Genomic DNA, 56,503 nt, shown 5'->3' with positions numbered 1-56,503 from the left:
ACCCACAGGCCAACAGATGGGAATCGCCCACCTCGAACGCAGAGACGACCTCCACCGCAGGTAGAGTCGAGTGTTTGTGAGTGACCCATTGGCCGTCCTCGGGCAACTTCCCGGCGTCCCCGAGGCGGTGGAGGAGGCGCGGCAGGCTGTCGACAGGCTGTACCGCCACCGCGTCCTGCGTCGCGCCAGCCCTGCGGTTTCCACCGAGTCGTCGCTGCGCGGCGCGCGCGCCTCGGCGTCCCTTGAGGGAGTGGACGTCTCCCTCGACGCCCTACGCCGGGACGAAGTCCACGATCCCCTCGTTCAAGGAGCTCTGCGGGCATCTGCCGAGATGGGACGCCTGGGCGCAACCTGGCGCAAGGCCCCTCGCCAGGTGCTCGCCCGGCTGCACACCGTCGCCGCCGCCGGACTGGCTGATCAGGCGGACGTCGGACGTCCCCGTTCCGGCGATGCGACTGCCGACCCGCTCGACCTGGGGCCCGCTCCCGGCGCCGCCGAGGCCGCCGCCCGGATGGAGAACCTGCTCGACCTGATGGGCAGCCCGACGAAGGCCCCGGCGATCGTGCTGGCCGCCGTCGTCCATGCCGAGCTCGCCGTGCTCCGCCCGTTCGGGACGGCCGACGGGATCGTCGCCCGCTCTGCGGAGCGGCTCACCCTGGTCGAGTACGGGCTGGACCCCAAGTCGCTGGCTGTCGTCGAGGTAGGACATCTGGAACTTCCGTATGCCGACGCACTCCGCGCCTACCTGACTGGAACGCCCGAAGGGGTCGCGGAGTGGATACGACACTGCGCTGCGGCGGTAAGCCTCGGCGTCCGCGAGACCACCGCGATCTGCGAAGCCCTCCAACGCGGCTGACAGAAAGCCAGCGGCCGACAGCCTGCCCACACGACTCAACGCCGCACAACCAACCCCCAGGACGCGCGCCGGACAGTGCTTTCCAGCGCACGTACGCCGGGTCGCCCCCAGTGCGACTAACGCAGCTCAAGAAGAGCTGCAGCACTCAAGGCGACCCGGACGGCAATCGACGACCCGGGCGGCTACGGGGACCCGCTCCGGGGACGCCCTTCACCCAAACCCGCCAAACCGCTGTTCCGAGACGTCGAAACACCGCTCGGCATGCAGCGCCTCCGCCAAGCCGACACACTTCAACACCGCCCCAACGACCTGCGCTCCTGGCTCACCCCTACCAACCACCAACCACCAACCACCAACCACCAACCACCAACCACCAACGGGGCTTCACCCCGAAGAAGACACTCCACCCTGGACTACCTCAGCCCCATCGACTACGAGCAGCGTTCCCTCGGTAAGGTCCTGCTCGCTGCATGACTACCGGTGTCCACACTTCGGGGTGAAGCCCCAACCACCGGCCATACCACCCCGGCTCATCCGCCCTCGGCCATCCCGGGCTCATCTGCCACGGCTGATCCGCCACGGGCTCATCCGCCCCCGGCGCATCTGCCACGACGACATCCGCCGCGGCCATCGGCGCTCATCCGTCACCAGCCGTCCTGGCTCATCCGCCCCTGGCTCATCCGCCCCTGGCTCGTCCGTCACAGGTTGGGCCTTGCCGTCGCGGGCTCATTGCCACACGCTCACACGCTCACCTGCCACCTGGCTCGCCGGGCCACCTGCCACCGGCCACCTGGCTCGCCGGGCCACCTGCCACCGGCCACCTGGCTCGCCGGGCCACCTGCCTGGCTCACCGGCCACCGGCCGTCAACGACCGGCCGTCAACGACCGGCCGTCCACAACCGGCCGTCCACAATGCGGGCCGTCCAGGACCGGACCATCCACCACCAACGTCACTCCGCCGATCCACGTCCAGCCTCCGGATGGGCGCAGTCACCCCTGCGCAACACACGAAGGCATCCTGGGAAGCGGCGATCTATGCAGCTCAAGGCCGCGTGCGCCACTGATGGCAACCCGGACGACCCCAGGGACCTGTACAGCTCAAAGGGGACCTGCGCCTGTGATGGCGATCTGGGCGGTGGCAAAGGAGACCTGCGCTGGTCAAGGCCGGTCGGACAGCTGTGGCGACCTACGCACACAAGATCACTTGGGAGCCTGAGATGCCCCGAGTTGACCCCGCGGTGAGTTTAGGTGCCTTCGCGAGCCCTGCCGGGCCTGAGCGGCCCATGCGACTCGGAGTGCTTCTACGGCCTGGCCTGGAGGTTTCGGCTCACATAGCTGACGGCGTCTCGTGTGAGACGCCGTCTGCCGGTGCGTCACACCGGGTTACCAAGCGTGCACCTCTATTCGTCGGACCGGGTCAAGCCCGTCTCGACGCGCCTCCCGCGGCTGGTCGCGCGTGGGTGCCCGGCTGACGCACCCGGACAAGTCGTCCGTAACCCCTTTGTACGTCGGATCCACCCTGATGGGAACCCCTGATAGCAAGACCTTTACCCGGGTCCCGCGATCGGGCCGGGGCATATCGTCACGTCTCGCCCTTCGGCTCGGTTATCAATCTGTGACGATCACGCAGAGTGATCGGCTTTATGTGATCGTTATCGGTGCAGCGAAAAAACTTGGCGAAAATGCGAGATTGCTCCTCGACGAAACTCGAGTTGATCGGGCAGCATACGGGGGTATCACCAGAAACTGGAGTGACTGTGCATGGGATCGCTTTGCAACTCTCTTGCCAGGCCCTGGTGAAGTGATGAAAGCTTTCTTCTGAAACGGGACCGGCTCTACCCCCCCGGAGCCGGACCGATCAGGCGACCCCCGCTCTCCCCCCCGGCGGGGGTCGCCCCTTTTCCTGTCTCTCGCCCACCACCCGCCAGGCGGACCCGCCGTCGAGGTCTCGGCCGGAAAGCTGGGCCCGCACGTTGTCTCGCCCGAAAGCGGGCCCCGCTCGTTGCACCACCACCAGCCGAGCCGCCGACCGTCAGCCGAGCCGCCCGCAGAGCCGCCGACCGTCAGCCGAGCCGCAGGCCCGGTACGGGATGCCCACTTCGGCGATCTTCCGCTTGGCGCGGGTCAGCCGCTGCGCCACGGTCGGTTCAGGCGCCACGAACGCCGCGGCGATCTGCCCGCTGCTCAACCCGCACACCACCCGCAACGTCAGCGCGATCTGCGCGGCGCGCGACACTGTCGGATGACAGCATGAAGATCAGCCGCAGCCGGTCATCCGGCGCCGACGGGGCCGGCCAGGTCAACTGGGCCAGCTTGGTCCGGTAGTTCGACTCCCGCCGCAGCACGTCCAGCCCCCGCCGCCGGGCCGCAGCGAACAGCCAGGCATCCGGCCGGTCCGAGACGCCCTCGACGGGCCAGCGCAGCAGCGCCGTCTCGACCGAGTCCTGCGGCAGGTCCTCGGCAGCCGAGAAGTCTCCCAACAGCGACACCAGGGACGCGGCCAGCTGGCCCGCGTGCTGGCACACCACGTCTGTCAGTGTCTCGCGGCTCACGTGTTCGCCCTTGGGGTCGGTGGTGAGATGGGGCGGGATTTCGCGGTCGGGTGGCCGGCCCGGGTGTGCGCGCACCACGGGCGCTTTGGGCAGGCCACCATGGCGTTCGCTGAACCTAGGTCACAGTGGGTGTCTGGCGTGTGTCGGAAAGGGTTGAATGCTGGGCCTTTGCGGCCTGTAGGTCGTCGACGGCTGGTTGCTTTGCAGCTGTTGGGAGGGTTGGCTTCCCTGTTGGTGTTGATATTGATGGACTTGGGCGATCTACACTCCGAGGGCGTGACTGAATCCCAGCGCGGTGGCCGCTTCTACGACGTGCCCGAGGTTCGGCAGCAGTATCTCTGTCGCCGGCACGGTGGGGTGACGAGCCCGAATCACGTGATGGAGGAGCCGGCGCTGCTGGAGGAGCTGGGTCCTTGTGTCGGTCTGAGAGTTCTTGATCTTGGTTGTGGTGATGCCGCCATCGGCAGGATCCTGCTGGACGCCGGCTGTCGGGGCTATCTGGGGCTGGACGGATCGGTTGCCATGGTCGAGGAGGCCAGGGCGATGCTGCGTGCGACCTCTGGTCGGGTCGAACGCATGGACATGGAGGAGTTCGCCGTCGCGCGGAACTCGGTCGATCGGGAGGCATTGCCCGCTGCGCCTGGCCCGTTGGACACAGAGATGATCTTCAGTGCTTCGGGTTCGTTCGATCCAAAGATGATCTTTGCTGCGTCGGGCGCGTTCGACCTGGTTGTTTCTCGTCTGGCTCTGCACTATGTGGATGACGTCGAGGCGGTGCTCGCGGCCTGCCATGCCTGTCTCGCGCCGGGTGGGCGAGTGGTGTTCACGGTCGTTCACCCCGTCCTGACCTCGCACGACGCCGGGACGCAGGCCGCACGTACCGACTGGGTTGTCGATGACTACTTCGTCCAGGGGCCGCGACAGCGGAACTGGCTCGGCGGGACTGTCACCTGGTTCCACCGGACGATCGAGGACTACGTGCGTGTGCTGCGGAACACTGGTTTCAGCCTCACTTCCCTTCGTGAGTGTGCTCCCCGAGAAGACCGGTTCAAGGGGGACCTGACCGAACTGGAGCGCCGTCGTCGGGTGCCGCTCTTCCTGCTGGTGGCCGGAACGCGCACCTGACGGACCTGGTGTCACCGGATCCAGCTACTCGCCGATCTCGGATGGGCTTGACTGCGACGGGCCTGCGCGCGATCTTCCCGTGAGGGTTCGGGTGCCCACCGCCGGCAGCGTGATCGGTAGCGAGGTCTGCACGTCGGCGATTTCGTCAGTGATCGTGCACCGTTCGAGATTGACGCCGTTCCTTGCGGCAAGGTCTGCTGCTCTGAGACAGGCGCTGTCCGGGGCGGTGACAGCGAGCCTGGCTGCCGCCAAGGCGCTCAGATCGGCGGCGTCGTTCACCCGATGGCGGGCGACACGAACTGATCCGACCGTGGTGAAGGCCATGGCGACTGCCGTCAAGAGCCCCATGAGCGCCACGCCCCAGAGCGTCGCGGAACCGCGATCTCCGCGCTGAGCAGGCATGTTCCTCCGATCCGTGGGATGAGTAGCTGAGTTCGGGTCTCGTTGTGTGAGCCGGGACTTGTCTCACTTGATGGCTGAGACCGAGCTTTGCGAGCTGGGCTGAGGCAGATTTCGCGAGTCTGGGCGAGCTTCACGATCCGTTCGAGGGGCCCGCGCCGAGCCAAGCCGAGGAGCCGATTCGAGAGGTCCACGAGCTGAGCCGGGGAGTCGATTCGAGAGGCCCACGAGCTGAGCCGAGGCAACCGAGTTGATGAGCTGAGCCGAGCCGAGGAGTCGAGCCGAGGGTCCACGAGGCGAGCTGGTCAGAGTGGGAGTGGTGCGTTGAAGGGAACTAAACCATGTTGTCTCCGGACTGGTGTGGGTTGAGGTCGCTGTTGTGCTGCATCCGGTCGCACGGTCTGCCGTGCTGCGTCCTGTCAGGGCTGACGCTCGGTCACCATCGGGGTGTTGTTGAGGAGGTTGGGCCCGGTCTGATCGCAGTCTGTGGATCCAGGCTGCGATCAGACTGGACTGGAGTTGATCTGATTGGCCCTTGAAGCATCACTTTGGTGAGGTCTCATCACTGCGGTGCTGAGGTGTCATGCTCCGTGTCGGCGGTGGCGGAGGCTGTTACCCGTACGGCAGGGAGAGAGGCTCCCCACGCTGGGCGGACATCCAGAGAGATTTCGACTGTGGTGGTGTCTGGGTTTCGGCTCACGTCTACATGCGCTTCTGGGCGGGTGGCGGAGCGGACCAGGGCGCGTACCTGGTCTAGTGGCTCTCCTCTGGCTGCGGCCCGTGCCGCTGTGCGGGCTGCGTCGACGCATTCGAGTTGCGCCCCGACGGCCTGGATCGCCCACAGCGCTGCGGCTAGGACGACCATGAGCGCGGGCAGCATCGCGGCGGTTTCCGCTGTTATCGAACCTCGTGATGGCGACTGCTTCGTGGTTCTGGCGGGTGTTGTCGGGCTTGGGTTCATCGGAGGGCGTCGTTGGGTGGTGACTCGGCTGGGTCGGGTTCGGCAGGCGGAGGTCCGGCTCGAGGTTCGGCTGGTTCAGGTTCAGCGGGTCGAGGCTTGGCTGGTTCAGGTTTAGCGGGTGGACGTTTGGCTGGCCTAGGTTCGGCAGATTGACGTTCAGGGGGTGGACGTCCCGTGGTCGGTGGCATGGGGTGTCGGCTCATCCAGTGGTTTTGAGGGCTTGGTCGATGAGCTTTGTGAGCATCTCCGATACTTCTGGGCTGCTGACGACCTTGAAGAGCAGCGCTGCGAACGCGCAGGCGGCGATCGTGCCGACTGCGTACTCGGCTGTGGACATGCCGCGGTCACGAAGTGGCCCTGTGGTGAGAGCTCGTCTCGTCGACCACCAGTGGCGGGTCTGTGGAGCTGCCGCTTTGGCGGTTGGCGTGGTTTCCGTAGGGGTGTCTTCGGTTACGGGATCGTGCATCGTTCCTCCAGAGGGTGTGGCCGGCATTGCCCCGGCGTTGGGTCCAAGGGTTGCTCAGGTGGCCATATGAGCATCGAGCCGAACGGGGTTCTGTGGAGAACGTAGGCCTGTCCACAGTCAGGGGGTTGACCTGAGGCTTTACGGCTACGCCGCGCCGCCTTGCGACAGTTGGCCCGCGGCTGGCCCATGGCTTCCGTTTTCGCAGGTCAGAGCGCTATCTGTGATCGTTTGTGCGGATAGGGCGGCTTCGGTCTTCGCGTTCGCCGCGTCCTCCCCGCCGTCGATCCAGTGTGCGTAGGTGCTCAGCAGGGTTCGGATGGAGTGTCCGAGCCGCCGCGCGACCTCTGCCACGTCTACGCCCGCCTGAATGAGCGTGGAGGCGTTTGCGTGCCGCAGGTCATAGGGACGCCCGGCGACCTCAGAGGCGCACTCAGAGGCGTTCAGGACGGCCTTACGAGCCCGCCTCCAGATCGAGCGGTACACATCGCCCCGCACGATTGCCTTGTCGGTCCGTCGTAGGAATTACGACAGAGGGTGTCGTGATTTGTTGGGAGCATGGCTTAGCGATCATCGGGCACGCCGATCGGTCGCACTCTATGGATGGAGCGTTCAAGTGGGGTCTCAGGTCAACCCTTGCATCACGTTCAACGGCAACGCGCGGCAGGCGCTGGAGTTCTACCAGGAGGTCTTCGGTGGCGAGTTGGAGGTGGGAACGGTCGCGGACTTCGGCTCACCAGACTCAGCCAGCGCTGACAAGGTCATGCACGCCCGGTTGGAGACCCCCGCTGGCTACACGCTGATGGCATGGGACTTTCCGGATGACAGGCCCGGCCACCCGCCCTACCAGCCAGGGAACAATGTTGCGGTATTCATCGGTGGCGACGATGACGACCTCCGCGACTACTTCGAGAAGCTGTCCGTCGGCGGCACCGTAACGTTGCCTCTGGAAGCACAGGTGTGGGGCGACGTGGCGGGCTCGCTCGTAGACCAATTCGGGATCAGCTGGATGTTCAACATCACAGCCCGACGGCGCTGATCAACCACCGAGTTGGCGCGTTGAACGATGACGCGCTGAGCACCAGGCTGCACCGAAATGGGCGGCACCCCGTGCGATGTTCCAGGACACCAGAAGTCGCCCTTGAAACCAAGCTGCAGTATTCCATGATCAAACGCCAAGTCTCCTGAGACATTCCGCCTTCACTCGCCAACTGAGTGAGACACCTTTCGTATCTCTTCGTCTCACCTAGTTGGCGAGTCCCAGGTCAGCAGCACGCTCACACGCCAACTTGTTTGAGATCGGACAACAGACGGGACGAGCGCGACCCACCCGCCCACCCAAGGTCAAGACGCCTCTGCCGCGCCCCCGCGCGGACGCTTCACGTCAGCGGACCCGGCACGCGTGATCACCTCTGCGGTCTTCCCCTGACCCGCAGGAAGGCCGACCGGGGACGGCACTATCGGGGGACGCCGTCCCCGCATGGCTGGATTCCCCGCACGCCGCCGCGCGCAGACCCCGCGCCAGCCTGTGTGATGAGTTTCCCTACCAGATCAAGCCGTCCGGCCCCGGCCGGACGGACACCCCTTCCCGCGGAAATGATCATGAGCGCGGGATCGACGGCCCAGCCGCAAGCGGCCACCCGCCGCAGCCCGGCATCACGCGCCACCCGGGGGCGAAAGACGGGGGACTGCGCGCGGCGCTCCGCGCCGTGCTCGCCCCGCCCCGCCCCCGGATGGCAGCGATCGCCGCACCACCGCACGCCCCACCCGGCACGTCCACCATCCCGCCGCCACGACACCCCCGCGTCGAGACGTACCCACCCCCCCGGGTGCTAGCCAGCCGCACCGGGGGGTTCTCCTACGGGTCGCGCCTACCCAGACGTGCGATCGGCCCTGCCGCTACGCCACCGGCCTCCACCGCTACACGGCCCCTACGGGGTGCTTCGCATGGACGCCGGCCCGCTCCACTCACGACACATACGCCAGCTGCGCCCACGTACAGAACCCGAGCTTGCCGAGGTCATGGTTCGTGCCCCCGACCCTCACGACAGGGCCGCCGCATGCAGGGGCGGCGAAGCTGGTCTCACCGCTACACCAAGAGCACGCTGAACTCGGTGGGCGGGCACGGACCCCTATGTATTGCGGAGGAAGAAGCTGAAATTTACCTGGTCCCAGATTATGCGATCGTACACCCGGGCATCACTATCCCGCAGCCGGAATGGCTCGAATCCATCAGAGGCGCCATCCTTCTTTCCCGGCATGCCCTGGGTCCCAAATTCTTACTCATGATCAACGCATTCGGAAGGATCAGTCATGAAAGAACTGATGCAGCGTCGCAATGAAGTACTAGCACGAGTGAATGAAATCCGGGAATCGAAAGTCAAGCCAGAGAGGAACACGGAAAGCCTTGATCGAGAACTGGCCGGTCTCTACCCGACGCTTCCGCTCAAATGGCTAACCTCATCCCTCTTCGCTACCGGCGCGGCCTTTGTCGGCTTCCTGTACAACACCGGTTTCAGCTGCTACGTAAACTCGGACGGCGACGACAAGTGGCTCTTCGCGGCGAAGAGCACCATCGATGGGGCCGTACGCTGGACGCTGTACAAAGACTCCGTCGGGAACCTCGTGATCAATGCAACGATCGGAGGAGCTACCTTCTATTTCAACTGGCGAAACACAACGGGCGCCTGCAAACTATACGACAGCTACGATAAGATGACCGCACAAACATGGGTAAAGAGCGGGGTCTTCGACGGCGACACGTTCCAGGTGCAGAATTCCTCCAACAGGCAGCTCATTGGGACCTGGTCCAATTCCGACAACGAGCTGTACAACAGAACAAACATCGTTCGCCGCGAGTTCGGATTTCAATTCATTGACGAATCGGCATTTTCCGAGGACGACAAGCTGATCTATAGCGCATACCTGAAGGAATCCGGCAGAATTCACTGACGTAATCTTTTAGAGGCCGACGTTGCGCATGGCGGTTTCGCGCCAGCGGTCCGCAGCCCGGATGCACCTGAGTATGACCAGCGACCGCCAGGATGTCCTCAGGAGACGATCGGGCTGCGGCGTTCGATGGCGGTGACATCGCGCCAAACGCCGTGATGGCGGCCTATACGTTCGCGAGTACCGATCACCCGGAATCCGGCGCGGGCGTGCAGGCCGAGACTTGTGGTGTTCTCGGGGAAGATCCCTGACTGGATCGTCCAGATCCCGGCCTGCTCGGTCGAGGCGATCAGAGCTTGCAGCAGGGCGAGGCCGACGCCCAGCTTTCGAGCATTGGGGTGGACGTAGACGGAGTGCTCCACCACGCCTGCGTAGACGCAGCGGTCGGAGACGGCGCCCCGTGGGGGTGCCTGGGAGTTGAGGATGCCGAGGGCGGGGCCGGTGGTCGCCTGGGGATGGGCGATTACGGCAGGGTGATGGTCGAGGCTAGGCCTGCGACTACGGGGACGATGCCGAGCAGGACGAATGCCGGAAGGAAGCACAGGCCCAGTGGTGCCACCGCTTTGACGCCGACGCTTCTGGCTGAGGCGATCGAGGCCGCTCTGGCGGACTCACGGGCGTCGTCGGCCAGGCGGGACAGTATGTCCGCGACGGGAGCGCCTGTTTGGGCTGCTCTACTCATCGCTCGCGACAGTTGACCCGTCGCCGGATTCCTCGCGAGGAAGGCCCACGTGGGTTCCGGGTCGGCGCCGAGGCGTAGTTGGGCGCTCACCCACGACAGGCGTTCGCCGAGTGGTCCTCCGATCGCTGTTGCGGCGATGTCGGTGGCCGAGCTGACGGGCCTTCCGGCGATCAGGCAGGCGGCCATGAGGTCGGCTGCGAACGGCAGGTCGGCGGCGATCTGTTCGCGGTCTCGGGAGAGGGCAGGGTCCTCCCGTCTGTGCAGGACCACGCCGACGAGGGTGGCGACGATGACGCCGACCACGAGTCCGGTGCCATCGCCGACCAGGAGACCGATGACGAGCCCGGTGCAGGCGGAGGTGGCGATTGTGCGGCGGTCGAGTCGTCGCCGTGGCGCGCCGGGCGTGGTGAGCCAGCTTGGCGTTGTGGGGTGGTCGGGCGAGCTGGAATTGCCCGTGTGGACCAGGGGCGCAGTTCCGGGGCGCGTTGGCGGGTACGGCGATCTGGGATGAACGGGTGGAGCCCCAGGGGGACTTGGCGAGCCGGAGGGCGGTTGCGGGCCGGTCCAGCTTCGGATGGATGGCTCTTGGGTGTCGGAAGGAGGGGTGGCACCGGTGGTCCTGAGACGTGTCAGGCGTTCCGCGGGGGTGGCCGGAGATATCCACAGCCAGGTGGCTAGGGCGGTGGCGAAGGCGCACAGAAATCCGAACATGGTGGAGATCTCCTTGGCTCTGTGAGCGGGGCGGGCGGGTTGTGAGAGCGGCCGGCTCCGGAGAGATTCGCGTGCGGGTGTGGGCTTGGGGCTGGTCTGTGGCGGTTGGGGTGTGGCGGGAGTGAAGGGGGTGGCCTGATGGTCAGGGGCCCTCGGCGCGTTGGGCCATCTTGTGTGTCCACCAGAGGCCGCAGGCGTCCAGGGTGATGCCGGCGATGAGGCAGCCGAGGCCCGGGAGGGTGCCGAGCAGGAAGCCCACGGGGTGCATGCCCAGGGCTCCGGCCATGAGGAGGCCGAGGGCCGGGAGGGCGGCCAGCATTCTGGCTGTGGTGCGGGGGCCCGCGAGTTGAGCTGCTACGTCCTGGCGGTGGGTCTGGGTGGTGCGGAGCGTGCCGGCCACCCGTTCCACCAGCGCGGACAGGCCGGCGCCTACCGTCACGCTGACTTCCCAGCAGGCAGCCAGGCGGCGCAGGCCTTCGCCGCCTTGCGCGGGTGCCAGGGCGAGCAGAGCCGCTGACACGTCGCCGCCGTCTCGTGCCGCCGCGATGAGCGGACGGAGTGCTTCGGAGGTGGGGAAGTCCACGGCTGCCACTGCCCTGGCCATGGCCTCTCCAGGGGTGCGCCCAGCGGTCAGCTCTGCCGACAGTGCTTGGCAGAGCTCTATCGACGCCCGGCGCCATGCGTCGGCGAGGCGGGTGCGGCTCGGACGGATCAGCAGCCGTCGCATCGACTGCCAGTCGAAGGTCTTCTCGGGGGAGAGGAGCCTCATCAGGCGCGTGGTCGCGGGGTCGGGCCCTGTCCACAGCCAAACGGCCAGGGCTGTGGAAAACGTGGCCAGCAGTGCTGCCGTCATGATGATGTCCGCTTCGCCAGGAGCTCGTAGCCGGGGCCGATAGCCGAGCGGCCTGCCTGGTCGAAGGTGAGAGCGGGGACGGTTTGGACGTACCCTTGCGCGGTTCTGGAGAACAGGGAGACCTCCGAGATGCGCCGACGGCCGTCGGCGCGGTCGCGTGTGAGGTGGATGACCACGTCCAGGGCGGCGGCGAGCTGGCTGTGGACGGCGTCCCTGCTCAGCCCCGCCGCGCAGCCCAGCGCCTCGAGCCTGGGCGGTACATCGGCCGCCGTGTTCGCGTGCAAGGTGCCGCAGCCGCCCTCGTGGCCGGTGTTGAGGGCGGCCAGCAGGTCCACCACCTCGGCTCCTCGGACCTCGCCGACCACCACGCGATCGGGACGCATCCGCAGCGCCTGCCGGACCAGGTCGCGCAGCCCCACGCCGCCCGCGCCCTCCAGGTTGGCCGGTCTCGACTCGAGGCGGACCACGTGCGGGTGGAGCGGGCGAAGCTCGGCTGAGTCCTCCACCAGGAGGAGGCGCTCGCCGGGGTCGGCGAGTGACAGCAACGCGGCGAGGACGGTCGTCTTGCCGGTGCCTGTGCCGCCGGTCACCAGGAACGCCAGCCTGGCCGTCACCATCGCCGTCAACAGCGGAACCGCTGGAGGCAGGATCGTGCCCGCCGCCACCAGATCCGTCAGGGTGAAGGTGCGGCGTGGCGGGAGCCGGAGCGACACGCAGGTGCCGCCCGAGGCGATCGGCGGCAGGACGGCGTGCAGGCGGACGCCTCCCGCGAGCCGGGCGTCCACGTACGGTGAGGCGTCGTCGAGACGTCTTCCGGCGCTGGCCGCCAGGCGTTGGGCCAGTTTGCGTACCGCCGTTTCGTCGGGGAAGGTCACCGGCGCGCGTCGCAGCCCGCGGCCGTCGTCGATCCAGACCTCGCGGGGGCCGTTGACGAGGACGTCCGTTACGTCGGGCCGCGCCAGCAGCGGCTCCAGCGGGCCCGCTCCGATCAGGTCCGCGCAGAGCGCCCGGGCGACCGCGAGGATCTCGGCGTCGCCGTACACCGATCGTTCGGCGCGTAGCGCGACGGCCACCTGCGCGGCGCTGGGCTCCACGCCGGCCCGCGCCAGGCGCACCCGTACCGCCTCCACCAGCTCGGGGGAGACTGTCGCGTTCATGGGGCCGCTCGGATCAGCCGGATACGTGTCGCGTCGGGGAGCTGAGGTGATGTACCTGCGGGCGTGGGCCATGACAGGGCGTTCGCTGCCGTGGGCCCTCGCGGATGCAGGCGCGGGTGCGGAGCTGGTGGTGTGTGCGGTTGGTAGCAGGCGCTGGTGTGGGGTTGGTGGTGTTCATCGAGGCTCCTCGAGCGTGGAAACCCCGTTTTCAGGCGGGGGAGGCAACGCTGCGCAGTGCCGCAGCATTCGGTACTGCGTGCGACGGTGGCGATAGCCAAGCTGCCGAAGGAATGGTCTTCGGTGTCCTCGCCGCCGTGCCGGCGGAGAGCTGAAACGCCTGTGGAGCCGGTGTGAGACCTCAAGGTGGCGAGTTCCTCTCTGGCGGGCGGTCGGCGGTGAGGCAGGAAGGCTCACGGGTGGCTGTGGGAACCCCCTCGTTCAGGAGGGGAGTAGGTCGCGGAGCAGGGATGTGCAGAGGGCGCCGAGGGCGGTGCGGGGGCCGAGTTTGGGGAGTTCGCCGCGGTTGAGCGTGGCTGTGAGGCGTGATTGGTCGGGGAGGTGGCCTGCTGGGGGAATGCCGAGCGCGGAGGCGGCCACATCCTCCTGGAGGACGCCGGGGCGTAGGACGGCGCGGACGTCGGACGTGTGGTGGTTCAGCTCCGTCAGGACCTGGGAGGCGGCCAGCACGCCGCGGACGTCTGCCGTCGCCACCAGGAGCGTTGTGGTCGACCTGCTCAAGGCCTCTGCCGCGGCGGCGTCGAGGTGCCGTGGCAGGTCGACCACCACCAGGTCGAAGCCGCGGTGGCCTGCCTCCAGGACCGAGCGCATCGCCTGGGCGGGTATGGGACGCACCTCGCCGCGATGGAACGAGAGCACCGACAGTTCGCCGAAGGACGGTAGGGCGCGGTGGAGGGCCGTGGAACTGACCCGGCCTTCGCGGGCCACGAGGTCTCGCCAGCGCGCTCCCGCGGCCTCCTCGTGGCCGAGTAGCGCGTCGATGCCGCCACCCAGCGGATCGGCGTCGATCAGCAGCGTGCGGAGGCCGTCGCCGGACGCGCGTAGGGCCAGGCACGCCGACAGGACGCTCGCGCCTGCCCCGCCTCGTCCGCCGACGACGCAGATGATCGCGCCGGAGCGCGGCTCTGGCTCCATCGCGTCGGCGAACTCCTCCACCAGGCGGCGCTCGCCGCCCGGCAGGTCGACCACGGCCTGCGCGCCCACGGCGACGCAGCGCCGCCAGGTGTCGGGCTCCGGGGTGCGGGTCACCAGCAGGACCCGGTCTCGCGCGGGCGGCGAGAAGGTGGCCACCTCGTCGGCCAGGTCGCCGCCGACCACCACCATGGGGGCGAGGTTCCAGAACGGGCGGGCGTGGGCGGGGGTGTGGGCCACGTCGAGGTGGGCCCCGGCCGCTGCGGCGATGCGGACGAGGTCGTCGAGCAGTTCGTGGTCGTCGGTGATGACCAGCGGCCGGTTCATCAGGGTGCCTCCCTTGGTTTCGGGAGGTCAGCCTGATCCGCGTGGGCGTGGTCGCGACGTGCCGAATCAGATTCTGTGGATGGAGCTCCGCCTCGACTCTCAGCCTGTGGACGGAGCACATTCGCCCACGGGCTGTCGATGGACGGTCGAGTCGCACGCGGGCAGGCTGGGGGGTGGCGGTCGCGCGGTACGCGGGCAGGCTGGGGGACGGCGGTCGCGCGGTACGCGGGGAGGCTGGGGGGTGGCGGTCGCGCGGTACGCGGGGAGGCAGGGGGACGGCGGTCGCGCGGTACGCGAGACGGCTCGCAGGGTGGGATGGCGGATGAGCTCTACGCCCCGGGAAGTTGACAGGGAAGGAGGGGCTTAGCTCTCAAAATGGGTCAAAATGCAAATCTCGCCAATAAGTGAACCCTGTGACCTATGAGGCAATGTCGCAATCGAATCACGACTTCTTAGACGGAGTGTCCAAGAGTTAGTTATCTCACATAAGGTCGCGCTTACCCTCGCTCCATGCCGTCCGCGACAGAGTTCTTGGGCCGCCGAGAAGGAGTCGCCAAGGCCCGGGGCGTAACGCACTTCCGGTTATCACCGCGATGGAGGGAAGCGTCGTGACGGTGGTTGGCAGAGTGGTGGCCGCGACGGCGATCGTGGCGACGTCCGTGGCGCTCGCCGGGCCCGCGTGGGCGGCGGACACCTCCGGACAGATCACCTCCCCCTCCGACGGCGAGGTCGTGTCCACCGGGTCCGTGCAGATCTCCGCGCGTACCGGGATCATGCAGCTCACCATGGGCCTGTACGTGGAAGGCCCCTCGACCGCGAAGCAGAAGATCGCCGGAGGCGGCGCCAACCAGACGCTGTCGGGCACGTTCGACGCGGGCGACGCCCCCAACGGGACCTTCACCGTCACCCTCAAAGGCGAGCTCACCAGCTCCACCTACGACACCAGGTCGTTCAAGCTCAGACGTCCCGCCTCGCCGCCGAGCGGCGTGTCGGCGACGCTGCGGGGCGCGGAGAAGGTCGAGGTGACCTGGAGCAAGGGCGCCGAGCCCGACCTCCAGTCGTACGAGGTGTCCACCAGCCAGTCGGGGATCGTGGGCAGGATGCCTGTCGACAGCGCCTGCTCGGGTTCGTCCTGCAAGGCGGTGCTCGCCGTGCCCGCCAGGGCGGCCGGCCAGCGGGTGGGGTTCACGGTCAAGGCGTTCAGGGGCGACGGCGACGGCGGTTCGATCGAGTCGGGCAGCTCCGGCGCCGCGTACGTGACGGTCCCCGCCCCGCCGACGGCCACGCCGAAGAAGACCGCCGCCGACACCCGGCGGACGCCGAAGAAGGGCGTCGAGACCCTGCCGACGCTGAAGAGGCGGACCCAGCCGACGGTCACGCCCACCCACAAGCGGGCGACAACTACCAAACTGCCCGCGATGCCCGATACCGATCCGAAGGGCAACCTGCCGATCCCGACCGCAGGCCCCACGACCGACGGCGTAACGCCCGAAGGGGCGAAGGAGCAGGTGACGTCGCAGGCGCAGGCGTCGGCGTCGCCGCTGGGCAACGTGGGACAGTACGGCGTCTACATCGCGGGCGGGCTCCTGTTGCTGCTCCTGGCCGCGCACGCCGGCGCGTGGGCCCGCAGGCGGTCGCTGGCGGCCGCCTCGGGAGGCCCGGCGCCAGCCCCCGCGCCCGCGGCGGCGCAGCAGCAGGGCGGCGACAGCGTCCCGCCGACCGCGACGGCGCCGCGCCGTCCCGCGGTGGTCCTGGCGGTCGCCAGGACCCGGCCGAAGGCCGAGCAACCGGAGGCGGGTCCCGAGCGTCCGCGCCACCTCGGCCAGGACGCCGGACACGCCCCCAAGGAGCCTGTCCGGATCGCGCTGCCGAGTTCTTCGGTGACCGTGCTGGCCGAGCCGTCCGTCACCCCGCCGGCCGTGCGCATCGAGGACCGCTGGGACGACTATCTCCCGCCCTCGCCCAGGGCGATGGAGGACAGCGGCTTCTGGGAGCGTCCGCTGCCGGGCGAGGCGGAGTTCTGGGCCGCGGACGACGAGGAGAACGCCGTCGCGGGCCGCCTTCATCGCGGCGGTGACAGCTAGACCTGTCCGAATCGCTGGGTCAGGCGTCGAGAAGGATGTCAAGAAGGCGGATGGCGCCGCGCTTGTCCAGGGGCTCGTTGCCGTTGCCGCACTTCGGTGACTGGATGCACGACGGGCAGCCGCGCTCGCACTCGCACGACGCGATGGCCTCCCGGGTGGCCGTCAGCCAGTCGGACGCCCTGGCGTAGCCGCGTTCCGCGAAGCCCGCGCCGCCCTCGTGGCCGTCGTACACGAACACGGTGAGCAGGCCCGTGTCGGCGTGCAGCTCGGTGGAGACGCCGCCGATGTCCCATCTGTCGCAGGTGGCGAAGAGCGGGAGCAGGCCGATCGAGGCGTGCTCGGCGGCGTGCGCGGCCCCGCCGAGGTCGAAGCCCTCCTCGGCCAGGGCGGCCACCTGGGAGGCCGGCAGGGTCCACCAGACGGCTCGGGTGCGCAGGGTGCGCGGGGGCAGGTCCAGCGGCTCGTCGCCGAGCATCTCGCCCGACTGGACGCGCCGCTTGAGGTACGAGACCACCTGCCGGGTGACCTCGACCTCGCCGAAGTGCAGCCTGCCGGGGCCCAGGTCGTGCGACCTCGACGAGGCGAGGACCGAGATGTCCGTCACGTCCCTGGCGAAGGTCGTGTAGTCGGGATCGGCGTTCGACACCAGGGCGACCCCGGCGTCCAGGTCGAGCGTTTCGACCAGGAACGTCTCGCCCTGGTGCAGGTAGACCGCGCCGGTGTGGACGGTGGTGTGCGCGGACGGCTCGTCGACGCTGCCCAGGAGGCGGCCGGTGCCGGACTCGACCACCTGGATCGGCGCTCCGCCGCCGCCCCTGATGTCGGCGAGGTCGGTCGCGCGTTCGCGCCTCGTCCAGAACCAGCCCGCGGGACGTCTGCGCAGCAGCCCGTCGGACACGAGGGCGTCGAGGACGGTCGCGGCGGTGTCGCCGAACACCGGCAGGTCGGCCTCCGTCAGGGGGATCTCGGCGGCGGCCGCGCACAGGTGGGGGCCGAGGACGTACGGGTTGTCGGGGTCCAGCACGATCGCCTCGACCGGTCGGCCGAACAGGGCCTGGGGGTGGTGGACGAGGTACGTGTCGAGGGGGTCGTCCCTCGCGATGAGGACGGCGAGCGCGTCCTGGCCCGCACGTCCCGCGCGGCCCGCCTGCTGCCAGAGGGAGGCGCGGGTGCCCGGCCAGCCGGCGATGAGGACGGCGTCGAGGCCGGAGACGTCCACGCCGAGCTCGAGGGCGTTCGTGGTGGCCAGGCCCATCAGGGCGCCCGACCGCAGGGCCTTCTCCAGGAGGCGCCGGTCTTCCGCCAGGTATCCGGCCCGGTAGGCGGCGATCTTCCCGGGGAGGTCGGCGAGCGCGTCGGGCTGCTCCGCGACGGGTTCGGGCGGGGTGGGCGCGGGGACGGCGTGGCGGAGGGAGTGGGCGACGTCGGCGAGCTTGGCGCGGGCGGTGAGCGCCACCGTCTCCGCGCCGCGCCTGCTGCGGACGAACGCGAGGGTGCGGACGTCCGCCAGGACGAGGTCCGCCAGCAGGTCGGCCGTCTCGGCCGTGGCCGTGCGGCGGACCGGAGCCCCTCCCTCGCCCCGGAGTTCCGTCAGGGGCGGCTCCCAGAGCGCGATGGTGGTAGCACCCTTGGGGGACGCGTCGGAGGTCACCTCGTCCATCTCAAGGCCCGTCAGGCGCATCGCGAAGGCGCCGGGCTCGCTGGCCGTGGCGGAAGCCAGGAGGAACGCCGGCTGCGAGCCGTACTTGGCGCAGACCCGGCGCAGGCGGCGCAGGATCTGGGCGACGTGCGAGCCGAACACGCCCCGGTAGCCGTGGCACTCGTCGACCACCACGAGCCGGAGGCGGCGGAAGAAGGACGACCACTGGGAGTGCCGGGGCAGGACACTCCGATGCAGCATGTCGGGATTTGTCAGTACGTAGTTGGCGTGCTGGCGGACCCAGGTGCGCTCCTCGAACGGCGTGTCACCGTCGAAGGAGGCCGCCCGGACCTGCGTGATGCGCAGCTCGCGCAGCCCCCGGAGCTGGTCGGCTGCCAGGGCCTTGGTCGGCGTGAGGTAGAGGACCGTGCCTCCGTCGAGGCAGGACGCGACGGCGGGGGTCAGGTACGCGAGCGACTTGCCCGACGCCGTTCCCGTGGAGATGATCACGTTTCGGCCACGATGCGCCAGGTCGGCGGCTTCGTACTGGTGTGGCCACAATCCCGTGACGCCCCGGTTCGCCAAGCGCGTAACGAGCACTTCCGGCGCCCATTTCGGCCATCGCACTTGACCTGCCTGACGTGCTGGAACATGCTCCACATGAGTGACACGCTCATGACGTGCCGGAACGCCGAGCAGACGGTCGAGGAGTGGACCTGCTCGGTGTGGGGAGGTAGCGGAAGAAGTCACTGTTTCCAGTCTGGCATCCGTGGGCAAAGTCGCCGGGAATCGTGATTTCGTATAGACACAAGCCAGACGCGTGGTTGAATGCCGCGCGTCAGGGTCGGACGGTCTGGAGCCAGGCTCCAGACTGCCAGGCCCGCAAGGGTACTTTCGCAGGCGAGGCGCTGGAGGATCTGTGGATCTGAAGTTGGATCACCACAACGAGGACCGACTCACCATCGTCGAGGTCGAGGGTGAGATCGATGTCTACACGGCGCCGAGATTGCGTGAGCTCCTCATCGACCTGGTGAACAAGGGCAACTTCCACCTTCTCGTGAACATGGAGAAGGTCGACTTCCTCGACTCGACGGGTCTTGGCGTCCTGGTCGGGGGGCTCAAGCGAGTTCGGGCGCACGACGGCTCCCTGGAGCTCGTCTGCACGCAGGAGCGCATCCTGAAGATCTTCCGGATCACCGGCCTGACCAAGGTCTTCGGGATCTACGCTTCGGTCGACGAGGCCAAGGAAGCTCACGGCAAAGACAAGTAGTCATGGCTACCGTCGAGCTGACGTTCAGCGCACTCCCCGCGCACGTGCGGACCGCACGGCTGGTCGCCACGGCGATCGCCAGGCGCACCGGCGTGGAGGAGTCGCTCCTGGACGAAGTCCGGCTCGCCGTGGGTGAGGCGTGTTCCCGGGCGGTCGAGGCGCACCGCGCCCACTGCCCGGGCGAGCCCATCCGCATCGAGCTTCGCGACGACTCGGGGCGGTTCGAGGTCACGGTCACCGACCAGGCCCCCAGTGATGAGATCAAACAGGAACAACCGCTCGACCTTGGCATGCTCTCCGACTCGTTCATGTCGGGCTTCGGCATCGCGGTCATCGCGGGCCTGGCGGACGACGTCGAAGTCTTCCCCAGCCCCAAGGGCATGCGTATCCGGATGAGCTGGCCCGCCGCGCCCAACGGGCACGCGTAGCACCTCCCCCCTTCCGGCCCGCGGTGGTCGGCCGTGGCCTCCCTGCCACATCCACGCCCGAAACTCCCCGAGTTTCGGGCGTGTCCTTTCCTGGGGTTGTCAGGGCCGTATACCGATGGATATTTGCCATCTCACTTCCCAAATCGCCTTCCTGACAGGGGATTACTGGACGGGCGCATAATTAGCCGCCCTTATAGCCTTCATATCCGCTCAGGTGCTGCGTAGACTCCCGGCACCGGCCAAGGTGATCCGGCGCGACTGCGGACTCAACCGGAAGCGGCACCCACAACCCGGATGGTGCCGCACCCGCCCAGCCGTAGATCGCAGCACCACCCGGGCAGGACGACCGGTCTTGCCGAGGAGAACGATGATCAGGCACGTGCTGGCCGCCGAGCCAGCGTCCAATCTGGCCCTGAGCGGAAACAATCTCACCATCGTGATCGTGGTCGCCGCGGTCGCACTGATCGCCCTTGCCGTCGCCGGCGGCTTGGTGCGCGAAGTGCTGTCCGCCGATCAAGGCACGGAGCGCATGCAGAACATCGCCCGTGCCGTCCAAGAGGGGGCCGCCGCCTACCTGACGCGGCAGTTCCGCACGCTGGCGATCTTCGTCGTCGTGATTCCTTTCCTCCTGTTCCTGCTACCGGGCGAGACCGATGTGCGCATCGGCCGCTCGATCTTCTTCGTGGTCGGGGCGGTGTTCTCCGCGTTGACCGGATTCATGGGCATGTGGCTGGCCGTGCGCGGAAACGTGCGCGTCGCCGCCGCGGCCCGCGACTCCGGCGAGAAGCGGGCCATGCGCATCGCCTTCCGCACGGGCGGCGTGGCCGGGATGTTCACCGTCGGCCTCGGCCTGTTGGGCGCGGCGGTCGTCGTCTTCGTCTACCAGGGTGACGCGCCCGGCGTGCTCGAAGGGTTCGGCTTCGGCGCGGCGCTGCTCGCGATGTTCATGCGAGTCGGCGGCGGCATCTTCACCAAGGCCGCCGACGTCGGCGCCGACCTGGTCGGCAAGGTCGAGCAGGGCATCCCCGAGGACGACCCGCGCAACGCGGCGACCATCGCCGACAACGTGGGCGACAACGTCGGCGACTGCGCCGGCATGGCGGCCGACCTGTTCGAGTCGTACGCGGTCATGCTGGTCGCCAGCCTGATCCTGGGCAAGGTGGCGTTCGGCGAGCAGGGCTTGATCTTCCCGCTGATCGTCCCGATGATCGGCGTGCTCACCGCGATCATCGGCATCTTCGTCACCGGCATGCGCGACCGCGACCGCAGCGGGATGGCCGCCATCAACCGCAGCTTCTTCCTGTCGGCCGCGATCTCCGCGGTCCTGGTCGCGGCGGCGGCGTTCTGGTACCTGCCCAGCAGCTTCTCCGCGCTGACCGGCTCGGTCGTGCAGTCCGACGCCAACCCGCGGCTCATCGCCATCGGCGCGGTGCTCATCGGGCTGGTCCTGGCCAGCGCCATCCAGCTGCTGACCGGCTACTTCACCGAGACGAACAGGCGGCCGGTCCGCGAGATCGGCGAGAGCTCCGCCACCGGCCCGGCGACCGTCATCCTGGCGGGCATCAGCGTCGGCCTGGAGTCGGCCGTCTACTCGGCGCTGATCATCGGCGGCGCGGTCTACGGCGCGTTCCTGCTGGGCTTCGGGAACGTGACGATCGCGCTGTTCGCTGTCGCGCTGGCGGGCACCGGCCTGCTGACCACGGTCGGCGTCATCGTGTCCATGGACACCTTCGGCCCGGTCTCCGACAACGCGCAGGGCATCGCCGAGATGTCCGGCGACGTGGAGGGCGAGGGCGCCCGCGTCCTCACCAGCCTGGACGCGGTCGGCAACACCACCAAGGCGATCACCAAGGGCATCGCGATCGCCACCGCCGTGCTCGCCGCGACCGCGCTGTTCGGCGCGTTCCGCACGGCCGTGGAGACGCAGCTGGCGCAGGCCACCCAACCGGTCAAGGAGGCGCTGGGCGCCTTCCAGCGGTTCAGCCTCAGCATCGACCAGCCCAACGTGCTGGTCGGACTGATCATCGGCGCGGCGGTCGTGTTCCTGTTCTCCGGCCTGGCGATCATGGCCGTCGGACGGGCCGCGATGCGCGTCGTCTTCGAGGTCCGCGACCAGTTCCGCAACAAGCCCGGCATCATGGACGGCTCGGAGACGCCCGAGTACGGCCGCGTCGTCGACATCTGCACCCGCGACTCGCTCCGCGAGCTGGCCACGCCCGGCCTGCTGGCGGTCATGACGCCGATCGCGGTCGGCTTCGCACTCGGCTACGCGCCGCTGGGCGCGTTCCTGGCGGGCGCCATCGCCTGCGGCACGCTCATGGCCGTCTTCCTGGCCAACTCGGGCGGCGCCTGGGACAACGCCAAGAAGCTGGTCGAGGACGGTCACCACGGCGGCAAGGGCTCCGAGGCCCACGCGGCCACGGTCATCGGCGACACGGTCGGCGACCCGTTCAAGGACACCGCCGGCCCCGCCATCAACCCGCTCATCAAGGTGATGAACCTGGTGGCGCTGCTGGTGGCCCCCGCCGTCGTCCTCTACGCGGGCAACCCGGCGCTGCGCGTCGGCGTCACGGTCGTCGCGGTGGCGGTCGTCGTCGGCGCGATCATCGTCTCCAAGCGCCGCTCCGTCACCACGGAGCCGGCCAGCAACAACAACCGGGAACACCAGCCGGTAGGCAGCTGACCCGACCCGGAACGCCCGCCTCTCCCGCGCCGGGGAGGCGGGCGTTCCGTTGCGCGGGCGAGGTCGGGATGGGGGACCTCCAGGAGGCGGTGGGAGACTTGGCGAATGGACGACAAGCAGCCCAACGGCGGAAAGGCGCTGGCCTTCATCCTGCTCGCGATGGTGGTGATCCTGGCCGTGATCGCCGGGCTGGCGATATGGGCGTCGAGAGGAGCGTGACCCGGTGCCGACGCTGATCGTGCTCAGGCACGCCAAGGCCGCCCACCTGCCGGGCCTGGCGGACCGCGACCGACCGCTGACCGGCAGGGGAGAGCGCGACGCCAGGCGGGCCGGCGACGAGATCAGGGCCATGGGGCTGAGGCCCGACGCCGTGCTCTGCTCGCCGTCGGTGCGTACCCGCCGCACCGCCGAGCTGGCCTTCCCCGGGGCCGAGGTCAGCTACGAGCGCGACATCTACCTGGCCCACCCCGAGGACCTGCTCGAGCTCGTGCAGCGGATCGAGCCGGAGCTGGAGACCGTGGTGCTGTGCGGGCACAACCCGGGCGTGCACGAGCTGGCGATGAGCCTGGCCGGGGGCGAGTACGAGTTCAGGCCGGGCTCCTTCGCGGTGATCCGCACCCCGTCTGCCTGGGTAGACCTGTGGCCAGGGGAGGGAGACCTGGTGAGGCGCTGGGATCCCAAGGAGCACTGACCAGGGGCGAGCGATCATGCGGGGGGCCGCGCGAGCACTGCGCAAGGGCTTCTCGCTGCCCGCGCGGCCGCCGTGGGGGTACGGGCTGCTGTGCGGGTCGGTCATCTCGGCGCCGCTGTTCGTCGGGACGCTCGCGGGCTGGCCGAACACCGGCGCGTTCGTCGCGCTCGGCGCCTACCTGGCCGCGTTCGGCGACAACTACGGCAAGCCGTACGCCAGGCGGGCCAGGACTCTGGCCGTCAAGATCGTCCTCATCTCGGCGGGCTGCTGGCTGGGGCTGCTCGTCGGGCCGTACCCGGGGCTGGCCGTGGTGGTGGTCGGGCTGCTGGCGGCCGTGGCGGGGAGGTTCCGGCTGGTCGGGACGCCGCCCGTGCTCGCCACCGTCGTCGGCGTCTACCTCGCGGTTCCCGCCGGCTTCCGCCTGCCGGGCGAGATGGCGGCCGGCGGGGTCCTGTACGCGGCGGCGGCGCTGGCCCTGTGGCCGGTACGGCGGCTGCACCCGCTGAAGGACGCGTTCAACGCGGCGACCGACACCCTGGCCGCCCTGCTCGACGGGATCGCGGAGCCCGAGGAGCGGTGGGGGGAGCTCAGGGACCGGGCGTCGAAGGCGCTCGACGCCGCGGGCACGGCCTCGGCGTCGTTCCACAGTGACGAGGACAGCGACCGTTCGGCCGATGCCTACGTCCAGCTCCTCGTCCGGATATTTCATGAAACGGTGGCTCTGCGGGGGCTGCGGGTCCAGGCGACCGACGACCGGGAGCAGATCGACGAGGTCGTGGCGGCGCTGTCGCGGGCGCTGCGCGAGAGCGCCGCAGGCAGCGCCGCGAGCGTCCCGGCCGCGCTGGCGGCGACGGCCGCGTTCGCCGAGCGGAGCGCCGGGCTGCGGGCGCTCGGCAGGACCGACCCCGCGTCGCTGCGCAGGGTCGCGCTGCTCGGCCAGGTGCGGCGCTGTTTCGACCGCATCGTGGTGGCCGTGCGCACGGTCGGCCTGCTCGCCTCCGACGGGGTGCAGGCCCCGGCCAGGCTGCCCCGCCTCACCTGGCCCCCGACGGCCGGTCGCGAGCAGCCCAGGCACGGCTGGACGCCCCAGACAGGCCGCCAGGAGCCGGAGCACGCGGGACGGCTCGGCCTGGCGGTGGCCGTCGCGATGGCGCTGATGCTCGGCCTGCACGAGCACTACGGCAAGTGGTTCGTCTTCACCGTGCTGCTGGGTCTGCGCTCCACCTACGGCGACACGGTGTACCGGGTGGTGCTGCGGGTGACGGGCACCGTGCTGGGGGCGGTGGTGGCCGCGGTCATCCTCGTGGCGGTGCCCGGGGCGTACATGATCGCGATCACCGTCCTGGTCTTCGCCACGTTCGGCTACGCGCTGCGGGAGGTGAGCTTCGCCTATTGGTCGGTCTTCGCGACGCCGCTGGCCATGATGCTCACCGACTACTCCACCAGGCTCGACTGGCGGGCCGCCGGGTTCCGGATCCTGCTGACCATGGGAGGCGGCGTGCTCGCCCTGGTCGCGGCCCGGGTGCTCTGGCCGCACGGCCAGTCGAGCAGGCTGCGCGGGCTGACCGCGGACCTGCTGCGCGAGCACGCCCTGCTGGTGCGGGCGCTGGCCGAGCGGGACCTCGGCGGCATCCCCGGCCGCGCCGACGCGGCGGGCCAGGCGGCCGAGCGGCTCGGCGGCGCGCTCGACAAGCTGGAGAAGGAGCCGGGCGGCCGGGCGCCGCAGGAGCTGCGCGAGGCGGTGACGCTGGCGAGGAAGCTGCGCGACGACGCGATCCTGCTGGCGGCCGTGCTGCGCGGCTCAGCGGAGGGCTCCGACGCCACCGCGGCGGTGCTCGACGCAGTGGGCGACCGGCTGGCCGCCGTGGCGGAGGCGGTGGGCGACGACAAGCCGCCCCCGCACCTGGACGCGTTCGAGGCCGGGCTGGCCGAGCTGGCAGGCGAGGTCAGCTCGCTGATGCAGGAGGCGGCGGCGGGTGAGTCGTCGGCGGTACGTCGCGAGCTGCGCCACGCGGTCGCCGCGCACCCGGCGCTCAAGTCGCTCTGCGCCGACGCCCTCGACCTGGCCAGGCTGGTCACGACGTGAGGGCGCCGTCCTCCGCGTCGGCGGCCTCGACCTCGTCCCGCGAGATGCCGAGCAGGTAGAGGATCGCGTCGAGGTACGGCGTGTTCACGGCGGTGTCGGCGGCCTGCCGGACGACCGGCTTGGCGTTGAACGCGATGCCGAGCCCGGCGGCGGCGATCATGTCCAGGTCGTTGGCGCCGTCGCCGATCGCCACCGTCTGGCTGATCGGCAGGCCGGCCTCCTTGGCGAAGCGCTCCAGCGCGCGCGCCTTCCCCGGACGGTCGACGATCTCGCCGACGACCTTGCCCGTCAGCCTGCCGTCGACGACCTCCAGGACGTTGGCCGCCGAGTAGTCGATGCCGAGGTCTTCCACCAGGGTGTCGGTGATCTGGGTGAAGCCGCCGCTGACGATCGCGAACCGGTAGTCGAGCCGCTTGAGCGTGCGCACCAGGGTCCGGGCGCCGGGCGTGAGCACGACCTCCTGGCGGACCCGTTCGAAGACCTCCGCGGGCAGCCCTTCGAGCAGCGCGACCCTGCGGCGCAGCGACTCGGCGAAGTCCAGCTCTCCGCGCATCGCCTCCTCGGTGACCTTGGCGACCTCCTCCAGGCAGCCCGCGTGCGCCGCCAGCAGCTCGATGACCTCGCCCTGGATCAGGGTCGAGTCGACGTCCATGACGATCAGCCGCTTGGCCCGCCGCGACAGGCCGGTGCGCTGGACGGCCACGTCCACCTGCTGCAGGGCGGCCTCGGCGGCCAGCTCGATGCGGAGCGCGTCGGGGTTGGCGCCGGAGACCGACAGCTCGATGCAGGTGACCGGCCACTGGGCGAGCCGCTCGATGCGGTCGATGTTGGCCCCGGCGGCGGCGATGCGCCCGGAGATGCCGGCGATGGCGGCGGGGGCGAGCGTCGTGCCGAGCACGCTGACCGAGAGCCTGCCGCGGCGGCGCGCCTCCTTGGCCTGCGAGCCGGTGGAGAGCTCGACCTCCATGCCGAGGTCTTCCGCGACCCCCTCGACGGCGGTCCACATGGCGCCGAGCGTGCTGCCTGTGCCGGTGGAGGGGCCGCCGGCGTAGGCCACGAGCACGCCGAGCGTGAGCCTGCCACGGATGACGACCTGCTCGATGTCGGCCACGGTCACCGGGAACCCGGAGAGCACCGAGAAGAGCCTGGAGGTGACGCCGGGACGGTCAGGCCCGGTGAGAGTGATCAGGAGGGTGCGCTGGTCCACATTCAGCCACGGTACTGCTCCTGCTCCACTACTCGTGCGGCAGGCTCACCATTCGGACATCAGTATCAGATGGGTATCTCCAAACTCGTGCCACAGGTACCTCTCCTGTAGCGCGGCCTCGTAGGCGCGCGCGAGCGGTTCCCGGCCGGCCAGCGCGGTCAGCATCATCAGGTGGCTGGAGCGCGGCTCGTGCAGCCCGGTGATCAGCCCCGTGACGGCCCTGACGCCGGTCTCCGGCGTGACGACGTGCCTGGTCCAGCCCGCGGAGGCGGTCACCAGGCCGTCGGTGCCCACAGCCGTCTCCAGCGCGCGCACCACGGTCGTGCCCGCGGCCACCACCCGGCCGCCGCCCTCCCTGACCAGGTTGACCTGCCTGGCCGTGTGCTCGGGCACCTCGTACCGCTCGGCGTAGGGCGGTTCGTCCTTCTCGGCGGACGCCACGCCGGTGTGCAGGGTGATCGGGGCGATCCCGACGCCGCGCGACACCAGCGCCGTGACCAGGTCGGCGCTGAAGGGACGTCCAGCGCTGGGCATCTCCGCGCTGCCCGGCACGGTCGCGAACACCGTCTGGTAGGACTCGATCGGCCAGTCGCGGCTGACGTAGGAGTAGCGGATCGGCATCCCGTACGCCCGCAGGTACGCCTCCACGTCCCGGTCGAGCGCGGCCCGCCACAGGCGTGGGGTCTCGCGTCCGAGCAGCCTGAGCGTGGCCCGTCCGGGAAGGGGCAGCCACTCGCCGGGCTCGCCTCCCTGGTACGGCTCCGACGCCGTCGCCGTGCGGCGGCGCAGCTCGACCAGCCACGTGCCGTCCTCACGCGCGGTCGAGAAGTGCACGGCGAGCCGGTCCAGCCGGACGGCGGCGGGCAGCGTCGCCGAGTTGTTGACCACGACCAGGTCGCCGGGCGCGAGCCGGTCGGGCAGGTCGGTGAAGCGGTGGTGTTCGGGCGGCAGGCCGCCGCGCGAGACCAGCATCCGGACTCCGTCGCGGTCCAGCCCTCTCGCCTCTGGAGGTTCGTGCGCGGAGAGCGCGTCCGGCAGCGCGAAGTCGAGGGCCGCGGTCATTGCAGGCTCACCCTGCCACCGGCCGGACGGGCCTTGACCAGGTCGTGCAGCGCGGACGCGACCTTCGCCGGGTCGGCGGCCGCGGCGGCGTCCTCGGCGCCGACCGCGTCGGCCAGCATGCGGGTGTTCATCTCGCCCGGGTCGACCCACCAGACCGCCAGCTCCGGCTCCTCGGCCGACAGCACGTTGGACAGCTGCTCCAGCGCCGCCTTGGTCGCGCCGTAGCCGCCCCAGCCCTCGTACGCGCCCGTGGCGGCGTCGGAGGTGACGTTCACGATCGCCCCCCGGCGGGCGCGCAGCGCGGGCAGCGTCGCCTGGATGAGCGCCAGCGGAGCCGTCACGTTGGTCTCCAGCAGCACCCTGAACGCCTCCAGCGGGTAGCCCGCGATCGGCGGCAGCGGGGTCACGCCCAGGTCGCCGGCGTTGTTGACCAGCAGGTCCAGCTCGGGGACCGCGGCGGCCAGCCGCTGGACGTGGGCGGCCTCCGTCACGTCGCCGGGGATCGCGGTGGCGCCCAGCTCGTCGGCGACCCGCTCCAGGTCGGCCGCGCCGCGCGCGGTGAGCACGAGATTCCAGCCCGCACCCGCCAGCGACCTCGCGAGAGCGAGGCCGAGACCGCGGGAGGCGCCGGTGATGAGTGCGGTGTTCGTCATGCCACGACGGTAGGAACGAGCGCCCTGTCGCGGCATCGGGCTGAGGGCCTGCCCGATCCTGGGCTTTCGTCCTAGGACCCTAGAGTGGGTGCCGTGACGTCCGACCGAGACGAGATCCTGCAGGCGGTGAGCTCCGCCGTGCTCGCGGTCACCCGCCACCTGTCGGTGCGCGAGGTGCTGCAGGTCATCGTCCGCTCCGCGCAGCGGCTGCTCGACGCGCGCTACGCCGCGCTCGGCGTGCCCGACGACGACGGGTCGTTCGCCGAGTTCGTCGCCGAGGGCCTCACCGACAAGCAGTGGGACGCGATCGGGCCGCTGCCGAGACAGCATGGCATGCTCGGCGCGATGCTCCGCGACGGGGCCCCTGCCAGGCTGCCCGACCTGCGCAGCGACCCCAGGTTCGAGTGGTGGCCCAAGGCGCACCCGGTGATGAAGGACTTCCTCGGAGTCCCGATCCGCGACGGCGAGCAGGTGATCGGCATCATCTTCCTGGCCAACAAGCGCACCGCGGGCGGCTTCACCGAGGCCGACCAGGAGCTGCTCACCCTGTTCGCCGCGCACGCCGCGATCGCGCTCACCAACGCCCGGCTGTACGAGCGGGGCCGCGAGCTGGCCATGCTGGAGGAGCGCAACCGGATGGCGCGGGAGCTGCACGACGCCGTCACCCAGAAGCTCTTCTCACTCAGGCTCACCGCGCAGGCCGCCGCGACCATGCTGCACAGCGCCCCCGACAAGGCCGCCGCCGAGCTGGAACGGGTGCAGCGGCTGGCGGGCGAGGCGCTGGCCGAGCTGCGCGCGGTGATCGTCGAGTTGCGTCCCGCCGAGCTCGACAGGCACGGCCTGGCCGAGACGTTGCGCAAGCATGTGCGCATGCTGGACCGGCTGCACCCGTCCGACGTCACGTTCGAGTGCGACGAGCTGCCGCCGCTCGATCCGGAGGTCGAGGTGGCCCTGCTGCGTGTCGCGCAGGAGGCGCTGCACAACGCGTTCAGGCACGCGGGCGCCGCGCGGATCTCGGTGCGGCTCGCCCGCGAGGGCGGCAGGCTGGCGCTGTCGGTACGCGACGACGGCGCCGGTTTCGTCCGCGACGCGACGCGCGGCCTGGGGCTGGAGTCGATGCGAGACAGGGCGGAGTCGGTCGGCGGCGTGCTGACCGTCGACTCGGCCGCAGGCGACGGGACCACGGTCCGGGTGGAGGTGGGTGTGTGATCCGGGTGCTGATCGCTGACGATCATCCGGTGGTGCGGCAGGGCCTGCGGACCTTTCTCGACCTGCAGGACGACATCACGATCGTCGGCGAGGCGGCCGACGGGGCGCAGGCCGTCGAGCTGGTCGGGCAGCTGTCGCCGGACGTGTTGCTGCTCGACCTGAAGATGCCGGTGCTCGACGGGCTCGGTGCGCTGGCGAAGCTCGCCGGCACGTCCACCCGGGTGGTGGTGCTGACCTCGGTGAGCGACAGGACCGACGTGGGGCCGGCGATGCGGGCGGGCGCGGCGGGGTTCCTCTACAAGGACGTCGATCCGCTGGCGCTGGCGCAGGCCGTGCGGGCCGTCCACGGGGGGCAGGTGCTGCTGGCGCCGGAGGCGGCGGAGGCGATGCTGGCGGGCGCGAGCGGCTCCCCGTCCGCGCCGGTGCCGTTGACCGAGCGGGAACGCGAGGTGCTGGCGCTGATCGCGGCCGGACGGTCCAACAGGGAGATCGCCAGGAGCCTGGCCGTGGCCGAGAAGACGGTCAAGACGCACGTCTCGAACGTGCTGATGAAGCTCGGAGTCCAGGACCGCACGCAGGCCGCCCTCTACGCGGTCCGCCACGGCCTCGCCTGAACACCCCACGTCTCCCGGACCTTGCCCGCGAGCTGCCGGTAAACGCGCCAACTGCGCCACGCGGTTCCGCACCTGGGCGGCTACTGGTTTCTGAGGGGTTCGAAGATGGCGTGGTGCGCCGCCACCAGCGCTCGCCGCACCGCGCGGTCGAGCTCGCGCAGGGCGGCCCCCCGGGTGGCGATCTGCCCCGAGGTGAGGCCCCGCTCGTCGGCCACCCGCAGCACCGCGGCCAGCCTCGCCGCCAGGGCCGACAGCCGGTGCGCCCGCCCCGGGTAGCCGGGCGCCAGCTCGCCGCCGGCGCGTCCGAGCTGGTCGGGACGGTCCTGCGCGGGGCCGTCCACGTCCGTCAGGGCCTCGGTCGCGGACCGGATCGCCGCCGACAGCTCCTGCTCGGCCTCCGCCATGGACGGCAGGTCATGGCGCGCGGGACGGGACTCGTGCACCGCCAGCCGCACCCCCACGTAGGACGAGCCGCGCAGGTCGGGCGCGGGCACCAGGCCGAGGCACCGCTCGGACAGCACGGCGACGACGGCTTCTCCCGCGTCGATGGCGGCCGAGTTGAACTCCGGCGGGCCGGACAGCCCGAGCGGGTCGCCGGGCGCCGGAAGCGCGAGCCTGAGCTCCGTGAGCCCGTCGGACCGCAGGTCGGCGAGGTAGCCGCGGAGCGACACCGCACCGACGACGGCCGGTCCGCCAACGGTTTCCGCGTGATCGACTGCCTCGTCCAGACCGACGTGACCGGCGAGCCAGGCGTTCCCCCAGGCGACCAGCGTGGGGCAGAAAGGCGATTCAGGGCGCACCGGTCCACGATAAGCGCTCGCCCTGCAATAGGTTTGTCCCCGAGCGTTACCCCCACGGAGAGGACCTGGGATGGGTGGTCAGGTGCTGCGGCTCCAGGACGTGGCTGTCAGGCGCGACGGAACGGCCCTGCTACGTGCCATCGACTGGACGGTCAACGAGGACGAGCGCTGGGTCGTCATCGGTCCGAACGGCGCAGGAAAGACCACGTTGCTGCAGGTCGCCGCCACGTTGCTGTATCCGAGCGAGGGGGTCGTGGAGGTGCTCGGCGAACGGCTCGGCCAGGCCGACGTCTTCGACCTGCGCCCCCGCATCGGGCTGGCCAGCGCCGCGCTCGCCGAGCGGATCCCGCCGGAGGAGAAGGTCATCGACCTGGTGCTGACCGCGTCCTACGCGATCATGGGCCGCTGGACCGAGGAGTACGACTCCAACGACGTCACCAGGGCCGTCGAGCTGATCGACATGATGGGCGCCGCCCATCTGATCCGCCGCCGCTTCGGGACCCTGTCCGAGGGCGAGCGCAAGCGGGTGCAGATCGCCCGCGCGCTCATGCCCGACCCTGAGATGCTGCTCCTGGACGAGCCCGCGGCAGGGCTCGACCTCGGCGGCCGCGAGGACCTCGTGCGGCGGCTGTCGCTGCTGGCCGGCGACTACCGCTCGCCCACGCTGGTGCTGGTGACGCACCACGTGGAGGAGGTGCCCAGCGGGTTCACCCACGGTCTGCTGCTGCGTCACGGCTCGGTCGTCGCGCAGGGGCCGCTGGAGCACGTGATGACGGCCGACAACCTGACCCGCACCTTCGGCGTGCCGCTCTCGCTGGAGCGCAGCGCGCAGGGCCGTTGGTACGCCCGGGCCCACTAGATCGGTCTTACACCTAAAAAGGCCGCCAAAAGCTCATAGGATCTACGAAGTCGCACATCTCGACTTCGGAGCGTCGCCATGTCCACGGAACAGCTCATCGTCGCCATCGTCGTGGTCGCGGCGGTGGGCTTCGGAGTGGCGCGTACCATCCGCATCATCCCCCAGGCGACGGCCGCGATCGTCGAGCGGCTCGGCCGATACCACCGCACGCTCAAGCCCGGTCTGAATCTCGTGGTGCCGTTCATCGACCGGATCAAGGACATGATCGACCTGCGCGAACAGGTCGTCTCCTTCCCGCCGCAACCCGTGATCACCTCCGACAACCTGGTGGTCTCGATCGACACGGTCATCTACTTCCAGGTCACCAACCCGAAGGCGGCCACGTACGAGATCGCCAACTTCCTGGTCGGCGTCGAGCAGCTCACGGTCACCACGCTCCGCAACGTGGTCGGCGGCATGGACCTGGAACGCACGCTGACCTCGCGCGAGGACATCAACACCGAGCTCCGTGGCGTCCTGGACGACGCGACGGGCAAGTGGGGCATCCGGGTCAACAGGGTGGAGCTCAAGGCCATCGACCCGCCGGTCTCGATCCAGGACTCGATGGAGAAGCAGATGCGCGCCGACCGCGACAAGCGCGCCGCCGTCCTGACCGCGGAGGGACAGCGGCAGGCCGCCATCCTCGCGGCGGAGGGCGAGAAGCAGGCGGCGGTCCTGCGCGCCCGCGGCGAGGCGGAGGCGGCGGTCCTGCGCGCCCAGGCCGACGCGGAGGCGCAGGCCATGCGCGCCAAGGGGCAGGCGGACGCGATCGGCATGGTCTTCAAGGCCATCCACGAGGGCAACCCGGACCAGCGCCTGCTCGCGTACCAGTACCTGCAGACGCTCCCCGAGATCGCCAAGGGGGACGCGAACAAGGTGTGGATCGTCCCCTCGGAGATGGGCAAGGCGCTGGAGAGCCTCGGCAGCCTCTTCAGCCCGCCGAAGGACCCCGAGCGCTGACACGCCCCCCGCCGCCGCGCCCCTCCGCACGGACGCGTACACCCAACCCCTCTGCACGAACCCGCACACCCGACCCCTCCGTGCGAACTCTTGCAGGGGCCCGCGCGCCCGACTGCTCCGCGCCAACCCCCGCTGCCGAGAAGAGCTGGAGACGCGTCTAGGCTCGTCGGGTGACGGTCTGGGAAGTGGTCGCGGTCTGTGCGGCCGGAATGGCGGCTGGCGCGATCAACGCGATCGTCGGTTCGGGTTCGCTGATCACCTTTCCCACGCTGGTGGCCGTCGGGATCGACCCCGTCGTGGCGAACGTGTCCAACAACATCGGGCTGGTCCCCGGGTCCTTCGCGGGCGCGTACGGGTACCGCGCCGAGCTCAAGGGCCAGCGCGAGCGGCTGGTACGGCTCGGCATGGCCTCGGCGCTCGGGTCGGTGATCGGGGGAGTCCTCCTGCTCTACCTCGATCCGAGCGTGTTCAAGGTCGTGGTGCCGGTGCTCATCGCCGTGGCCTGCGTCCTGGTGGTGGTGCAGCCGAAGCTCAACGGGTGGCTGTCGGCGCGGCGGGAGCACGCGCACCCGCACGGGGGCGTGGAGCTGTGGCTGGGTGTGCTGGCGGCGGGCGTCTACGGCGGGTACTTCGGGGCCGCCCAGGGCGTGCTGCTGATCGGCCTGCTCGGCAGCTTCCTGGACGAGGACCTGCAGCGGGTGAACGCGGCGAAGAACGTGCTCTCCCTCATCGTGAACGGCTGCGCCGCCGTGCTGTTCATCGTCGTCGCCCGGGTCGACTGGTGGGCGGTGCTGGCCGTGGCAGTGGGGTCCATGGTGGGCGGGTTCGTGGGGGCGCGGATCGGGCGGCGGATCCCCGCGCCGGTGCTTCGGGGGATCATCGTGTGCGTCGGCGTGGTGGCAATTGTCAAACTGATGTACGGATAAATACCAGGCTTCGTGGGTATAAATCCGTACATGAAGGGTGATCGGGTGGAGATCGTCATCGATGTGGGCGGCAGCCCGCGTACCTACGAGGTCAACGCCACCCGTGCGGGGCGCCGGGTGGAGGTGACCACGCGGCGGGGGCTGGTCGAGGTCAGCGAGGTGACCCGCAGCGGCACGGCGGTCCGCACCGCGCGGTTCATGTCCAGCCGCATCCTCGCCCTGGTCGAGCACCCCGCCGACGAAGCCTGACGCTGCCTCGTCGCCGAAGACCGGCGTCGCCTCGCCGTTGATCGGTGGCGGTGGTTCGCCGACAGGGCGGTCGTGCTCGGTCGAGGAGGCGGCGGCGTGGTCAGCGGAAGTCGGCCGCGTGGTCCTCGGCCCACTGACGGAACGTCAGGGGCGGCCTGCCGAGCAGTCTCTCCACCGTGTCCGTGACCTTCTCGGGGGACGTCACGAAGCTCTCCCACCCCGTGAGCGCCCCGTCCACGAACGTGGCGTCGCCCCAGGCCGCCAGCAAGTGCTCGCGGGCGACGTCCCGTGGCAGGTCCTCCCAGCGCACCTCGCGTCCGACCGTCTCGCCGATGACGCGCGCCTGCTCCTCCTGCGTCAGCCGCCCAGGCCCGCTGAGGACGTACTTCGCCCCGTTGTGTCCCGCCGAGGTGAGGACGTGGACCGCCACCGCCGCGATGTCCCGCTCGTGGATCAGCGCCCGGGACGCCTGCCCGAACGGCCAGCGGACCACGCCCTGACGGATCTGCTCCGCCCAGCCCAGCGTGTTGGCGGCGAAGCCTACGGGACGCAGGAACGTCCAGGTGATCCCGGAGCGCCTGATCAGCCGCTCGACCTCCTGGTGGAACAGGGTGGGTTCCTCGCCGTCCGCCAGGTCCGTCACGTCGGCCGACAGGTAGACGACGCGGCGGGCGTGCTTGGCGATCGCCTCGACCACCGGGGCGGCGGTCTCGGCCGAGTAGCCCGGCCACACCAGGAAGACGCTCTCCACGTCGGCCAGCGCGGGCTCCAGGGTCTCCGGCACTGTCAGGTCGCCGCGGACGGCCTCCACGCGCTCGGGCAGCCTCGCCCTGCTCGGGTCACGCACCAGCGCGCGGACGTCCAGGCCCGCTCCGGCCAGTTCGGAGACGACGTGCTTGCCCACATTGCCGGTCGCGCCGGTCACCAGAATCTTGCTCATGGCTCCAGACCGTAGAACCTGAACCAAAGTTCAGGTCAACCGCACACTTCGGGGGAGGTGGTCCCTGCGTGCGCTCGTGAGCGGGAGTGGGCCACGTGGGCGCTGATGGGGAACTCGGGCAGGCGTGCGCCGATGCGGGGCAGGGCGTGGGGCGAGGTCAGGTGACGCTGGGGCGGACCTGGATGGTGCCGTCACGCTGGATGCGGGTCTCGAAGATCGGGGCCGGCGCGGTGGCGGGCCCGTGCTTGACCGTGCCGTCCTCCAGCCGGAACGTGCTGCCGTGCCACGGGCACACCACGCACGCCTCGCCCTTCTCCACGACCAGCCTGCCCTGGTGCAGCGGTCCGGCCAGGTGCGGGCAGCGGTCGGCGAGCACGGTGACGCCCTCGCCGTTGCGCAGCACGAACAGCTGGATGTAGCCGAGCCGCCGCGCGACCGGCCTGCCCTCCGGCAGGTCCTTGAGCAGGCAGAGGTCGTGCCACCCGAGCGGCACCAGGTGGGACACCTGTGGCGCGTGGTTGGCCCCCGCGGCGAGCCGGTAGGCCATGTGCCCGCCCAGGTACGCGCCCATGCTCCCCACACCGAGCCCGACGTACGAGAGCATCCGGCCGCCGCGCTCGCGCCCGCGTAGCCGTGCCGCCAGCGAGGCGCTGAACAGCCCGAGCGCGGTCACGTTCGACAGCAGGTGGACGAAGCCGACCCGCTGCTGCTCCCGGTGCAGCGACGACCAGTCGGTCAGCCCGGCGGCGGCGGTGGGCAGCCCGCAGCCGATGCCGCTGGCCAGGAGCAGCCGTGTCGCCCTCGGGTCGGCCCTGGCGACGTCCAGGACGACGGCCGACAGCCAGCAGCCGAGGCTCATCGTCGCGAGCGGCGGGTGCAGGGGCTTGCCGATGGGCACGCCGTGCAGCACGTCCCGCAGCGTTCCGGGACGGATCAGGGTGCGGACGGCCTTGGCCAGCACCCGGATCGGTGTGTCCATGGCCTTGGACTTCTCGAGCCGGTCAGCCAGACCGACCGGCCCCACGAAACGCCGCAACTGCCGACGTCTCGCTCGAACTGACTCTTTCACGACAAGTCCCCTACCCCAGGCAGGAGGGCATCACTCGGACAGGTGTCCTCTGGCGACGGAGAGTTCGACCAGCTCCAGGGCGTACGCCCCAAGCGACGGCGAGCCTTCCTCGATCAGCCGGACCTTCTCTTTGACCTGCGCGGCCGTCACCTTGAACAGCGGCCAGGTGCCGCCCTCGGTGTGGTGGTTGGCCAAAATCGGGGCGAACCGGTCGAGCGCCCTGGCGAAGCGGGCCTCGCGGGTCTCGCGGGCCTCGAACTCGTCCCAGAGCTCCCGCATCCGCTCGCCCTGCTCGCCGGGGAGCAGGGCGAAGATCCGGTCGGCGGCCGCCCGCTCCGCCTCCGCCTGGGCGGCCACGGCGGCTTGGTCGTAGACGAACGTGTCGCCCGCGTCGATCTCCACCAGGTCGTGCACGAGCAGCATGGCTACCACCCGCTGGATGTCGGTGCCGGGTGGCGCGTGCTCGCCGAGCACCATGGCCAGCATGCCTACGTACCAGGAGTGCTCTGCGTCGTTCTCCCGCCGCGAGCCGTCCATGAGCAGGTTGCGGCGGACGACCCGCTTCAACTTGTCGATCTCGACGGCGAAGGCGATCTGGGCGTTCAGGCGGTCCTCTTCTGGCGCGATAGTCACGCGCGACACCCTAATGTGCCGTGATCACAGCAGTTGGCAAAATCGTGACCGGAACGCCGTTGAACACCGCATTCCCGGATGGAACGTCGATAGCGGACTCGTCGGTCAGCGCGTTCGCGCTCACCCCGGCGTGCTCGGCGGCGACCGACTGCGTGCTCCCCGCGTGCCCCCACCCGTGCGGCAGGCTCACCACGCCCGGCATGATCGTGTCGGTCGGTTCGAGCGGCACCGTCAGCTCGCCCTTGGCCGACCGCACCACGGCCTCGCCGTCGAGCCCCAGCCGCGCCACGTCGGCCGGGTTGATCTGCAGCGTGCACGTGTTGCTGCCGCCGACCAGCGGGCCCACGTTGTGCAGCCAGCTGTTGTTCGAGCGCAGGTGCCGCCGTCCGATCAGGACGAGCCCGGGCGGCTCCTCCTCCAGCCTGCCCCGCAGCCGCTGCACGTCCTCGAGGAGCAGCGGCGGCGCCAGCTCGATCAGGCCCGAGGCCGTCTTCAGCACCTCGGGAAGCCGGGGCTCCAGCGGGCCGAGGTCGAGGCCGTGCGGGTGGTCGAGCAGCTTGCGCAGCGACAGCTCGCCCCTGACCGCCCACTCGCCGTACGGGCCGAGCCGCAGCATCAGGTCGAGCCTGCGTTCCGCCCCCGTCCCGCCCTCCAGGGACGCGCGCAGCTCCGCCGGGTCGCGCCCCTCGACGCCGGAACCGGGCAGGTCCACGGCCTTGCGCAGCATCTGGTCGATGACGAACTCGTCCAGGTCGCCTTCCAGGCCGGACGCGATCATCGCCAGCCTGGCCAGGATCTGCGCCTCCGACGGCCGCCCGTCCAGCGGCAGCAGCGGCGGCGAGTACCGCGCGTAGTTGCGGACCGCGAATCCGAGCAGCGCGAAGTCGAAGTGCCCCGACTGCAGGACGCGCGGCGGTGGCAGGATGACGTGCGCGTGCCTGGTCGTCTCGTTCAGGTACGGGTCCACGCTGACCATGAAGTCGAGTTGGGCGAAGGCCCGGTCGAGGCGGTCGCCGTGGGGCGCGGACAGCACCGGGTTGCCCGCCACCGTCAGCAGGAACCTGATCTGGCCGTCGCCGGGAGTCTCGATCTCGTCCGCGAGGGTCGCCACGGGCAGCTCGCCGTTGGCCTCCGGCAGGCCCCTGACGCGGCTCGTCCACCGGCCCACCGCGTACGTCCTGCGCCCGGCGCCGAACTCGGTGGCCGCCTTGGGGAACATCGCGCCGCCCGGCCTGTCGAGGTTGCCGGTGAGCACGTTCAGCACGTCCACCAGCCACTGGGCCAGGGTGCCGAACTCGGCGGTGCAGGTGCCGATCCTGGCGTAGACGGCCGCGGTCCTGGCGGCGGCCAGCTCCCTGGCCAGCCGGACGATCACCTCCGCGGGGACGCCCGTGCGGCGCGCGACCACGTCGGGCGGGAAGTGCTTGGCCGCCTCGCGGACCTCGTCCAGGCCGTTGACCTCGTGCGAGACCCTGGTCAGGTCTTCGGCGAAGAGCGTGTGGACCAGGCCGAAGAGCAGGTACGCGTCGGTGCCCGGACGGACGAAGACGTGCTCGTCGGCCAGCGCCGCGGTTCTGGTGCGCCGCGGATCGACCACCACCAGCCTGCCGCCGCGCGCCCTGAGCGCTTTCAACCTGCCGGGGAAGTCGGGCGCGGTGCACAGGGAGCCGTTGGACTCCAGCGGGTTCGCCCCCAGCATCAGCAGGTAGTCGGTCCTGTCGAGGTCCGGCACGGCGATGGTGAGCGGGTGGCCGAACATCAGGCCGCTGGCCACATGCTTGGGCATCTGGTCGGCCGTGCTGGCGGAGAAGACGTTGCGGGTGCCGAGCGCCTTGATCAGCGGCGTGGCATAGAGGGCTCCGGCCATGCTGTGGGCGCTCGGGTTGCCGAGGTAGATGCCGGCCGACTGGCGTCCGTGCCGCTCGGAGACCTGGTCGAGGCCGCGTTTGACGGCGGCGAAGGCCTCGTCCCAGGTCGCCTCGCGCCACAGCTCGCCGTCCCTGATCAGCGGCTTGCGGAGCCGGTCGGGGTCCTCGTCCAGGCGGCCGAGGCTGGCGCCTTTCGGGCAGATGAAGCCCTTGCTGAACGGATCGTCCTTGTCGCCGCGGACGCTCGTGACGTGGCCGCCGTCGTCGAGGGTCAGGGTCAGGCCGCAGACGGCTTCGCACAAGGGGCAGGTGCGGTGAACAGTCGACATATCACGACTCCTGAGTTCGTCAGCTGAACTCATCTTGGCCCGCGTGTCGCGCATGGGGAAGCCCCGGAGCCCCCGCGGTCTCCGGGGCTTGACTGTGGGGCTCAGCCGACCTGCGGCAGAACCAGGCGCCTGCGCATATCGGACGGCTCGTCGGGTCTCATCGACACCCATGCGCGGCGGCCGTAGAGGTGGTCGAGACCGGGTGAGGTGGCGCCGGGGACCTCGTCGCGCCTGACGATCTCCAGCACGACCAGGTGCGCCCTGGCGCGGTGCCGGTAGACGTTGACGTTCCTGGCCCAGCAGGCCGCCGCGATCTCCTCCGCGTACGCCTCGAACTCCTCGGCGCAGATCCCGGCCCTGGTCAGGACCAGCGCCTTCTCTCCGGTGGTCGTGGGCGTGATCCAGAGCACCAGCGGGATGCGCCCCGCCCTGGTGTGCATGGTGGTCTCCAGGCAGACCCTCTGCAGCCGGTGCCTCGACACCACGCACCAGAAGTGAGCCACCGCCCAGTTGCGTCCGGCCCTGGTCGCGGCGGGCACCGAGATCGCGCTCGTCAGCGCGACGAACGGGACCCACCTGCCCTGCTGCGTGGCCCCCAGCAGGGTCAGCGTGACCAGGCCGGCGGCCAGGACCAGCAGCAGTTCGGTCCTGAGCCGCCAGAGCCTCGTCAGCACCCCCGAGCCGCCGGCGGCGGGAAGGTCCTCGTTGGCCGGGTAGATCTGGTTGCGCGGATTCCTCGGCATCTCAGGACACCTCCTCCTGCACGAGTGGTGCGATCCTGAGCTGGTCGAAGCGGTGGTCGCGGTAGCACCGGGAGCCGAAGCCCGTCCGGGTCACGGTCCAGCCTCGCCGGTAGGCGAACTCGTCCGGCTCCATGCAGATCTCGCGGTCGGCCAAGGCGACGAGTTCCCGGATCCGGGACTTGATTCGGCTGAGCCCCTTGGTACCTTGTGAGTACATAGAAGAGCCCCTTTCGCGGCATTCTCGAGGTGGCTTCTTTCGCCGGACCGAGAGCCGATGGCTCGCGTCGTCGCAGGGTGGCAGCCCATATGCGGTGACCGGGCAGTCGGCGCCGGTCCGGCTTTTACGTGCTCGAATGAGCGGCTGTTGTCGCGGCGTTCGATCAGGCGGCCGTGTGGTCCGTTCGGCAAGCGGCCTCCCTGGGGCGAAGTTTCGTTTCCGGGACGGCGACGCTGCCGAGGGGGCGGCCCGCCGGGCCGCTCGCGATCAGGTGTGGAAGACCCGGTGTGCACGGCCGTTTCGTCATCTCGGCCTCCTTCGGATCCCCCTTGGAACGATCGTCCCCCTGGGTGATGGAAGCTGCAATACTTTCAGCAAGAGAAGATTTCGGTTTCTTCGCATCTTGCCGAATAATTTGTGGTGCAAGTTGCACGAGAACTGTCAGCCGGGCCGCTGGGGGAGCAGTAGTTAGGGGACCCTTGCATTCCCTGCGTGAGCCGCTAGAAAAGAAAAAGCTGCGGTTGTTCCTACGGTGCGCTCGCCGAAGCCTTCTGGCAAGGTCGGGTGGCAGTGCCGATGCAAGTTGCAGTGTAAGATTGAGCGAACGGCCCAAGAAGCCGGGCTCCAAACGATCCTTTCCGGCTACGCCTTCATGCCCGACAAGGAGAGTGGACGGTGCCATCGCAGCAGGGCAGCCCTACTGTTCGCAGGCTCAGGCTGGGCCAGGAGCTGCGTCTGCTCCGCGAACGCAGGAAGCTGACAGGAGCCAGGGCGGCCGGGGAACTCGGCTGGTCGCCGAGCAAGGTCAGCCGCATCGAGTCCGCCAAGACCATGCCGAGCGCCGAGGACGTCCAGGCGATGGCCAAGCTCTACCGGATCGAGGGCGACAAGCTTGACGAACTCTTCGGCTTGTTGCGTGACGCGGATCAGCGCGGCTGGTGGGAAGATTACGAAGACTCTCTGCCTGAGGAGTACACAAGATTCCTCGGGTTGGAGGCGGAGGCCGTATTCCAGCGCAACTGGGAACCCCAGGCTGTGCCCGGCCTTCTTCAGACCGAGGATTACGCGCGGGAAGTCATTCTGGCCACCCGTGGCATCGCACGCATCACGCACAGCGGTGTCCGAAGCCGCGTCGAGGCCCGCCTCGACAGGCAGCGTCGTGTCTTGCGCAAGCCCGATCCGGCCCAGCTGAGCGTGGTGCTCGACGAGGCCGCGCTGACACGCCGTTTCGGCGAACCCTCGGTGATGCGCGAGCAGATGGAGCACCTTCTCGAGGTGTCCATGCTGCCGCACGTCAGCGTCCACGTGCTGACCCTGGATGCACTGCACCCGGTCAACACGGGCGCGTTCATCCACCTGAAGTTCGCGGCGTTCGACGACGTGGTGTATCTCGAGCAGCTCTACACCGCGCACTTCGTCGAGGACCTCGAACGGGTGGCTGGATATGAGACGGCGTTCGACCACATCAGGTCCGAATCGCTTGACGAGGACGAGTCACGCGTCCTCATCCAGCGCAAGGCCATGCAGTGGCGGCGCTGAGTGGAACGAAGATCTCAAAAAGGGGCAATGACGCCCCTTCGCCCATTTGGGGAGAAAATGTACATCAACACTCAGAGGGCAGCGTGGCAGAAGAGCAGCTTCTGCAACGGCGCGACCGCCTGCGTCGAGGTCGCCCCTTTGGCCGACGGCAACGTCGCCCTGCGCGACAGCAAGGTCCAGGACGGTCCCGTCCTGGTCTTCACCCCGTCGGAGTGGGCCGCTTTCACGGCCGGCGTCCGCGAAGGTGAGTTCGACCTGGCGGCGCTCGCGGCCGGCGCATAAAGAACGGCCCTGGCAGGTTGCTAGCAGCACAACAAGCAGGGCCGTTCCGGCAGAGGCACAGCACAAGCCTCCATTGCACTCCAAGCCCACCGTCCCGGCGAACCTGGAAGAACCCGTACATCATTTCACAGGAAACGTTCAGGTGATCAACTGACACGGCTTGCGCCGGTCCGGAGCCCCGAACCTCCCGCCCTGGTGGCCACCGCCGCAGCTCGAAGCGCGGCAGGACGCCCCGGCATCGGAACCCTGAACTCCCGGCAGAGCGGGCGAGGCGACCCACGAACCGGCCCGCGTCCGATGGGCGCGGGCCGGTTCGGTGTGAGGGCGTTCAAGCCCTGGGCGTGGTCCTTGTGGATGTCGTCCCAGGACGCTTCTTCATCTCCGCCGAGAGCTTCACGTCGTTGAGATCTTTCGCCGTCGCGCCAGGAACAGCGAGCACACGCCCGCCAGGACGGCCAGCACGGCCATCGCGATCGCGGTCCCCACGGAGGCCGAGCTGCCGGAGTGCGCCTGGCTCAGCGAGATGAACAGAGTCCCCACGGTCGACACCCCGATGACCTGGCCGAGCTGCATCACGGTGAGCAGCGCGCCGCTCGCGTCGGCGGCGTAGGCGTCGTCCACCTGCTCCGTCGCCAAGTTGGTCACCGCGATCTGCACGCCGAGCCCGGCGCCGATCAGCGCGCTCATCACCGCGTACAGCGCGCCGCCACCGGCCGCGAGCCCGAGCCCCACGTAGGCGGGCGCGGCGACCACGTACCCGAACGGCACGAGCGGGCGCTGCAGCCCGGCGGGCAGCCGCGGCCAGAGCAGCCCGACCGCCGCGAACGCCACGGCACAGGGAACCATCATCATCCCGGACGCGAACGGCGACAGGTGCAACTCGCCCTGCAGGTGCAGCGCGGACGTGAACAGGAACGCGCCCCAGGTCGCCGGGCCGAGCAGGAGCACGCCGAGCCCCGGCCGCATGCCGGGGGCGCGTAGCACGCGGGCGTCGACGAGCGGGCGTCCGCCGCGTCCGGTCACCCAGCGCTCCACCCGGACGAACACCCCGAACATCACCACGCTCAGTGCCATCGAGATCCAGCCCCACAGCGGCCAGTGCAGTTCCCTGCCGAGCATGAGCGGCACCACGAAGAGCAGCACGGCGGCCGACAGGGTCAGCAGGCCCCATGGGTCCAGTCCGCCGCGGCCGCCGCCCTGGTCGGCGGGGAGCGCGCGGACGCCCGCGACGAGCAGCAACGCCCCGATGGGCACCATCACCAGGAACACGATCCGCCAACCGGCGCCGAGCCCGAGCAGGATGCCGCCGAGCGCCTGCCCGACGACGATCCCGCCGCTCACGACCGCGGACCACAGGCCGAGCGCGCGGCCTCTGGCCGGGCCCTGGTAGTTGCGCTGGATCAGCGTCAGCACCTGCGGCATCATCATCGCGGCTCCGGCGCCCTGGGCCAAGCGGAACGCGATCAGCGCCCCGGTGGAGGGGGCGAGCCCGCTGCCGAGCGTGGTGAGGGTGAACAGTGCCAGGCCATAGAGGAAAGCCCGGCGGTAGCCGAACAGGTCGCCGACCCTGGCTCCCGTGATCAACAGGACGGCGTAGACAATGGTGTATCCGGCCACGATCATCTGCAGCCCGGCGCCGGACGAGTGCAGGTCCGCCTCGATGGTCGGAGTGGCCACGTTGACGATGTTGACGTTGAGGACGGCCAGGAACTGCCCGAGCAGGATGACGGCGAGGAGCAGCCCGCTGGCCTTGGCTCTTTCCGGCTGTGCGGCCAGAGGGGGAGAAAGGGCAGCAGATTGTGTCATACGAACAGAGTGACGCCTCGCTGGTACCAGTAACGAGAGCCTACTTATACTGGTACTAACGCCACCTGGATACCCCTCGCCCGGTCCGTCCATAGTGAAGAGGTGACCGTGACAGAAGCAAGGCGTGCCGACCTCGCGGCGTTCCTGCGCAGCCGACGAGAGCGCATCACGCCCGAGATGGTCGAGCTCGCGCCCGGCCCCCGGCGACGCACGCCCGGCCTGCGTCGCGAGGAGGTGGCCCAGCTGGCAGGGGTGGGCGTCACCTGGTACACGTGGCTGGAGCAGGGGCGTCCGATCAACGCCAGCAGCCAGGTGCTCGACGCGATCTCGCGCACGCTCCGGCTCGACATCGCCGAGCGCCAGCACCTCTACCGGCTGGCGGGCCAGCAGGAGGGCCCGCCAGCCGGCGACTCGGCTCGGGTGACCCCCGACATGAAGGAGATACTCCACCAGCTCGACCCGATGCCCGCGTGCCTGGCCAACAGCCGCTGCGACGCGCTGGCCTGGAACACCGGCTACGCGGCGCTCTTCCCCGAGATCGTCGAGGCACCCGAGAGCGAGCGCAACACGCTCTGGCAGACGTGCCTCACCTCCCAGTGGGCTGTGAGCCTGGTCAACCGCGACCTGGAGCTGGCGCGCGCCGTCGCGGTCTTCAGGGGCGCCTACAGCCGCCACAGCGACGACCCGTGCTGGCAGGACTTCGTGCGCAGGCTCAGCGCCGAGAGCGCCGAGTTCGCCAGGCTCTGGGCCAGGCAGGACGTCGCAGAACCCGGCCCCCGCGAGAAGATCTACAAGCACCGGGAGCTGGGGGAGATGCGCTTCGGCACCACCAGCTTCAACCTGTCGTCCGCGCCGGAAACCCGCCTGATCGTCTACCGGCCGGCTGACGACCGCAGCCGCGACGCGGTGGACTGGCTTATCGCTCACCACTAGAAACGCGCACATATCGGTCGTTCATGGCATGCTCGATGGCTGACTGTGAATATCGAGCGGAAGTGGCGACAAGTGAGACTCCCCCGTGCCCTCCTCGCGATGACCGCCGTCGTCGTCACCAGTTCCGCGTGTACGGCTGCCAACTCGGAGCCGCAGGCCGATAAGGCGGTGCAGCGGCCCGCCGCCACGACGCCCGCGCCGAAACGTCCCCAGCGCAAGCCGTTCACCATCGCCTTCGGCGGCGACGTGCACTTCGAGGGCGGCCTGCGCGGCCGGCTGGCCAACCCGCGCACCGCGCTCGGCCCGATCGCGAACGTGCTCGGCGACGCGGACCTGGCCATGGTCAACCTGGAGACCGCGATCACCGAGGGCGGCACGCCCGCGCCCGGCAAGCAGTTCACGTTCAGGGCGCCCGCCAGCGCGTTCAGCGCGCTCAAAGCCGCAGGTGTGGACGTCGCCTCGATGGCCAACAACCATGGCATGGACTACATGGAGAGCGGCCTCGCCGACACGCTCGCGGCGATCAAGCGGTCCAGGTTCCCGGTGGTGGGCATCGGGAGTAACTCCACGCAGGCCTACAAACCCTTCCGTAAGGTCGTCAACGGCAACCGGGTGGCCATCATCGGCGCGACCCAGGTGCTCGACCCCGAGTTCGTCACGTCCTGGACCGCGACCACCGACAAGGGCGGCCTCGCCTCGGCCAAGAACGAGGACCGGCTGCTGGCGGCGGTGCGGCAGGCCAGGCAGAACTCCGACACCGTGATCGTCCACCTGCACTGGGGCACCGAGATGCAGAAGTGCCCCAACCCGGCGCAGCTCTCGCTCGCCCCCAAGCTGGTCAAGGCGGGCGCCGACGTGGTGGTCGGCGGGCACGCGCACATCCTGCTCGGCGCCGGATACCTGGACAACTCCTACATCAGCTACGGCTTGGGCAACTTCGTCTTCTACAACTCCACTCCCGGCACGACCGGGCGGAGCGGTGTGCTGACCCTCACCATCAACGGCCGCAAGGTGCTCAGGGACCGCTGGACCCCGGCCACCATCCAGGGCGGCGTCCCGATCCCGATGACCGGCACGGCCAGGACGCAGGCGGTCGCCGATTGGAGGGCGCTGCGGTCCTGTACGGGTCTGTCCGCCCGTCCCTGACTCTGCCTATATTTGGACTAAACGTCCAATAGGAGGTCGCGATGCGCTGGGTCGAATCCGGTGACGTACGGCTGGCGGTCTTCGAGGAGGGTGACCCGGCCGACCCCACGATCCTGCTCGTCCACGGCTATCCCGACACGCACCGCGTCTGGGACGAGGTCGCGCGGCGGCTGAGCGACCGCTTCCACGTCGTCAGGTACGACGTGCGCGGCGCGGGCCGGTCCAGCGCCCCGCACGACCACGACGACTACGACTTCGACCATCTGGCGGCGGACCTCGCCGCCGTCCTCGACGCGATCGGCAAGCCGGCCGTGCACCTGGTCGGCCACGACTGGGGGTCGCTGCAGGGCTGGGACGCGGTCACCAGGCCGGGCATCCGCGACCGCGTCGCCTCCTTCACCAGCTTCGGCGGCCCCGGCCTCGCCCAGGCGGCCCAGTTCGCCCGGCACGGCAGGCGCCGCGACGTGGCCGGGCAACTCGCCAGGTCCTGGTACATCGGCGCGTTCCACGTCCCCGTCCTGCCCGAGCTGGCCTGGAGCACGTTCATGCCCGGGATGCTGAAGCGGACCATGCGGAACAGCGATGGCATTCGGCCGCGTCCCGGACACCCCGCCGACACGCTCGCCAAGGACGCGCGCAACGGGCTCTGGCTCTACCGGCGGAACATGGCCGGCCGCCTGCGCGGCGGGGGAGACCCCAACGTCGGCGTGCCCGTGCAGCTCATCGAGGCCGGTCGCGACCCGTATGTCTCGCCGGCGCTGCTGTCCTCGCTGCAGCAGTGGGCGCCGAGGTTCTGGCACCGCAGGATCGCGGCGGGCCACTGGGCGCAGCGCAGCCACCCCGACGCGGTCGCCAGGATGATCGCCGAGTTCGCCGACCACGTCGACGGCGGCGAGCCGTCCAGGACGCTGCGCAGGGCCAGGGTCGAGGAGGGGCGCCGGGCCTTCGCCGAGCGGCTGGTGGTGGTCACCGGCGCGGGCAGCGGCATCGGGCGCGCCACGGCGCGGGCCTTCGCGGCGCACGGCGCCGAGGTCGTCTGCGCCGACCTCGACCTCGACGCGGCCACCCGCGCCGCCGGTGGCATCGAGAAGGACCTCGGGGGGGCGGCGCACGCCGTCCAGGTCGATGTCGCCGACGCCGACCAAATGGAGGCTTTTGCACGAAATATCCGGACGAGTTATGGAGTGCCGGACATTGTGGTGAACAATGCCGGGATCGTGGTCGCCGGGCCCTTCCTCGACCACTCGCTCGACGACTGGCGCCGGACCCTCGACGTCAACCTCTGGGGCGTCATCCACGGCTGCCGCCTGTTCGCCGCCCAGATGGCCGAACGCGGCGAAGGCGGGCACATCGTCAACGTCGCCTCGCTGGCCGCCATCGCGCCGTCCAGGGTGCTGCCCGCGTACTCGACCTCCAAGGCGGCGGTGAAGATGCTCAGCGACTGCCTCCGCGCCGAACTGGCCGGCCAGGGCATCGGCGTCAGCGTGGTCTGCCCCGGCTTCGTCTCCACCCCCATCGCCCACCATGGCACCTACGTCGGCGCCGACCTGCGGGAATACGCCGAACGCGGGCTGGCGCGGCGCGGCTACCCGCCGGAACGGGTGGCCGCGCACATCCTCCGCGCCGTCCACCGCGACCAGGCCGTGGTGCCCGTCAACGCCGAAGCCAAGATCGGCTACCTGCTGTCGAGGATCTCGCCCGGCGCGATGCGGCGCCTGGCCCGCCTGACCGGAGCTCCGGGGAATCCGCACATTGGCAGGTAACGATCGCTTCTTGGGGGGAAGATGGAATCCGTGTCCTCCCCACTACCGGAAGACGACTGCGTGCGGCCCAAGCCGCTCCGCCGCCGGCCCACGCAGCGCCGCAGTGCCCGCAGGGTCGAGCGCATGCTCGACGCCTGCGCAGAGCTGCTCGACGAGAGCGGCTACGAGACGCTGTCGACCACCCGCATCGCCGAACGCGCGGACGTCGCGATCGGGTCGGTCTACCAGTTCTTCCCCGACAAGCGAGCCATCACCCAGGAGCTGACTCGGCGCAACGTCGAGCAGTTCGTCTCCAGGGTCGGCCGGAGATTCCTCGAAGAGGAGTACCCGGGCTGGTGGCAGGCGGTGGAGGCGATCATCGACGAGTACGTCGACATGCACCGCACCGTGCCGGGGTTCAAGAGCATCCACTTCGGCGACGTGGTCGACCTCAACCTGCTCGACTCCGACTCCGACAACAACACGGTCATCGCCGGACGGCTGCGCGGCCTGCTCCTCAACGAGTTCGGCCTGGCCGACAGCCGGGAGCTGGACGTCGCCATCCTGGTGGCGGTGGAGGCGGGCGACGCGGTGCTCAAGCTGGCCTTCCGCCACGACCCCGACGGCTCACCCGAGCTCATCGACGCGGCCAAGCAGCTGGTGTGCGGGTTCCTGTCCCGCCAGCTCAGCTCCTGGTCGCAGACGGCCCGCCCGACGAACGGCAGCTGACCCCGCCGACCGAGGGTCAGTTCGCTGTTTCCGGCTCGTCGAACGGTTCCGACAGCCAGGGGAACTGCTCGTCCGCGCGGTGGGCGCGCTTTCTGCGCGGGTGGCCGTCCGGCAGCGCCGCCGCCGTGGGCAGCCGCATCTGGGACTCCGCCGGCTCTGCGGGCTGAGGGGGTTGAGCGGGTTGCGGCAGGCAGGCCGTCGGGAACGACACCGGACGAGCCTCCCTGGCCTCCATCTCGTGCAGCCGGACCTCCAGCGAGCGCAGGCTGCGCTCAGCCGACTTGACGGCCTCCAGGCGTCCCGACAGATACCCCGCGATCCCCGGCCCGAGGGCCGCGAGCACGACGACACAGGCGAGCGTGGAGGTCATCTGCTTGGAAACGCCCATCACCGCTCCCTCCGCTCGTGGCAGAGGTATGCCCGATGGCCTGCATAGACACGCGGAATGTAGTCATACTTGAACAACGTGTTGCCGAATCCGCGCGGCATCGACGATGTGCATTGACCGGGCAAAGCGGCAGACGGCTCGGTAGTCTCGCGTTGTGGCGCATGTGACCCGTGAACACCTTGATCGTCTGCTCGAGCAGGCCCTGCTGGCCGATGACCATGGTTCGCTGGCCAGTCGGCTCTACGACGTCGCCCTCGGCTATTCGTCGGGCGACGTGTCCAGGGCGTCCATCCTGGTCCTGGCGGCCGAGGAGTGGCGGGCCGCCGGGCAGCCCGCGCGGGCGCTGGAGTGCTTCCAGCGCGCCGTGGAGGACGGCGGCGAGTCCGGTACCGACCCGCGAGCCGGGATCGCCGACACGCTCTTCGAGCTCGACCGGCCCGCCGAGGCGAGGGAGGTCATCGAAACGCTCCGCGCGGAAGGCGGGGTCACCACGGCGACCGCCCACATGATCGCCGAGACCCTGGTGGCGTACGGCGACCTCCAGGGCGGGCACGAGTGGGCGACCCAGGCCGTCCTCGCCTGCGACGAGGACGACCCCGAGCACCTGGCCCTCCTCCGCACCCGCTACCGCATCAGAGTCGACCTCGGGCTCCCCGAGGACGATCTGGACGCCCTGGTGTCCTGACCGGCCCACCGGTGTCCTGGAGCCTGCGGGCGCTCAGGTAGGTCAGGCCGACGGCGTCCCGGAGGGCGGCCACCCTGCCCGCGAACGTCCTGAGCGGCAGGTTGGGGGCCTGGGCGACCGTCTCGACGCATCGGAGGCCCGCCGGGCCGGGCACGCCCTCCGGCATCCTGGGCAGGCCGGACGTGGCGGCCATGCCCGCCGCGTCGGCGACGCTCATCGTCGCGGGCACCGTGGTCAGGCCCGCGAGCCCGGCCCTTCGGGCCATCCGGTCCACGGCGGCGGACAGCTCGCCGCCCACCGGCGAGTCCAGGACGTCCTGCGCGCCCTGGGGGACCGGGACGGCCAGAGGGTCCGTGGGCGTGCCGTCCAGCCCCTCGCACAGGGCCGTCGTGGGCGCGGGCCAGTGACCGTCCGCAGGACGACCACCACAGCCGTCAGGCGCCGAGGGCCCACCGGACCCCACCGCCCCCGCACCACCGGGCCCGCGCGTCTCCGCACCACCGGGCCCGCCTGGCCCGCGCATCCTCGGGCCCCCGGGTCTTCCCGGCCCGCGCGCCTCTATCGCATCGGGTTCTGCTGACCGGCTGACCGTGGGCGTAGTGGGGCTCGCTGACCGGCTCACCGCCGTGACAGTGGGCGCGGGCAGCCGGGTGGCGGCTGCGGGACCGCGTGATGGCTGGTTCGCCATCGCGGTCGCCGGGGCCGTTGCCGACCAGCTTGCGGTCAGGGCGGCCACCGCGAGGATGCTCCGGAAGTTCCGCGAAACCACGTCCCGTCCCCCTGATCGTTTCTGGTGGTGACGGACGCTGAAGCTAGCCACGCCCGCGACCCGCAGGCGGCGGCTTGCCGGAACGGTGGGACATTCCTTACCTCGACGGGAGACCAGACACGCGAGAGCCCGGAGGCCGGTGGGGCCTCCGGGCTTCCGTCGCGGGATGCTAGGCGCGCTCGATGACGAGCTCGTCGTCGCCCAGTTCCACTCGCACCTTGTCGCCGTCGACGACCTCCCCCGCCAGCACGGACCTGGCGAGCTTGTCGCCGATCGCCGACTGGACCAGCCTGCGCAGGGGGCGCGCCCCGTACAGCGGGTCGTAGCCGGTGAGCGCCAGCCACTCGCGGGCGGCCGGGGTGACCTCCAGCGTCAGCCTGCGGTCGGACAGCCGCGCGGCGAGCCGCTCGACCTGCAGGTCCACGATCCGCGCGAGCTCCTCGGAGCCGAGCGCGTCGAAGAGGATCACGTCGTCGAGCCGGTTGAGGAACTCCGGCTTGAACGCGTTGCTGACCGCCGCCATCACGGCGGCGCGCTTGGCGCCGTTCTCCAGCTTCGGGTCCACCAGGTACTGGGACCCGAGGTTGGAGGTGAGGATCAGGATGGTGTTGCGGAAGTCGACGGTGCGGCCCTGCCCGTCGGTCAGGCGCCCGTCGTCGAGCACCTGGAGCAGGATGTCGAAGACCTCGGGGTGGGCCTTCTCGACCTCGTCGAGCAGCACCACCGTGTACGGCCGCCGCCTGACGGCCTCGGTGAGCTGCCCGCCCTCCTCGTAGCCGACGTAGCCGGGAGGCGCGCCGACCAGCCTGGCGACGCTGTGCTTCTCGGAGTACTCGCTCATGTCGATGCGGGTCATCGCCCGCTCGTCGTCGAACAGGAACTCTGCCAGCGCCTTGGCCAGCTCGGTCTTGCCGACGCCTGTCGGGCCGAGGAACAGGAACGAGCCCGTGGGCCTGTCGGGGTCGGCGATGCCCGCGCGGCTGCGCCGTACGGCGTCGGACACGGCCCGCACGGCCGGCTTCTGCCCGATGAGGCGCCTGCCCAGCTCCTCCTCCATGCGCAGCAGCTTGGTGGTCTCGGCCTCGAGCAGCCGCCCGGACGGGATGCCCGTCCAGGACGAGATGACCTCGGCGATGTCGTCGGGCCCGACCTCCTCCTTGACCATGGCGTTGTCGGGCGGCGCGGCCTCGGAGGCGGCGCGCAGCTCCTGCTCCAGGCGCGGCACCTCGGCGTACATGAGCCGGGACGCGGCCTCGAAGTCGCCGTCGCGCTGCGCCCGCTCGGCGGCGCCGCGCGCCTCGTCGAGCTGCTTCTTCAGCTCGCCGACCTTGTTCAGCCCGGCCTTCTCGTGCTCCCAGCGGCCGACGAGCGCGTTGAGCTCCTCCTGGCGGTCGGCCAGCTCGGCGCGCAGCCGCTCCAGGCGCTGGATGGAGGCCTCGTCGGTCTCCTTCGACAGCGCCAGCTCCTCCATCTTCATCCGGTCCACGTTCCGCTGGAGCTGGTCGATCTCGACGGGACGCGAGTCGATCTCCATGCGCAGTCTGGACGCGGCCTCGTCCACCAGGTCGATGGCCTTGTCGGGGAGGAAGCGGCTGGTGATGTAGCGGTCGGACAGCGCCGCGGCGGCCACCAGCGCGCTGTCGGCGATCTGCACCTGGTGGTGGGCCTCGTAGCGGCCCTTCAGCCCGCGCAGGATCGCGACGGTGTCGGCGACCGTGGGCTCGCCCACGTACACCTGCTGGAAGCGCCGCTCCAGGGCGGGGTCCTTCTCGATGCGCTCGCGGTACTCGTCGAGGGTGGTGGCGCCGATCATGCGCAGCTCGCCGCGGGCCAGCATCGGCTTGAGCATGTTGCCGGCGTCCATGGCGCCCTCGGCGGCGCCCGCGCCGACGACGGTGTGCAGCTCGTCGATGAAGGTGACGATCTGCCCGTCGCTCTCCTTGATCTCGGAGAGGACGGCCTTGAGCCGCTCCTCGAACTCGCCGCGGTACTTGGCGCCCGCGACCATCGCGCCGAGGTCGAGCGAGATCAGCCGCTTGTTGCGCAGCGACTCGGGCACGTCGCCGGCCACGATGCGCTGCGCGAGGCCCTCGACGACGGCGGTCTTGCCGACGCCGGGCTCGCCGATCAGCACCGGGTTGTTCTTGGTCCGCCTCGACAGGACCTGCACGACCCGGCGGATCTCGGAGTCGCGGCCGATGACCGGGTCGAGCTTGCCGCTGCGGGCCCGCTCGGTCAGGTCGACGCCGTACTTCTCCAGCGCCTGGTAGGTGTCTTCGGGGGTCTCGCTGGTGACGCGGGCGTGTCCGCGCACCTTCTCGAACGCGTCGAGCAGCGCCTGCGGGGTCGCGCCCTGCGCCTTGAGCAGGTCGGCGGCCTGCCCGCCGTCGGCGGCGAGGCCGACGAGCAGGTGCTCGGTGGAGACGTACAGGTCCTCAAGCCGCTTGGCGTGCTGCGCCGCGGTGTTCATGACGGTCAGCAGATGCCGAGAGCTGGACGGCGCGCTCACGGTCGAGCCCTGCGCCTTCGGCAGCGACGCGAGCAGCTCCTCCGCCCTGGCCCGCAGGGTCCGCCAGTCGGCCCCGACGACGTCCAGCAGCGGGATGGCGGTGCCGCCCGTCTGGGAGAGCAGCGTGGTCAGCAGGTGCACCGGAGAGATCTCCGGGTTCCCCTCTGCGGCGGCACGCCTCATGGCCCCAGCAAGGGCCTCCTGACTCTTCTGGGTGAGCTTGTAGTCCATCTGTCTAGGCCCCCGGTGGCAACTCGTAGCGGATCAGCGCCCGGACCATCTGCATCTCGGCGCGGAGGCGGTGAACCTCCTCGCGCAGCCGCAGCGCCTCGTTCTCCAGTTCGAGGATCCGCTTGATGCCGGCGAGGTTGATGCCCTCTTCCTGGGAGAGCCGCTGCACCTCGCGCAGCTGGATGATGTCACGGGTCGAGTAGAGGCGGCCGCGCCCCGCTGTACGGCCGGGGCAGACGAGCCCGAGCCGGTCGTACTGCCGCAGCGTCTGCGGGTGGAGACCTGACAGCTGCGCGGCCACCGAGATCACGTAGACGGGAGTGTCATCTGACAGGTCGAAATAGTTGGCGTCCATCGGCTACTCGCTTCTGGCTCGCTGAATGAGATCGGCTCGCGGGTCGTCGCCCGCGGTCGCGGTGTTGAACTCCGTGAGGAGCTCGCGTGACTTGTCGTCGAGCGACTTCGGCACGACCACCTCGACGCTGGCCAGCAGGTCGCCCTTGGTGCCGTCCTTGCGGGCGGTGCCCCTGCCGCGGACCCGGAACGTGCGCCCGTTGGGCGTGCCCGGGGGGATGCGCAGGGTGACCGGCAGCCCCTTGAGGATCGGCACCTTGATCTCCGCGCCGAGCGCGGCCTCGGAGAACGTCACCGGAACGGTGATCGTCAGGTTGTCGCCGCTCCTGCCGAACACGGCGTGCGGCTTGACGTGTGTCTGGATGTAGAGGTCGCCCGCCGGGCCGCCGTTCTCGCCGGGCGCGCCCTTGCCCTTGAGCTTGACGCGCTGCCCGTCGGCCACCCCGGCCGGGATGCGGGCCTGGATGGTGCGGGTGCTCTTGGCCCGGCCGCTGCCCTCGCACACGGGGCAGGGGTCGTCGACGAGGAGCCCGCGGCCCTTGCAGTCGCGGCAGGGCTCGGAGAAGGCGAAGTTGCCCAGGTTGCGGCTGGCCGCGCCGGTGCCCTCGCAGGTCGGGCAGACCCGCGGGGTGGTGCCGGCCTTGGCGCCCGTGCCGCTGCACGCCGTGCAGGCGGCCGAGCTGGTCAGCCTGAGCGACACCGTGGTGCCCTCGACGGCCTCGGTGAACGAGAGAGTGACCTCGGACTCGACGTCCTGGCCGCGGCGGGGCCTCGTGGTGGTGGTCCGTGTGGTGCCACCACCCCGGTTGAACAGCCCGCCGAACAGGTCGCCGAGCCGCTCACCCGCCCCGTGGCCATGCTGCCCCTGCCCCGCGGTGCCGCCGAACAGGTCGCCGAAGTCGAACGGGAAACCGCCACCGCCCGGGCGCTGACCGCCCACCCCGGACCCGAACAGCGTGCGAGCCTCGTCGTACTCCTTGCGGCTCTTGCTGTCGGACAGGACGTCGTACGCCTCGGAGACCTCCTTGAACTTGGTCTCCTTGGCAGAGTCGCCCTGGTTGGTGTCGGGGTGGTACTGCCTGGCCAGCTTCCGGTACGCCTTTTTGATCTCTTCGGGGGTGGCGGTCTTGGGCACACCAAGGACGGCGTAGTAGTCCTTCTCCAGGTAGTCCTTGGTGCTCATTTATCGCCCTTCGTCCTGGTCAGTTCTCAACGTTGTCGTCGGAGGCCGGGGGGACGTCCTCCGGTTCTGCCACGGCCACCCGCGCCGGGCGAAGCACCCTGTCTCCCAACCGGTAGCCAGGCTGCAGCACCTCGATCGCGGTGGGTTCGACCACGTCCGGGGAGTAGCTGTGCATCAGCGCCTCGTGGACGGTCGGGTCGAACGGGTCACCCTTCTGGCCGAACGAGCTGAGGCCGAGCTTGGTGATCACCGCTTCCAGTGACTCTGCCACCTTCGCGAAACCGCCGGTGAGTTCGCCGTGATCGCGGGCCCTGCCGATGTCGTCGAGGACGGGCAGGAACTCCGTCAGGGCTCCGGCCACGGCCTGCTCACGCACCGCGACCCGGTCGCGCTCGACCCGGCGGCGGTAGTTGGTGTACTCCGCCTGGAGCCGCTGCAGGTCGGCGGTGCGCTCGGCGAGCTGCGCCTGCAGCTCGCCGTCACCCGCCGCCTGCGCGGGGGCGGGCGCCTCGGGCTGGTCAGCCGTCGGCTTGCGAACCTGCCCCGTCTCCGGGTCGATCTTGCGGTTGTCGCGGATCACCGGCTCTTCATGCCCGTTCTCGCGCGCCGGCATCACTGGCCCTTCTTCGGCTCGTCGTCGACGATCTCAGCCTCGACCACGTCCTCGTCGGCCTTCTGCTGCTGCCCGGCGTCGGCGCCGGCGTCGTGCGTGGCGCCGTCAGGGCCGCCCGCCGACTGCTGGCTCTGGGCGTAGATCGCCGAACCCATCTTCTGGCTGACCGTGGCGAGCTTCTCCGCGGAGGTGCGGATCGTGTCGGTGTCGGTGCCCTCCAGAGCCTTCTTCAGCTCGGCGAGCGCGTCGTTCACCTCGGTCTTGATCTCGCCGGGGACCTTCTCGTCGTTCTCGCGGAGGAACTTCTCCGTCTGGTAGGCGAGCCCGTCGGCGTTGTTGCGGACCTCGGCCTCCTCGCGGCGCTTCTTGTCCTCCTCGGCGTACGACTCGGCCTCGCGCATCATCCGCTCGATGTCGTCCTTCGGCAGCGCGGAGCCGCCGGTGATCGTCATCGTCTGCTCCTTGCCCGTGCCCAGGTCCTTGGCGGAGACGTTGACGATGCCGTTGGCGTCGATGTCGAAGGTGACCTCGATCTGCGGGATGCCGCGCGGCGCCGGCGCGATGCCGGTCAGCTCGAAGGTGGCCAGCTTCTTGTTGTACGAGGCGATCTCGCGCTCGCCCTGGTACACCTGGATCTGCACCGACGGCTGGTTGTCTTCAGCCGTGGTGAAGACCTCGGAGCGCTTGGTCGGAATCGTGGTGTTGCGCTCGATGATCTTGGTGAAGATGCCGCCCTTGGTCTCGATGCCGAGCGAGAGCGGGGTCACGTCGAGCAGCAGGACGTCCTTGACCTCGCCCTTGAGCACGCCGGCCTGCAGGGCGGCGCCGATGGCGACGACCTCGTCGGGGTTGACGCCCTTGTTGGGCTCCTTGCCGCCGGTCAGCTCCTTGACGAGCTCGGAGACGGCGGGCATACGGGTCGAGCCGCCGACGAGCACCACGTGCGCGATGTCGGAGATCTTGATCCCGGCGTCCTTGATGACCTGGTGGAACGGGCCCTTGGTCCGCTCGAGCAGGTCGGCGGTGAGCCGCTGGAACTCGGCGCGCGTCAGCTTCTCGTCGAGGTGCAGCGGGCCCTCGGACGACGCCGTGATGTAGGGCAGGTTGATGTTGGTCTCGGCCTGGCTGGACAGCTCGATCTTGGCCTTCTCCGCAGCCTCACGGAGGCGCTGGAGAGCCATCTTGTCCTTGGACAGGTCGACGCCGTGGGCGTTCTTGAACCGGTTGACCAGCTCGTCGACGACCCGCTGGTCCCAGTCGTCACCACCGAGGTGGTTGTCGCCGGAGGTGGCCTTGACCTCGACGAAGCCGTGGCCGTCCTCCTGGCCGACGTCGAGCAGGGACACGTCGAAGGTGCCGCCACCGAGGTCGAAGACCAGGATCGTCTGGTCCTGCTCCTTGTCGAGCCCGTACGCGAGGGCCGCGGCGGTAGGCTCGTTGATGATGCGGAGCACGTTCAGGCCCGCGACCGTGCCGGCCTCCTTGGTGGCCTGGCGCTGCGCGTCGTTGAAGTACGCCGGGACGGTGACCACCGCATCGGTGATCTTCTCGCCCAGGTACGCCTCGGCGTCCTGCTTGAGCTTCTGCAGCACGAAGGCGCTGATCTGCTGCGGGGAGAACTTCTTGCCGTCGATCTCCTGGGACCAGTTGGTGCCCATCTCCCGCTTGACCGAGCGGATCGTCCGGTCGACGTTGGTGACGGCCTGCCGCTTGGCGACCTCACCGACCAGGACTTCGCCGTTCTTCGCGAAGGCGACCACGGACGGCGTGGTCCGCGAGCCCTGCGCGTTGGCGATGACGGTGGGCTCACCGCCCTCGAGGATCGAGACGACGGAGTTGGTCGTCCCAAGGTCGATACCTACCGCACGTGCCATGAGTACGTCCTTGTAGTCAAAGTTGAGTCGGTCAGACTCAAGGTACGAATGCCGGGGGCCTTTGTCAAACGACTTGAGCCTACTCGACTCAACCACCTTGCGGGCACACGCATTCCCGCCCAGGACGAGGAAGTCCCCGGTGCGGCGGGGCTCCGCACCGGGGACTGGTCGTCGGCTCAGCTCACCGGCGTGTTCATGTCGGTTTGGAGTTGTGTGGGGGTGAGGGCGGTGTTGTAGATGCGGACTTCGTCGATGAGTCCGGTGAAGTGTTCGCCCCA

The 56,503-nt window shown here is 69.9% G+C and carries 55 protein-coding genes; 25 read left to right on the top strand and 30 right to left on the bottom strand.

The genetic code is table 11. The annotated features are described in order from the left end of the window. Positions 1-76 precede the first annotated feature (76 nt). Both ABT294_RS08810 and ABT294_RS08805 read left to right on the top strand, forming a co-directional pair. Positions 77-856, top strand: coding sequence for a Fic family protein (locus ABT294_RS08810; protein ID WP_350804564.1), 780 nt, complete (start codon positions 77-79; stop codon positions 854-856). Between the two features lie 1,615 nt (positions 857-2,471). After that, positions 2,472-2,678 (top strand): hypothetical protein, encoded by a 207-nt coding sequence (locus tag ABT294_RS08805; RefSeq protein ID WP_350804562.1) that lies wholly within the window; start codon positions 2,472-2,474, stop codon positions 2,676-2,678. Positions 2,679-2,888: 210 nt separating this feature from the next. Here the strand turns inward: ABT294_RS08805 and ABT294_RS08800 are convergent, their stop codons facing one another. Continuing rightward, on the bottom strand, positions 2,889-3,053 hold the full coding sequence (locus ABT294_RS08800; protein WP_350804560.1) for a hypothetical protein: 165 nt from the start codon (positions 3,051-3,053) through the stop codon (positions 2,889-2,891). Then, on the bottom strand, positions 3,004-3,408 hold the full coding sequence (locus ABT294_RS08795) for a sigma factor (protein WP_350804558.1): 405 nt from the start codon (positions 3,406-3,408) through the stop codon (positions 3,004-3,006). The genes ABT294_RS08800 and ABT294_RS08795 overlap by 50 nt, the downstream gene beginning before the upstream one ends. Positions 3,409-3,684: 276 nt before the next feature. Here ABT294_RS08795 and ABT294_RS08790 point away from each other — a divergent pair, with 276 nt between their 5' ends. Next, positions 3,685-4,533 carry a class I SAM-dependent methyltransferase gene (locus ABT294_RS08790; RefSeq protein WP_350804556.1) on the top strand — a complete coding sequence of 283 codons (849 nt, stop codon included), beginning with the start codon at positions 3,685-3,687 and terminating at the stop codon, positions 4,531-4,533. A gap of 24 nt (positions 4,534-4,557) precedes the next feature. Here the strand turns inward: ABT294_RS08790 and ABT294_RS08785 are convergent, their stop codons facing one another. The 4 genes from ABT294_RS08785 to ABT294_RS08770 form a co-directional block, all read right to left on the bottom strand. After that, a complete protein-coding gene (locus tag ABT294_RS08785; RefSeq protein ID WP_350804554.1) occupies positions 4,558-4,935 on the bottom strand; it encodes an Rv3654c family TadE-like protein in 378 nt (125 codons plus the stop codon). Positions 4,936-5,494: 559 nt separating this feature from the next. Further along, positions 5,495-5,893, bottom strand: coding sequence for a TadE family type IV pilus minor pilin (locus ABT294_RS08780; protein ID WP_350804553.1), 399 nt, complete (start codon positions 5,891-5,893; stop codon positions 5,495-5,497). A 199-nt stretch (positions 5,894-6,092) separates the two neighbouring features. Then, the gene (locus tag ABT294_RS08775) at positions 6,093-6,359 is read right to left on the bottom strand and encodes a DUF4244 domain-containing protein (protein WP_350804552.1); all 267 of its coding nucleotides are present in this window, start codon (positions 6,357-6,359) and stop codon (positions 6,093-6,095) included. Positions 6,360-6,503: 144 nt separating this feature from the next. Next, positions 6,504-6,854, bottom strand: a complete 351-nt coding sequence (locus ABT294_RS08770) for a tyrosine-type recombinase/integrase (RefSeq protein ID WP_502911988.1) — start codon at positions 6,852-6,854, stop codon at positions 6,504-6,506. 118 nt (positions 6,855-6,972) lie between these two features. Here ABT294_RS08770 and ABT294_RS08765 point away from each other — a divergent pair, with 118 nt between their 5' ends. Beyond that, entirely contained in the window at positions 6,973-7,395 is a 423-nt protein-coding gene (locus ABT294_RS08765; RefSeq protein WP_350804551.1) for a VOC family protein, read from the top strand. Positions 7,396-8,669: 1,274 nt separating this feature from the next. Next, positions 8,670-9,308 (top strand): hypothetical protein, encoded by a 639-nt coding sequence (locus tag ABT294_RS08760; RefSeq protein ID WP_350804550.1) that lies wholly within the window; start codon positions 8,670-8,672, stop codon positions 9,306-9,308. Between the two features lie 98 nt (positions 9,309-9,406). Here the strand turns inward: ABT294_RS08760 and ABT294_RS08755 are convergent, their stop codons facing one another. The 5 genes from ABT294_RS08755 to ssd all read right to left on the bottom strand — a co-directional run bounded on the left by ABT294_RS08755 (position 9,407) and on the right by ssd (position 14,184). Beyond that, positions 9,407-9,667, bottom strand: a complete 261-nt coding sequence (locus ABT294_RS08755) for a GNAT family N-acetyltransferase (RefSeq protein WP_350804548.1) — start codon at positions 9,665-9,667, stop codon at positions 9,407-9,409. A 101-nt stretch (positions 9,668-9,768) separates the two neighbouring features. Then, on the bottom strand, positions 9,769-10,290 hold the full coding sequence (locus ABT294_RS08750) for a type II secretion system F family protein (RefSeq protein WP_350804547.1): 522 nt from the start codon (positions 10,288-10,290) through the stop codon (positions 9,769-9,771). A gap of 550 nt (positions 10,291-10,840) precedes the next feature. Beyond that, a complete protein-coding gene (locus ABT294_RS08745) occupies positions 10,841-11,467 on the bottom strand; it encodes a type II secretion system F family protein (RefSeq protein ID WP_350804545.1) in 627 nt (208 codons plus the stop codon). An 80-nt stretch (positions 11,468-11,547) separates the two neighbouring features. Further along, positions 11,548-12,708: a TadA family conjugal transfer-associated ATPase gene (locus ABT294_RS08740; protein WP_350804544.1), complete on the bottom strand. Its 1,161-nt coding sequence runs from the start codon at positions 12,706-12,708 to the stop codon at positions 11,548-11,550. 438 nt (positions 12,709-13,146) lie between these two features. Then, positions 13,147-14,184, bottom strand: coding sequence for a septum site-determining protein Ssd (gene ssd, locus ABT294_RS08735; protein WP_350804543.1), 1,038 nt, complete (start codon positions 14,182-14,184; stop codon positions 13,147-13,149). A 608-nt stretch (positions 14,185-14,792) separates the two neighbouring features. Here ssd and ABT294_RS08730 point away from each other — a divergent pair. Continuing rightward, the gene (locus tag ABT294_RS08730; RefSeq protein ID WP_350804542.1) at positions 14,793-16,268 is read left to right on the top strand and encodes a hypothetical protein; all 1,476 of its coding nucleotides are present in this window, start codon (positions 14,793-14,795) and stop codon (positions 16,266-16,268) included. Positions 16,269-16,287: 19 nt separating this feature from the next. On the opposite strand, the gene ABT294_RS08725 is transcribed toward ABT294_RS08730, so the two are convergent. Next, entirely contained in the window at positions 16,288-18,606 is a 2,319-nt protein-coding gene (locus ABT294_RS08725) for a DEAD/DEAH box helicase (RefSeq protein ID WP_502911990.1), read from the bottom strand. A gap of 220 nt (positions 18,607-18,826) precedes the next feature. Between ABT294_RS08725 and ABT294_RS08720 the strand changes: the two genes are divergently transcribed. The 5 genes from ABT294_RS08720 (at position 18,827) to ABT294_RS08700 (ending at position 25,065) form a co-directional block, all read left to right on the top strand. Then, positions 18,827-19,177 carry an STAS domain-containing protein gene (locus tag ABT294_RS08720; protein ID WP_020542579.1) on the top strand — a complete coding sequence of 117 codons (351 nt, stop codon included), beginning with the start codon at positions 18,827-18,829 and terminating at the stop codon, positions 19,175-19,177. A gap of 2 nt (positions 19,178-19,179) precedes the next feature. Continuing rightward, positions 19,180-19,605: an ATP-binding protein gene (locus tag ABT294_RS08715; protein ID WP_350804540.1), complete on the top strand. Its 426-nt coding sequence runs from the start codon at positions 19,180-19,182 to the stop codon at positions 19,603-19,605. 367 nt (positions 19,606-19,972) lie between these two features. Next, a complete protein-coding gene (locus tag ABT294_RS08710) occupies positions 19,973-22,288 on the top strand; it encodes a sodium-translocating pyrophosphatase (protein ID WP_350804539.1) in 2,316 nt (771 codons plus the stop codon). Positions 22,289-22,511: 223 nt separating this feature from the next. Then, positions 22,512-22,979, top strand: a complete 468-nt coding sequence (locus ABT294_RS08705; protein WP_350804538.1) for a SixA phosphatase family protein — start codon at positions 22,512-22,514, stop codon at positions 22,977-22,979. 16 nt (positions 22,980-22,995) lie between these two features. Then, positions 22,996-25,065 (top strand): FUSC family protein, encoded by a 2,070-nt coding sequence (locus ABT294_RS08700; RefSeq protein WP_350804536.1) that lies wholly within the window; start codon positions 22,996-22,998, stop codon positions 25,063-25,065. Here the strand turns inward: ABT294_RS08700 and serB are convergent. From serB to ABT294_RS08685, 3 genes are read right to left on the bottom strand one after another with little or no spacing between them, the layout of a single operon-like run. Then, positions 25,055-26,272, bottom strand: coding sequence for a phosphoserine phosphatase SerB (serB, locus tag ABT294_RS08695; protein ID WP_350804535.1), 1,218 nt, complete (start codon positions 26,270-26,272; stop codon positions 25,055-25,057). The genes ABT294_RS08700 and serB overlap by 11 nt on opposite strands. 45 nt (positions 26,273-26,317) lie before the next feature. Continuing rightward, positions 26,318-27,334 (bottom strand): S-adenosylmethionine:tRNA ribosyltransferase-isomerase, encoded by a 1,017-nt coding sequence (locus ABT294_RS08690; RefSeq protein ID WP_350804534.1) that lies wholly within the window; start codon positions 27,332-27,334, stop codon positions 26,318-26,320. Further along, positions 27,331-27,987 (bottom strand): SDR family oxidoreductase, encoded by a 657-nt coding sequence (locus ABT294_RS08685; protein WP_350804532.1) that lies wholly within the window; start codon positions 27,985-27,987, stop codon positions 27,331-27,333. Before ABT294_RS08685 ends, ABT294_RS08690 begins: the two co-directional genes overlap by 4 nt. A 93-nt stretch (positions 27,988-28,080) precedes the next feature. Here ABT294_RS08685 and ABT294_RS08680 point away from each other — a divergent pair, with 93 nt between their 5' ends. Then, the gene (locus ABT294_RS08680; protein WP_350804531.1) at positions 28,081-29,196 is read left to right on the top strand and encodes a GAF domain-containing sensor histidine kinase; all 1,116 of its coding nucleotides are present in this window, start codon (positions 28,081-28,083) and stop codon (positions 29,194-29,196) included. Further along, complete coding sequence (locus ABT294_RS08675) at positions 29,193-29,810, top strand: response regulator (RefSeq protein ID WP_350804530.1); 618 nt, start codon at positions 29,193-29,195, stop codon at positions 29,808-29,810. The genes ABT294_RS08680 and ABT294_RS08675 overlap by 4 nt, the downstream gene beginning before the upstream one ends. An 80-nt stretch (positions 29,811-29,890) precedes the next feature. Here ABT294_RS08675 and ABT294_RS08670 read toward each other — a convergent pair whose 3' ends face one another. Further along, complete coding sequence (locus ABT294_RS08670; RefSeq protein WP_350804529.1) at positions 29,891-30,610, bottom strand: Rv1486c family protein; 720 nt, start codon at positions 30,608-30,610, stop codon at positions 29,891-29,893. A 70-nt stretch (positions 30,611-30,680) separates the two neighbouring features. Here ABT294_RS08670 and ABT294_RS08665 point away from each other — a divergent pair, with 70 nt between their 5' ends. The 4 genes from ABT294_RS08665 to ABT294_RS08650 all read left to right on the top strand — a co-directional run bounded on the left by ABT294_RS08665 (position 30,681) and on the right by ABT294_RS08650 (position 33,643). Continuing rightward, positions 30,681-31,469, top strand: a complete 789-nt coding sequence (locus ABT294_RS08665; RefSeq protein ID WP_350804526.1) for an ABC transporter ATP-binding protein — start codon at positions 30,681-30,683, stop codon at positions 31,467-31,469. Positions 31,470-31,547: 78 nt separating this feature from the next. Next, complete coding sequence (locus ABT294_RS08660; RefSeq protein ID WP_350804525.1) at positions 31,548-32,468, top strand: SPFH domain-containing protein; 921 nt, start codon at positions 31,548-31,550, stop codon at positions 32,466-32,468. Positions 32,469-32,638: 170 nt separating this feature from the next. Next, positions 32,639-33,394, top strand: a complete 756-nt coding sequence (locus ABT294_RS08655; RefSeq protein ID WP_350804524.1) for a sulfite exporter TauE/SafE family protein — start codon at positions 32,639-32,641, stop codon at positions 33,392-33,394. 30 nt (positions 33,395-33,424) lie between these two features. Further along, positions 33,425-33,643 (top strand): DUF8836 family protein, encoded by a 219-nt coding sequence (locus tag ABT294_RS08650; RefSeq protein ID WP_350804521.1) that lies wholly within the window; start codon positions 33,425-33,427, stop codon positions 33,641-33,643. Positions 33,644-33,743: 100 nt separating this feature from the next. Here the strand turns inward: ABT294_RS08650 and ABT294_RS08645 are convergent, their stop codons facing one another. The 6 genes from ABT294_RS08645 to ABT294_RS08620 form a co-directional block, all read right to left on the bottom strand. Beyond that, complete coding sequence (locus ABT294_RS08645; protein WP_350804520.1) at positions 33,744-34,583, bottom strand: NAD(P)H-binding protein; 840 nt, start codon at positions 34,581-34,583, stop codon at positions 33,744-33,746. A gap of 157 nt (positions 34,584-34,740) precedes the next feature. After that, positions 34,741-35,562, bottom strand: a complete 822-nt coding sequence (locus ABT294_RS08640; RefSeq protein ID WP_350804519.1) for a Rieske 2Fe-2S domain-containing protein — start codon at positions 35,560-35,562, stop codon at positions 34,741-34,743. 120 nt (positions 35,563-35,682) lie between these two features. After that, the gene (locus ABT294_RS08635; RefSeq protein ID WP_350804517.1) at positions 35,683-36,294 is read right to left on the bottom strand and encodes an HD domain-containing protein; all 612 of its coding nucleotides are present in this window, start codon (positions 36,292-36,294) and stop codon (positions 35,683-35,685) included. Between the two features lies 1 nt (position 36,295). Then, entirely contained in the window at positions 36,296-38,482 is a 2,187-nt protein-coding gene (locus tag ABT294_RS08630; protein WP_350804516.1) for a molybdopterin-dependent oxidoreductase, read from the bottom strand. A 101-nt stretch (positions 38,483-38,583) separates the two neighbouring features. Continuing rightward, positions 38,584-39,225 carry a hypothetical protein gene (locus ABT294_RS08625; RefSeq protein ID WP_350804515.1) on the bottom strand — a complete coding sequence of 214 codons (642 nt, stop codon included), beginning with the start codon at positions 39,223-39,225 and terminating at the stop codon, positions 38,584-38,586. 1 nt (position 39,226) lies between these two features. Then, positions 39,227-39,442 (bottom strand): hypothetical protein, encoded by a 216-nt coding sequence (locus tag ABT294_RS08620; protein ID WP_350804513.1) that lies wholly within the window; start codon positions 39,440-39,442, stop codon positions 39,227-39,229. Positions 39,443-40,117: 675 nt separating this feature from the next. Here ABT294_RS08620 and ABT294_RS08615 point away from each other — a divergent pair. Both ABT294_RS08615 and ABT294_RS08610 read left to right on the top strand, forming a co-directional pair. Beyond that, the gene (locus tag ABT294_RS08615; protein ID WP_350804511.1) at positions 40,118-40,981 is read left to right on the top strand and encodes a helix-turn-helix domain-containing protein; all 864 of its coding nucleotides are present in this window, start codon (positions 40,118-40,120) and stop codon (positions 40,979-40,981) included. Between the two features lie 57 nt (positions 40,982-41,038). After that, positions 41,039-41,263, top strand: coding sequence for a DUF397 domain-containing protein (locus tag ABT294_RS08610; protein WP_350804508.1), 225 nt, complete (start codon positions 41,039-41,041; stop codon positions 41,261-41,263). A gap of 393 nt (positions 41,264-41,656) precedes the next feature. Here ABT294_RS08610 and ABT294_RS08605 read toward each other — a convergent pair whose 3' ends face one another. Then, positions 41,657-43,069, bottom strand: coding sequence for an MFS transporter (locus tag ABT294_RS08605; protein ID WP_350804507.1), 1,413 nt, complete (start codon positions 43,067-43,069; stop codon positions 41,657-41,659). Between the two features lie 102 nt (positions 43,070-43,171). Between ABT294_RS08605 and ABT294_RS08600 the strand changes: the two genes are divergently transcribed. The 4 genes from ABT294_RS08600 (at position 43,172) to ABT294_RS08585 (ending at position 47,619) form a co-directional block, all read left to right on the top strand. After that, positions 43,172-44,002: a helix-turn-helix transcriptional regulator gene (locus ABT294_RS08600; RefSeq protein WP_350804506.1), complete on the top strand. Its 831-nt coding sequence runs from the start codon at positions 43,172-43,174 to the stop codon at positions 44,000-44,002. 99 nt (positions 44,003-44,101) lie between these two features. Further along, on the top strand, positions 44,102-45,148 hold the full coding sequence (locus tag ABT294_RS08595) for a CapA family protein (RefSeq protein ID WP_350804505.1): 1,047 nt from the start codon (positions 44,102-44,104) through the stop codon (positions 45,146-45,148). 41 nt (positions 45,149-45,189) lie between these two features. Then, positions 45,190-46,911 carry an SDR family oxidoreductase gene (locus ABT294_RS08590; protein WP_350804503.1) on the top strand — a complete coding sequence of 574 codons (1,722 nt, stop codon included), beginning with the start codon at positions 45,190-45,192 and terminating at the stop codon, positions 46,909-46,911. Between the two features lie 21 nt (positions 46,912-46,932). Next, positions 46,933-47,619, top strand: a complete 687-nt coding sequence (locus tag ABT294_RS08585; protein ID WP_502911987.1) for a TetR/AcrR family transcriptional regulator — start codon at positions 46,933-46,935, stop codon at positions 47,617-47,619. Between the two features lie 16 nt (positions 47,620-47,635). On the opposite strand, the gene ABT294_RS08580 is transcribed toward ABT294_RS08585, so the two are convergent. Continuing rightward, a complete protein-coding gene (locus tag ABT294_RS08580; protein ID WP_350804499.1) occupies positions 47,636-48,007 on the bottom strand; it encodes a hypothetical protein in 372 nt (123 codons plus the stop codon). Between the two features lie 154 nt (positions 48,008-48,161). Here ABT294_RS08580 and ABT294_RS08575 point away from each other — a divergent pair, with 154 nt between their 5' ends. Continuing rightward, positions 48,162-48,692, top strand: a complete 531-nt coding sequence (locus tag ABT294_RS08575; protein WP_350804497.1) for a tetratricopeptide repeat protein — start codon at positions 48,162-48,164, stop codon at positions 48,690-48,692. Here ABT294_RS08575 and ABT294_RS08570 read toward each other — a convergent pair. Further along, the gene (locus ABT294_RS08570) at positions 48,640-49,155 is read right to left on the bottom strand and encodes a hypothetical protein (protein WP_350804495.1); all 516 of its coding nucleotides are present in this window, start codon (positions 49,153-49,155) and stop codon (positions 48,640-48,642) included. The genes ABT294_RS08575 and ABT294_RS08570 overlap by 53 nt on opposite strands. Before the next feature lie 136 nt (positions 49,156-49,291). Here ABT294_RS08570 and ABT294_RS08565 point away from each other — a divergent pair, with 136 nt between their 5' ends. Further along, positions 49,292-49,492, top strand: a complete 201-nt coding sequence (locus tag ABT294_RS08565; RefSeq protein ID WP_350804494.1) for a hypothetical protein — start codon at positions 49,292-49,294, stop codon at positions 49,490-49,492. A gap of 138 nt (positions 49,493-49,630) precedes the next feature. On the opposite strand, the gene clpB is transcribed toward ABT294_RS08565, so the two are convergent. Genes clpB through dnaK form a run of 5 tightly spaced genes read right to left on the bottom strand, consistent with a single transcriptional unit; the run spans position 49,631 to position 56,225 of the window. Beyond that, positions 49,631-52,201: an ATP-dependent chaperone ClpB gene (clpB, locus tag ABT294_RS08560; protein ID WP_350804493.1), complete on the bottom strand. Its 2,571-nt coding sequence runs from the start codon at positions 52,199-52,201 to the stop codon at positions 49,631-49,633. A gap of 4 nt (positions 52,202-52,205) precedes the next feature. Beyond that, the gene (locus ABT294_RS08555) at positions 52,206-52,556 is read right to left on the bottom strand and encodes a heat shock protein transcriptional repressor HspR (protein WP_189142104.1); all 351 of its coding nucleotides are present in this window, start codon (positions 52,554-52,556) and stop codon (positions 52,206-52,208) included. A gap of 3 nt (positions 52,557-52,559) precedes the next feature. Next, positions 52,560-53,738 carry a molecular chaperone DnaJ gene (dnaJ, locus tag ABT294_RS08550; RefSeq protein ID WP_350804492.1) on the bottom strand — a complete coding sequence of 393 codons (1,179 nt, stop codon included), beginning with the start codon at positions 53,736-53,738 and terminating at the stop codon, positions 52,560-52,562. Between the two features lie 19 nt (positions 53,739-53,757). Then, positions 53,758-54,351, bottom strand: a complete 594-nt coding sequence (grpE, locus tag ABT294_RS08545; protein WP_350804491.1) for a nucleotide exchange factor GrpE — start codon at positions 54,349-54,351, stop codon at positions 53,758-53,760. After that, positions 54,351-56,225: a molecular chaperone DnaK gene (dnaK, locus tag ABT294_RS08540; protein WP_350804488.1), complete on the bottom strand. Its 1,875-nt coding sequence runs from the start codon at positions 56,223-56,225 to the stop codon at positions 54,351-54,353. The genes grpE and dnaK overlap by 1 nt, the downstream gene beginning before the upstream one ends. Positions 56,226-56,503: the final 278 nt, after the last annotated feature.

The organism is Nonomuraea sp. NPDC000554, assembly GCF_040300065.1.
Lineage (GTDB): Bacteria > Actinomycetota > Actinomycetes > Streptosporangiales > Streptosporangiaceae > Nonomuraea.
This window is presented reverse-complemented; position numbering and strand designations above follow the sequence as displayed.

What these genes read in the sequence shown, in the direction of transcription:
- ABT294_RS08785 (WP_350804554.1), bottom strand. Translation starts at nt 4,935, where the DNA reads ATGCCTGCTCAGCGCGGAGATCGCGGTTCCGCGACGCTCTGGGGCGTG.
- ABT294_RS08780 (WP_350804553.1), bottom strand. Translation starts at nt 5,893, where the DNA reads ATGAACCCAAGCCCGACAACACCCGCCAGAACCACGAAGCAGTCGCCA.
- ABT294_RS08775 (WP_350804552.1), bottom strand. Translation starts at nt 6,359, where the DNA reads ATGCACGATCCCGTAACCGAAGACACCCCTACGGAAACCACGCCAACC.
- ABT294_RS08760 (WP_350804550.1), top strand. Translation starts at nt 8,670, where the DNA reads ATGAAAGAACTGATGCAGCGTCGCAATGAAGTACTAGCACGAGTGAAT.
- ABT294_RS08745 (WP_350804545.1), bottom strand. Translation starts at nt 11,467, where the DNA reads ATGAGGCTCCTCTCCCCCGAGAAGACCTTCGACTGGCAGTCGATGCGA.
- ABT294_RS08740 (WP_350804544.1), bottom strand. Translation starts at nt 12,708, where the DNA reads ATGAACGCGACAGTCTCCCCCGAGCTGGTGGAGGCGGTACGGGTGCGC.
- ssd (WP_350804543.1), bottom strand. Translation starts at nt 14,184, where the DNA reads ATGAACCGGCCGCTGGTCATCACCGACGACCACGAACTGCTCGACGAC.
- ABT294_RS08715 (WP_350804540.1), top strand. Translation starts at nt 19,180, where the DNA reads ATGGCTACCGTCGAGCTGACGTTCAGCGCACTCCCCGCGCACGTGCGG.
- ABT294_RS08710 (WP_350804539.1), top strand. Translation starts at nt 19,973, where the DNA reads ATGATCAGGCACGTGCTGGCCGCCGAGCCAGCGTCCAATCTGGCCCTG.
- ABT294_RS08700 (WP_350804536.1), top strand. Translation starts at nt 22,996, where the DNA reads ATGCGGGGGGCCGCGCGAGCACTGCGCAAGGGCTTCTCGCTGCCCGCG.
- ABT294_RS08690 (WP_350804534.1), bottom strand. Translation starts at nt 27,334, where the DNA reads ATGACCGCGGCCCTCGACTTCGCGCTGCCGGACGCGCTCTCCGCGCAC.
- ABT294_RS08685 (WP_350804532.1), bottom strand. Translation starts at nt 27,987, where the DNA reads ATGACGAACACCGCACTCATCACCGGCGCCTCCCGCGGTCTCGGCCTC.
- ABT294_RS08665 (WP_350804526.1), top strand. Translation starts at nt 30,681, where the DNA reads ATGGGTGGTCAGGTGCTGCGGCTCCAGGACGTGGCTGTCAGGCGCGAC.
- ABT294_RS08660 (WP_350804525.1), top strand. Translation starts at nt 31,548, where the DNA reads ATGTCCACGGAACAGCTCATCGTCGCCATCGTCGTGGTCGCGGCGGTG.
- ABT294_RS08650 (WP_350804521.1), top strand. Translation starts at nt 33,425, where the DNA reads ATGAAGGGTGATCGGGTGGAGATCGTCATCGATGTGGGCGGCAGCCCG.
- ABT294_RS08645 (WP_350804520.1), bottom strand. Translation starts at nt 34,583, where the DNA reads ATGAGCAAGATTCTGGTGACCGGCGCGACCGGCAATGTGGGCAAGCAC.
- ABT294_RS08640 (WP_350804519.1), bottom strand. Translation starts at nt 35,562, where the DNA reads ATGGACACACCGATCCGGGTGCTGGCCAAGGCCGTCCGCACCCTGATC.
- ABT294_RS08630 (WP_350804516.1), bottom strand. Translation starts at nt 38,482, where the DNA reads ATGTCGACTGTTCACCGCACCTGCCCCTTGTGCGAAGCCGTCTGCGGC.
- ABT294_RS08625 (WP_350804515.1), bottom strand. Translation starts at nt 39,225, where the DNA reads ATGCCGAGGAATCCGCGCAACCAGATCTACCCGGCCAACGAGGACCTT.
- ABT294_RS08620 (WP_350804513.1), bottom strand. Translation starts at nt 39,442, where the DNA reads ATGTACTCACAAGGTACCAAGGGGCTCAGCCGAATCAAGTCCCGGATC.
- ABT294_RS08610 (WP_350804508.1), top strand. Translation starts at nt 41,039, where the DNA reads ATGTACATCAACACTCAGAGGGCAGCGTGGCAGAAGAGCAGCTTCTGC.
- ABT294_RS08605 (WP_350804507.1), bottom strand. Translation starts at nt 43,069, where the DNA reads ATGACACAATCTGCTGCCCTTTCTCCCCCTCTGGCCGCACAGCCGGAA.
- ABT294_RS08595 (WP_350804505.1), top strand. Translation starts at nt 44,102, where the DNA reads ATGACCGCCGTCGTCGTCACCAGTTCCGCGTGTACGGCTGCCAACTCG.
- ABT294_RS08590 (WP_350804503.1), top strand. Translation starts at nt 45,190, where the DNA reads ATGCGCTGGGTCGAATCCGGTGACGTACGGCTGGCGGTCTTCGAGGAG.
- ABT294_RS08585 (WP_502911987.1), top strand. Translation starts at nt 46,933, where the DNA reads ATGGAATCCGTGTCCTCCCCACTACCGGAAGACGACTGCGTGCGGCCC.
- ABT294_RS08580 (WP_350804499.1), bottom strand. Translation starts at nt 48,007, where the DNA reads ATGGGCGTTTCCAAGCAGATGACCTCCACGCTCGCCTGTGTCGTCGTG.
- clpB (WP_350804493.1), bottom strand. Translation starts at nt 52,201, where the DNA reads ATGGACTACAAGCTCACCCAGAAGAGTCAGGAGGCCCTTGCTGGGGCC.
- ABT294_RS08555 (WP_189142104.1), bottom strand. Translation starts at nt 52,556, where the DNA reads ATGGACGCCAACTATTTCGACCTGTCAGATGACACTCCCGTCTACGTG.
- dnaJ (WP_350804492.1), bottom strand. Translation starts at nt 53,738, where the DNA reads ATGAGCACCAAGGACTACCTGGAGAAGGACTACTACGCCGTCCTTGGT.
- grpE (WP_350804491.1), bottom strand. Translation starts at nt 54,351, where the DNA reads ATGCCGGCGCGCGAGAACGGGCATGAAGAGCCGGTGATCCGCGACAAC.
- dnaK (WP_350804488.1), bottom strand. Translation starts at nt 56,225, where the DNA reads ATGGCACGTGCGGTAGGTATCGACCTTGGGACGACCAACTCCGTCGTC.